At 57.9% G+C, this 56,478-nt stretch carries 53 protein-coding genes and 1 pseudogene (2 of these 54 cut by a window edge); 31 read left to right on the top strand and 23 right to left on the bottom strand.

The window, feature by feature from the left end; translation table 11 throughout:
• On the top strand, positions 1-684 hold the 3' portion of the coding sequence (gene gltP / locus AUC61_RS04130) for a glutamate/aspartate:proton symporter GltP (protein ID WP_243244579.1). It extends 657 nt beyond the left edge of the window; only the last 684 of its 1,341 coding nucleotides appear in the window; the start codon falls outside the window, past its left edge; the stop codon is at positions 682-684.
• Between the two features lie 312 nt (positions 685-996).
• Here gltP and AUC61_RS04125 read toward each other — a convergent pair whose 3' ends face one another.
• From AUC61_RS04125 to argH, 4 genes are all read right to left on the bottom strand, one after another.
• The gene (locus AUC61_RS04125) at positions 997-3,846 is read right to left on the bottom strand and encodes a class I adenylate cyclase (RefSeq protein WP_243244578.1); all 2,850 of its coding nucleotides are present in this window, start codon (positions 3,844-3,846) and stop codon (positions 997-999) included.
• Positions 3,847-4,026: 180 nt separating this feature from the next.
• Positions 4,027-4,275 (bottom strand): TIGR02647 family protein, encoded by a 249-nt coding sequence (locus AUC61_RS04120; protein WP_122667287.1) that lies wholly within the window; start codon positions 4,273-4,275, stop codon positions 4,027-4,029.
• A 236-nt stretch (positions 4,276-4,511) separates the two neighbouring features.
• The gene (locus tag AUC61_RS04115; RefSeq protein WP_422764964.1) at positions 4,512-4,787 is read right to left on the bottom strand and encodes a hypothetical protein; all 276 of its coding nucleotides are present in this window, start codon (positions 4,785-4,787) and stop codon (positions 4,512-4,514) included.
• A gap of 162 nt (positions 4,788-4,949) precedes the next feature.
• Complete coding sequence (gene argH, locus AUC61_RS04110; RefSeq protein ID WP_243244575.1) at positions 4,950-6,344, bottom strand: argininosuccinate lyase; 1,395 nt, start codon at positions 6,342-6,344, stop codon at positions 4,950-4,952.
• A 132-nt stretch (positions 6,345-6,476) separates the two neighbouring features.
• Here argH and AUC61_RS04105 point away from each other — a divergent pair, with 132 nt between their 5' ends.
• From AUC61_RS04105 to rsd, 8 genes are all read left to right on the top strand, one after another.
• The gene (locus AUC61_RS04105; protein ID WP_243244786.1) at positions 6,477-7,559 is read left to right on the top strand and encodes a sensor histidine kinase; all 1,083 of its coding nucleotides are present in this window, start codon (positions 6,477-6,479) and stop codon (positions 7,557-7,559) included.
• Positions 7,556-8,302 (top strand): LytR/AlgR family response regulator transcription factor, encoded by a 747-nt coding sequence (locus AUC61_RS04100; protein WP_122667291.1) that lies wholly within the window; start codon positions 7,556-7,558, stop codon positions 8,300-8,302. The genes AUC61_RS04105 and AUC61_RS04100 overlap by 4 nt, the downstream gene beginning before the upstream one ends.
• A 210-nt stretch (positions 8,303-8,512) precedes the next feature.
• On the top strand, positions 8,513-9,454 hold the full coding sequence (gene hemC, locus AUC61_RS04095; protein WP_122667292.1) for a hydroxymethylbilane synthase: 942 nt from the start codon (positions 8,513-8,515) through the stop codon (positions 9,452-9,454).
• Positions 9,451-10,227 (top strand): uroporphyrinogen-III synthase, encoded by a 777-nt coding sequence (locus tag AUC61_RS04090; protein WP_243244574.1) that lies wholly within the window; start codon positions 9,451-9,453, stop codon positions 10,225-10,227. The genes hemC and AUC61_RS04090 overlap by 4 nt, the downstream gene beginning before the upstream one ends.
• Before the next feature lie 48 nt (positions 10,228-10,275).
• Complete coding sequence (locus AUC61_RS04085; protein WP_243244572.1) at positions 10,276-11,418, top strand: uroporphyrinogen-III C-methyltransferase; 1,143 nt, start codon at positions 10,276-10,278, stop codon at positions 11,416-11,418.
• The gene (locus tag AUC61_RS04080; protein WP_243244571.1) at positions 11,415-12,659 is read left to right on the top strand and encodes a heme biosynthesis HemY N-terminal domain-containing protein; all 1,245 of its coding nucleotides are present in this window, start codon (positions 11,415-11,417) and stop codon (positions 12,657-12,659) included. The genes AUC61_RS04085 and AUC61_RS04080 overlap by 4 nt, the downstream gene beginning before the upstream one ends.
• Before the next feature lie 228 nt (positions 12,660-12,887).
• Positions 12,888-13,415 carry a disulfide bond formation protein B gene (locus AUC61_RS04075; RefSeq protein ID WP_243244569.1) on the top strand — a complete coding sequence of 176 codons (528 nt, stop codon included), beginning with the start codon at positions 12,888-12,890 and terminating at the stop codon, positions 13,413-13,415.
• Positions 13,416-13,596: 181 nt separating this feature from the next.
• Complete coding sequence (gene rsd, locus AUC61_RS04070) at positions 13,597-14,073, top strand: sigma D regulator (RefSeq protein WP_243244567.1); 477 nt, start codon at positions 13,597-13,599, stop codon at positions 14,071-14,073.
• 191 nt (positions 14,074-14,264) lie between these two features.
• Here the strand turns inward: rsd and AUC61_RS04065 are convergent, their stop codons facing one another.
• The gene (locus AUC61_RS04065) at positions 14,265-14,942 is read right to left on the bottom strand and encodes an FKBP-type peptidyl-prolyl cis-trans isomerase (protein ID WP_243244565.1); all 678 of its coding nucleotides are present in this window, start codon (positions 14,940-14,942) and stop codon (positions 14,265-14,267) included.
• 217 nt (positions 14,943-15,159) lie between these two features.
• Here AUC61_RS04065 and AUC61_RS04060 point away from each other — a divergent pair, with 217 nt between their 5' ends.
• Positions 15,160-16,317: an AlgP family protein gene (locus tag AUC61_RS04060; RefSeq protein ID WP_243244563.1), complete on the top strand. Its 1,158-nt coding sequence runs from the start codon at positions 15,160-15,162 to the stop codon at positions 16,315-16,317.
• On the opposite strand, the gene AUC61_RS04055 is transcribed toward AUC61_RS04060, so the two are convergent.
• On the bottom strand, positions 16,314-16,778 hold the full coding sequence (locus tag AUC61_RS04055; RefSeq protein WP_243244562.1) for a TIGR02444 family protein: 465 nt from the start codon (positions 16,776-16,778) through the stop codon (positions 16,314-16,316). The genes AUC61_RS04060 and AUC61_RS04055 overlap by 4 nt on opposite strands.
• Before the next feature lie 45 nt (positions 16,779-16,823).
• On the opposite strand from AUC61_RS04055, the gene AUC61_RS04050 reads away from it, so the two are divergent.
• The 3 genes from AUC61_RS04050 (at position 16,824) to AUC61_RS04040 (ending at position 20,054) form a co-directional block, all read left to right on the top strand.
• Positions 16,824-18,734 (top strand): ATP-binding cassette domain-containing protein, encoded by a 1,911-nt coding sequence (locus tag AUC61_RS04050; RefSeq protein ID WP_243244561.1) that lies wholly within the window; start codon positions 16,824-16,826, stop codon positions 18,732-18,734.
• Between the two features lie 16 nt (positions 18,735-18,750).
• Positions 18,751-19,338, top strand: a complete 588-nt coding sequence (locus AUC61_RS04045; protein ID WP_122667301.1) for a mechanosensitive ion channel family protein — start codon at positions 18,751-18,753, stop codon at positions 19,336-19,338.
• An 89-nt stretch (positions 19,339-19,427) separates the two neighbouring features.
• The gene (locus tag AUC61_RS04040) at positions 19,428-20,054 is read left to right on the top strand and encodes a LysE family transporter (protein WP_243244560.1); all 627 of its coding nucleotides are present in this window, start codon (positions 19,428-19,430) and stop codon (positions 20,052-20,054) included.
• A gap of 114 nt (positions 20,055-20,168) precedes the next feature.
• On the opposite strand, the gene rnk is transcribed toward AUC61_RS04040, so the two are convergent.
• The 3 genes from rnk to cyaY form a co-directional block, all read right to left on the bottom strand.
• On the bottom strand, positions 20,169-20,576 hold the full coding sequence (rnk, locus tag AUC61_RS04035; RefSeq protein WP_122667303.1) for a nucleoside diphosphate kinase regulator: 408 nt from the start codon (positions 20,574-20,576) through the stop codon (positions 20,169-20,171).
• A gap of 140 nt (positions 20,577-20,716) precedes the next feature.
• Positions 20,717-20,962: a DUF1289 domain-containing protein gene (locus AUC61_RS04030; protein WP_243244559.1), complete on the bottom strand. Its 246-nt coding sequence runs from the start codon at positions 20,960-20,962 to the stop codon at positions 20,717-20,719.
• 2 nt (positions 20,963-20,964) lie between these two features.
• Complete coding sequence (gene cyaY, locus AUC61_RS04025; RefSeq protein ID WP_122667304.1) at positions 20,965-21,297, bottom strand: iron donor protein CyaY; 333 nt, start codon at positions 21,295-21,297, stop codon at positions 20,965-20,967.
• Positions 21,298-21,535: 238 nt separating this feature from the next.
• Here cyaY and lptM point away from each other — a divergent pair, with 238 nt between their 5' ends.
• The 6 genes from lptM to AUC61_RS03995 are packed head-to-tail and all read left to right on the top strand — an operon-like array spanning position 21,536 to position 26,108.
• The gene (gene lptM / locus AUC61_RS04020; RefSeq protein ID WP_049827215.1) at positions 21,536-21,682 is read left to right on the top strand and encodes an LPS translocon maturation chaperone LptM; all 147 of its coding nucleotides are present in this window, start codon (positions 21,536-21,538) and stop codon (positions 21,680-21,682) included.
• A 9-nt stretch (positions 21,683-21,691) separates the two neighbouring features.
• Complete coding sequence (lysA, locus tag AUC61_RS04015; protein WP_243244558.1) at positions 21,692-22,939, top strand: diaminopimelate decarboxylase; 1,248 nt, start codon at positions 21,692-21,694, stop codon at positions 22,937-22,939.
• Between the two features lie 3 nt (positions 22,940-22,942).
• Positions 22,943-23,773: a diaminopimelate epimerase gene (dapF, locus tag AUC61_RS04010; protein WP_243244557.1), complete on the top strand. Its 831-nt coding sequence runs from the start codon at positions 22,943-22,945 to the stop codon at positions 23,771-23,773.
• Positions 23,774-23,786: 13 nt separating this feature from the next.
• Positions 23,787-24,521, top strand: coding sequence for a DUF484 family protein (locus tag AUC61_RS04005; protein WP_243244555.1), 735 nt, complete (start codon positions 23,787-23,789; stop codon positions 24,519-24,521).
• Positions 24,522-24,523: 2 nt separating this feature from the next.
• On the top strand, positions 24,524-25,423 hold the full coding sequence (xerC, locus tag AUC61_RS04000; RefSeq protein WP_122667308.1) for a tyrosine recombinase XerC: 900 nt from the start codon (positions 24,524-24,526) through the stop codon (positions 25,421-25,423).
• Complete coding sequence (locus tag AUC61_RS03995) at positions 25,416-26,108, top strand: HAD family hydrolase (RefSeq protein ID WP_243244554.1); 693 nt, start codon at positions 25,416-25,418, stop codon at positions 26,106-26,108. Before xerC ends, AUC61_RS03995 begins: the two co-directional genes overlap by 8 nt.
• Before the next feature lie 235 nt (positions 26,109-26,343).
• Here the strand turns inward: AUC61_RS03995 and sutA are convergent, their stop codons facing one another.
• The 4 genes from sutA to glnK form a co-directional block, all read right to left on the bottom strand.
• Complete coding sequence (gene sutA / locus AUC61_RS03990) at positions 26,344-26,670, bottom strand: transcriptional regulator SutA (protein ID WP_243244553.1); 327 nt, start codon at positions 26,668-26,670, stop codon at positions 26,344-26,346.
• A 100-nt stretch (positions 26,671-26,770) separates the two neighbouring features.
• Complete coding sequence (locus AUC61_RS03985; RefSeq protein ID WP_122667311.1) at positions 26,771-27,196, bottom strand: secondary thiamine-phosphate synthase enzyme YjbQ; 426 nt, start codon at positions 27,194-27,196, stop codon at positions 26,771-26,773.
• Between the two features lie 244 nt (positions 27,197-27,440).
• Positions 27,441-28,778, bottom strand: a complete 1,338-nt coding sequence (locus tag AUC61_RS03980; RefSeq protein WP_087271566.1) for an ammonium transporter — start codon at positions 28,776-28,778, stop codon at positions 27,441-27,443.
• A gap of 32 nt (positions 28,779-28,810) precedes the next feature.
• Positions 28,811-29,149: a P-II family nitrogen regulator gene (gene glnK, locus AUC61_RS03975; RefSeq protein WP_002555808.1), complete on the bottom strand. Its 339-nt coding sequence runs from the start codon at positions 29,147-29,149 to the stop codon at positions 28,811-28,813.
• A gap of 418 nt (positions 29,150-29,567) precedes the next feature.
• Here glnK and AUC61_RS03970 point away from each other — a divergent pair, with 418 nt between their 5' ends.
• Positions 29,568-29,831: an accessory factor UbiK family protein gene (locus AUC61_RS03970; protein ID WP_027899842.1), complete on the top strand. Its 264-nt coding sequence runs from the start codon at positions 29,568-29,570 to the stop codon at positions 29,829-29,831.
• Between the two features lie 173 nt (positions 29,832-30,004).
• On the opposite strand, the gene AUC61_RS03965 is transcribed toward AUC61_RS03970, so the two are convergent.
• A complete protein-coding gene (locus AUC61_RS03965; protein WP_243244551.1) occupies positions 30,005-31,054 on the bottom strand; it encodes a PLP-dependent cysteine synthase family protein in 1,050 nt (349 codons plus the stop codon).
• 136 nt (positions 31,055-31,190) lie between these two features.
• Between AUC61_RS03965 and AUC61_RS03960 the strand changes: the two genes are divergently transcribed.
• Entirely contained in the window at positions 31,191-31,652 is a 462-nt protein-coding gene (locus AUC61_RS03960) for an Lrp/AsnC family transcriptional regulator (protein ID WP_243244549.1), read from the top strand.
• Between the two features lie 46 nt (positions 31,653-31,698).
• Here the strand turns inward: AUC61_RS03960 and AUC61_RS03955 are convergent, their stop codons facing one another.
• From AUC61_RS03955 to AUC61_RS03940, 4 genes are all read right to left on the bottom strand, one after another.
• A complete protein-coding gene (locus tag AUC61_RS03955) occupies positions 31,699-34,215 on the bottom strand; it encodes a TonB-dependent siderophore receptor (RefSeq protein ID WP_243244548.1) in 2,517 nt (838 codons plus the stop codon).
• A gap of 90 nt (positions 34,216-34,305) precedes the next feature.
• Complete coding sequence (locus AUC61_RS03950; RefSeq protein WP_243244547.1) at positions 34,306-35,304, bottom strand: FecR domain-containing protein; 999 nt, start codon at positions 35,302-35,304, stop codon at positions 34,306-34,308.
• Positions 35,301-35,801 carry a sigma-70 family RNA polymerase sigma factor gene (locus tag AUC61_RS03945; protein ID WP_243244546.1) on the bottom strand — a complete coding sequence of 167 codons (501 nt, stop codon included), beginning with the start codon at positions 35,799-35,801 and terminating at the stop codon, positions 35,301-35,303. The genes AUC61_RS03950 and AUC61_RS03945 overlap by 4 nt, the downstream gene beginning before the upstream one ends.
• A gap of 105 nt (positions 35,802-35,906) precedes the next feature.
• Positions 35,907-36,428 carry a nuclear transport factor 2 family protein gene (locus AUC61_RS03940; RefSeq protein WP_243244545.1) on the bottom strand — a complete coding sequence of 174 codons (522 nt, stop codon included), beginning with the start codon at positions 36,426-36,428 and terminating at the stop codon, positions 35,907-35,909.
• Between the two features lie 1,135 nt (positions 36,429-37,563).
• On the opposite strand from AUC61_RS03940, the gene AUC61_RS03930 reads away from it, so the two are divergent.
• The 3 genes from AUC61_RS03930 to AUC61_RS03920 all read left to right on the top strand — a co-directional run bounded on the left by AUC61_RS03930 (position 37,564) and on the right by AUC61_RS03920 (position 40,800).
• Positions 37,564-39,057 carry a YifB family Mg chelatase-like AAA ATPase gene (locus tag AUC61_RS03930; protein ID WP_243244544.1) on the top strand — a complete coding sequence of 498 codons (1,494 nt, stop codon included), beginning with the start codon at positions 37,564-37,566 and terminating at the stop codon, positions 39,055-39,057.
• A 494-nt stretch (positions 39,058-39,551) separates the two neighbouring features.
• Positions 39,552-40,067, top strand: coding sequence for a BRO family protein (locus AUC61_RS03925; RefSeq protein WP_243244543.1), 516 nt, complete (start codon positions 39,552-39,554; stop codon positions 40,065-40,067).
• An 88-nt stretch (positions 40,068-40,155) separates the two neighbouring features.
• Entirely contained in the window at positions 40,156-40,800 is a 645-nt protein-coding gene (locus AUC61_RS03920) for a LysE family translocator (protein WP_243244542.1), read from the top strand.
• A 204-nt stretch (positions 40,801-41,004) separates the two neighbouring features.
• Here the strand turns inward: AUC61_RS03920 and AUC61_RS26565 are convergent, their stop codons facing one another.
• From AUC61_RS26565 to AUC61_RS03910, 3 genes and pseudogenes are all read right to left on the bottom strand, one after another.
• A complete protein-coding gene (locus AUC61_RS26565; RefSeq protein ID WP_422765021.1) occupies positions 41,005-41,727 on the bottom strand; it encodes a methyl-accepting chemotaxis protein in 723 nt (240 codons plus the stop codon).
• Between the two features lie 132 nt (positions 41,728-41,859).
• Positions 41,860-42,981, bottom strand: a pseudogene (locus tag AUC61_RS26560) (Cache 3/Cache 2 fusion domain-containing protein); the annotation flags it as partial.
• A 195-nt stretch (positions 42,982-43,176) separates the two neighbouring features.
• Positions 43,177-44,100, bottom strand: a complete 924-nt coding sequence (locus tag AUC61_RS03910) for a LysR substrate-binding domain-containing protein (protein WP_243244540.1) — start codon at positions 44,098-44,100, stop codon at positions 43,177-43,179.
• Between the two features lie 157 nt (positions 44,101-44,257).
• Here AUC61_RS03910 and AUC61_RS03905 point away from each other — a divergent pair, with 157 nt between their 5' ends.
• Positions 44,258-45,640, top strand: a complete 1,383-nt coding sequence (locus AUC61_RS03905; protein WP_243244539.1) for a NorM family multidrug efflux MATE transporter — start codon at positions 44,258-44,260, stop codon at positions 45,638-45,640.
• 208 nt (positions 45,641-45,848) lie between these two features.
• Here AUC61_RS03905 and AUC61_RS03900 read toward each other — a convergent pair whose 3' ends face one another.
• Complete coding sequence (locus AUC61_RS03900; RefSeq protein WP_243244538.1) at positions 45,849-47,519, bottom strand: putative bifunctional diguanylate cyclase/phosphodiesterase; 1,671 nt, start codon at positions 47,517-47,519, stop codon at positions 45,849-45,851.
• A gap of 217 nt (positions 47,520-47,736) precedes the next feature.
• Between AUC61_RS03900 and rep the strand changes: the two genes are divergently transcribed.
• Positions 47,737-49,746: a DNA helicase Rep gene (rep, locus tag AUC61_RS03895; protein ID WP_122667324.1), complete on the top strand. Its 2,010-nt coding sequence runs from the start codon at positions 47,737-47,739 to the stop codon at positions 49,744-49,746.
• A 44-nt stretch (positions 49,747-49,790) separates the two neighbouring features.
• A complete protein-coding gene (locus AUC61_RS03890) occupies positions 49,791-50,363 on the top strand; it encodes a xanthine phosphoribosyltransferase (protein WP_243244537.1) in 573 nt (190 codons plus the stop codon).
• A 162-nt stretch (positions 50,364-50,525) separates the two neighbouring features.
• Here the strand turns inward: AUC61_RS03890 and radC are convergent, their stop codons facing one another.
• Complete coding sequence (gene radC, locus AUC61_RS03885; RefSeq protein ID WP_243244536.1) at positions 50,526-51,200, bottom strand: RadC family protein; 675 nt, start codon at positions 51,198-51,200, stop codon at positions 50,526-50,528.
• Positions 51,201-51,333: 133 nt separating this feature from the next.
• Between radC and coaBC the strand changes: the two genes are divergently transcribed.
• The 4 genes from coaBC to argB all read left to right on the top strand — a co-directional run.
• Entirely contained in the window at positions 51,334-52,542 is a 1,209-nt protein-coding gene (gene coaBC, locus AUC61_RS03880) for a bifunctional phosphopantothenoylcysteine decarboxylase/phosphopantothenate--cysteine ligase CoaBC (RefSeq protein ID WP_243244535.1), read from the top strand.
• Positions 52,543-52,548: 6 nt separating this feature from the next.
• Positions 52,549-53,004 (top strand): dUTP diphosphatase, encoded by a 456-nt coding sequence (dut, locus tag AUC61_RS03875; protein ID WP_095093254.1) that lies wholly within the window; start codon positions 52,549-52,551, stop codon positions 53,002-53,004.
• A gap of 98 nt (positions 53,005-53,102) precedes the next feature.
• Positions 53,103-55,700 (top strand): phosphomannomutase/phosphoglucomutase, encoded by a 2,598-nt coding sequence (locus AUC61_RS26485; RefSeq protein ID WP_340163284.1) that lies wholly within the window; start codon positions 53,103-53,105, stop codon positions 55,698-55,700.
• A 28-nt stretch (positions 55,701-55,728) separates the two neighbouring features.
• Positions 55,729-56,478, top strand: partial view of an acetylglutamate kinase gene (gene argB / locus AUC61_RS03865; RefSeq protein ID WP_243244534.1) — the 5' portion only. Its footprint extends 156 nt past the window's final position; 750 of the gene's 906 nt are visible here — the first part of the coding sequence; it begins with the start codon at positions 55,729-55,731; the stop codon falls past the right edge of the window.

The raw sequence follows: 56,478 nt of genomic DNA, 5'->3' as shown, positions 1-56,478 counted from the left end.
AACTTTGGCTTCACGTCCTTGCTGCCATTGGCCAAGCTGGTGATTCTGGTTTACGTGGCCATCGCGTTCTTCGCTTTCGTGGTGCTTGGGTTGATCGCCCGCCTGTTTGGTTTCTCGGTGATCAAGCTGATGCGCATCTTCAAGGATGAGCTGATCCTGGCTTACTCGACGGCGAGTTCTGAAACAGCGCTGCCGCGCGTGATCAGCAAGATGGAAGCCTATGGCGCACCGAAGGCTATTTGCAGCTTTGTGGTGCCGACCGGTTACTCGTTCAACCTCGATGGTTCGACCTTGTACCAAAGCATCGCGGCGATGTTCATTGCGCAGCTGTACGGCATTGATCTGTCTATCGGTCAGCAGTTGATGCTGGTCCTGACCCTGATGGTGACCTCCAAAGGTATTGCAGGCGTACCTGGCGTTTCCTTCGTGGTGTTGTTGGCGACGCTGGGCAGCGTGGGCATTCCGCTTGAAGGCCTGGCGTTCATTGCCGGTGTCGACCGGATCATGGATATGGCGCGCACTGCGCTGAACGTGATCGGCAACGCACTGGCCGTACTGGTCATCTCCCGTTGGGAAGGTATGTACGACGATGCCAAGGGCGAGCGCTACTGGAACTCCTTGCCGCACTGGCGCAGCAAGGAACCTGTTCCGGGTGCAGAGCCGATTCCGTCGAATAACGCATAAATGCTGGCGGCGGCGCCTGAATCGCGGGCAAGCCCTGCTGCCACAGGTGGGTTGTGGTCTCAAGCTCACGCAAGACCGGTAAGACCGAATTTATTCGGGAAGGCGGTACTCCAGGCAATTTATATGCTGTGGAGGTACTGGCCTCTTCGCGAATGAATTCGCGTTGTGGGAGCCGGGCTTGCCCGCGATAAGAGCAACGCGGTCAAACAGACAGGCTGCGGTGCCTGAATCGCGGGCAAGCTCTGCTCTCACAGGTTTCTTATTGTGCAAACAAACCCCGGCATGCCGGGGTTTGTTGTTTCTGTGACTGGCTCAGGCCTGAGCCATGGCGTCGTTGAGCGACTTTTCCAGCTGCGCTTTGTAGCGCAGGTACAGGATGGTCTGTCCGCGAGCCTCGTCCAGCAGCCCTGATAGGTCCAGGTCGGTGATGTAGCAGCGATAGTGCTCAGGCTCCGTACGTCGCTCAAGGATCTGTCGGGCTACGACGCTGAACAGCTGATCACCATGCTCCAGTTCGGAAAACTCATTGTTGTCGCAGTACAGCGTGACGCTGACCTGGCCGGGCGATGCTTCTTCGACGATCGCCTGCACGTCATAAAACGGCTTGCTCGGTGCGGTCGGCGCACTGCGCGACTCGATACGTCGGGCACGCCCTGCCCCGGACGGCAGCACTTGATAGTAAAGCGTTTCAAGAAATCCCGGTGCGCTGGAGTTGTCCACAGGCAGCATGGCGCTACGGCGATAAACCAGTGAATTGAAGAAGCGCTGCAGCGGCACCAGTAAGCTCAATTCATCGTGATAAGGAACGCGCTGATGCCAGAGCGCGTTGTGCTCATCAAGTGCGTAGAGGTCCGCTTCCGTCTCGTTGACCCGGTAAAACACCTGAATACATTCGGGCTGGCCGTGGGGCAGAATCAGCGCCAGGTCGTGATCACTCAGTGCGTGTGGGTCCAGGTGCAAGGGGCTGTAGCGCGGTAGCTCTTCACCTAAATATTCGAACAGACCCGAAAGGCTGTTGATCACCACGTGGGTCACCGGTTGAGCCGGGACCATTTCCAGCACGTGATACTGCTGTTGCACCTGAATCAGATAGCGATGGTTGAGGCTTGCGGCGTGCAGCAATTGCGCTGTCGCAACCAGCTCTTCAACGCGCTGGGCGATGGCGGGCGCCCGGTTGTGGCAGAAACAGCGCACTCGAACAGCAGGCTGCATCGCCCCCTCAGGTAGATTGCTCAGCAGCTCGCTGAGGCAATCGAGCAGCGCGTGGACGCCGTCATAGCGGCTGACAAGGATTTCATTCCAGCTATTAAGTGTGATCTGGTCCAGGGTCAGAACAAGGTTTTCCCGTACTCCGGCGTAGCTCAATGAGTCTGTACGCTCGGTGGTCATCAGGATGTTCAGGTCCCGGTGATGCCTGAGAGGATCAACGCCGACGTTTACCAGCAACAGAATCTCGCTCGGTACTGCGGGACTCAGCAGACGCTCTTCGCTGACGACCTCCAGCGGCACCGGGATTTGCTGTTGCAGCGCGCCCAGCAGATTGAACAGCTCAAACTCGCTCAGGTCGCTGCTGCCCGGATGCAGCGCAAGCCGTGTGGTGCTGTCGATCACGTTGTTGCGATGGCACCAGGTCAGCAGTTCAAGCAACTCGCGGCTGCGTTTTATCGGCGAGAAGTTAATCCACTCGTGGACACCCAGGCTGCCGTTGTACAGCGCCCATTGGGCTTTGCCCGGTTCGCGCTTGTTAGGCGATTGCACCAGTGTCAGGGTGTCTTCAGCCAGGTCAGGCGCGATACCCGGGTTGATGAATTCAACCTTGCCAGCCTTGCGTTCAAACGCCGCATACAGTCGGCGGCCGAGTACATTCAGGTCCCTGGCGGTTGCCGAGCTGGCCACGTTTTGCTGGCGAGCCAGCTGCGTCAGGAAGCGATAGCTGTAATTGAGTTCGTTGACCAGTGCACGACGCTCGTGGGCGACCTGGCGCACTTTCCATTGGCTGCGACTGTCGAGCAGCAGCAATTGGCGTTCGTCCCAGCCCCATTCCTGAGTCAGGCGTTCGAGCAATTGCCGTTGCCAGCCGGTATTGCGCAGACGCGTCGAGCCCGTCAGTTTTTTATTCACCTTGAGGTACAGGCTACGGCGTACCAGCTCCAGCCGCTCAAGCTCGCCGCGCTCGATCAGGTACTCCTCAATGCGCCGGTACACCACCATGTAGGGGTCAAGTTCATCCAGATCCACGCGGTTGGCAAACACCGCTTTCTTGAAGCGCAGGCTCAGGCAATGAACCTTCGGATGCTCACTGGCGTAAACCTCTGTCAGCAGCAGTTTGAGCACCGATTTGTAGGGCGACTCGATACCTTTGAATAACTGCCATAAACCGGCGCCGAGGAACTCGCCAGGCGGGATAACGGCCATATGACCCAGGTCGAGCACTTCGTCCTCGCGGATAAAGCGCTTCGACAGCAACGTATGGGTGTAATCGGCGTAGCGCTGTTCTTCGTAGCTCGGCACCAGCCACCACATCGGTGTGCGGCCTGCGAGCCAAATGGCGGTGCGGTAGAACTCATCCAGCAGCAAGTAATGTTGGGTCGTGCCGCAATTGTCGGAGCTGAGCTGGGTATCGCGCTCGCCCGCGACGAAGCGTTGCGGGTCAATCAGGAAAAAGTGGGCTTCAGCGCCCTGGCTGTCTGCCCATGCTTCCAGTGCCTGGCATTTCTTGCGCAGCTCGGCGATTTCATCGGGGCTCAGCTCAGAGTCATGGCAGACCCAGACATCCATGTCGCTTTCTTCAGCTTGCGCCAGAGTGCCCAGGCTGCCCATCAGGAACAAACCGTGAATAGGCTGTCGCGCATGGCCGCGCCGCGCTTTATACGAGAAAGACCGGGTCAGGCGCTGGGCTTCAGCCAATGCAAGGCTGGCGGGTTCGTAATGAGAAACGCCTGCGGGCGTGCTGCCGGACACATAGCCGGGCAACAACGGATGATTAACGTGGAAGAACAGCGGCAGCAAATTCAGTACGGTTTGCTGGCGAGTCGACAGACCCTCCATGGCACGCGCAAGCCGCCCGTTGTTCAGGGTCAGGAAACGGCTGCGGAGCTGGGAAAGCACCTTGCGGTCAATGCCTTCATCCAGGTCTGGACGGATTTCGGAGTTACGCGTCATTACAACTCAAACCGGCTGTCGGGCTCGAAAAGGGCAGCATTGAAGTGGTGAGCGAGACGGCGGGCAGGACGGCCTGAAACGTCAGTCTGTTTTTATTCTGGCGCCATTTTTTTATCGGCGCAGTTTTTCATAAATGAAGGGCCCGCTAAACCTTTTTCGGCTCGCGGACCCTCGCGGTGATCAAGCAGCTTGTTTGGCAACGTTGAGGATAGTCAGTAGTGACTGTGCGTGCTCGGCAGCTTCCAGCCCAAGGCTGGTCAGATAACCGCCATCAACCTGTGTGGTCAGGCCTTTTTCGAAGAGTCTTTGTGCGGCTGCTACAGCTGTCGGGGCGGCCACGTGATGGACTTTGAGTCCTTCAAGGGTATTGCCCAGATTGTAGAGTGCGAGGATTTCCAGTTCGGCAACCAGCTCAGGGGTATACGACATAGGTGCTCCAGACTTTTTCTAGTAAGACGCCTTACTGACTGGCGCGGCCCTGGAATCAACGTGTCTGTGCTGCGCTCGTCGGTTCTGGGTGACCGTTAAAGCCTGCTCGGCGTGGTAGCCCCGTCGTTCTAGTGGCAGCGAGGCATTTGCAGTGTAGACCTGGTCTGTGGATTTTGCCGAGCCCGATTTAGCGAGGGTTAGCCACCGGCCGTCAGTTGGCCGGTGCGCATGTCAGCTCATGCCTCTGGGGGCAGCTCAGGCAGGGCACGCAGCGCTGCTTCATACCATTCGGTGTTGAACGCGCGGTCTTCTTCAAGCAGCGCATCGATCTCCACCGCCAGAACATGGGCCATCAACTGCAGGATCTCTTCGCGCTCATAGCCAACCAGGGTCAGCTTGTTGAACGTGGCTTTCGCGGCGGGAGGATTGTCGCTTTCAATCTGATTTTCGATAGCTTGAACCAGGGTTGATTCGGCGAATTCTTCTTCATCGTTGTCGAGGGTGTCGGTCATGGGGTGCATCCTTGAGAATTTTTAGTCGGAGCGCATAAATGTGATGGTTAGCCACGGTTCCTGTGGGAGCGAGGCTTGCCCGCGATGAACGATGACACGGTATTACTTCAAACCGCGGCGTTCCGATCGCGAGCAAGCTCAGCTCCCACACAGGAGAAGTGATTAACGCGCAGCGAGCAACGCCTGGCCGCGAACTACTGCAGCTTTGACTTGCGCCGGAGCGGTGCCACCGATGTGATCGCGGGCGTTGACCGAGCCTTCAAGCGTCAGCACGGCAAACACGTCCTGCTCGATCTGATCGCTGAACTTGCGCAGTTCTTCCAGGCTCATTTCAGCCAGGTCCTTGCCGCTTTCGACGCCGTACTTCACCGCATGGCCGACGATTTCGTGGCAATCACGGAACGGCAGGCCACGACGTACCAGATAGTCCGCAAGGTCAGTCGCAGTGGAGAAACCGCGCAGCGCGGCTTCACGCATGATGGCGTGCTTTGGCTTGATCGCCGGGATCATGTCGGCAAACGCTCGCAGCGAGTCGCGCAGTGTGTCGGCAGCGTCGAACAGCGGTTCCTTGTCTTCCTGATTGTCCTTGTTGTAGGCCAGCGGTTGGCCTTTCATCAAGGTCAGCAGGCCCATCAAGGCGCCGAATACGCGGCCGCTTTTGCCACGGACCAGTTCTGGAACGTCAGGGTTTTTCTTCTGCGGCATGATTGAACTGCCGGTGCAGAAACGGTCTGGCAGATCGATGAACTGGAACTGAGCGCTGGTCCACAGCACCAGCTCTTCCGAGAAGCGCGACAAGTGCATCATCGCGATGCTGGCGGCCGAGCAGAACTCGATGGCGAAGTCACGATCCGAAACGCTGTCCAGCGAGTTGCCGCCGACGACATCGAAGCCCAACAGTTTGCAGGTCAGCTCGCGGTCGATTGGGTAAGTCGTGCCTGCCAACGCTGCGCTGCCCAACGGCATGCGGTTCAGACGCTTGCGGCAGTCGACCAGGCGCTCGTAATCGCGGCTGAGCATTTCAAACCACGCCAGCATATGGTGACCGAATGTTACCGGCTGTGCGGTCTGCAAGTGGGTGAAGCCCGGCATGATGGTTTCGGCTTCACGCTCTGCCTGACCTAGCAGGCCTTGTTGCAGACGGGTGATTTCCGAAAGGATCAGGTCGATTTCATCACGCAGCCACAGGCGTATGTCGGTAGCGACCTGATCGTTACGGCTGCGCCCTGTGTGCAGTTTTTTGCCGGTGATGCCGATGCGGTCGGTCAGACGCGCTTCGATGTTCATGTGCACGTCTTCCAGGTCAACGCGCCACTCGAAGCTGCCCGCTTCGATCTCGGCCTGGATAGTCTTCAGGCCGTCAATAATGGTGTCGCGCTCGGCATCGGTGAGGACGCCGACCTTGGCCAGCATCGTTGCGTGGGCAACCGAGCCCATGATGTCGTGGCGATAAAGGCGTTGGTCGAAGGTGACGGAGGCCGTGAAGCGCGCGACGAAGGCGTCGACGGGTTCACTGAAGCGGCCGCCCCAGGACTGGTTGGTCTTGTCGGTGCTCATGGATTCGCTCGTGATCTGCTGAAGAATGACATGCCCGCGTCTGCTCGCCGGACACACGCGATAATAACAGGTTGGCATTTTTTTATTCGCGGGCAGCTTGCCGCACGGACCGGCAGAGCCGAGACTGGGGTCATGCGAAAAAGCTTACCGAAACACCCCTCGCCGTCAGGGCCAGGCAAAGAATTCTTTCTTCCTGAGTTGTGCCTTCCGCAAGCGCTGTTGGTACTGGTTCTGCTCGCCGAATTATTAGTGCTGGTTCTGGTGCTGGTCGAACCGATGCGCCCGACTTTCGATTGGGTGCGGTTGGCGCTCATGTCGCTTTTTGTGCAATGGATCGTGCTGCTGTCGGCGGCCCTGTTGTGCGGGCTTCGGCCGTGGCTGGCGCGCTTGCCTGCAGGGCGTGCGGGCCTGTTCGGTTGTTTGCTGGTCGTGGCTATCACACTGCTCTGCACCGCGGTCACTGACGTCTGCCAGTTGACCGGCAGGGTGACGTTCGGGGTGATGGTTGAGCGCTATGTGCGCTACGGAGTGATTGCGCTGATCATGTCGGCACTCATGCTTCGCTATTTTTATCTGCAGAGTCAGTGGCGAAAGCAACAGCAAGGCGAGTTGCGCGCCCGTATTGAATCGCTGCAAGCGCGCATCCGTCCGCATTTTCTGTTCAATACCCTTAATAGCATCGCGAGCCTTGTGGCCTCCAACCCGGCGAAGGCCGAACAAGCCGTGCTCGATTTGTCGGACCTTTTTCGCGCAAGCCTTGCCAAACCCGGAAGCCTTGTTACCTGGCGCGATGAGCTGGAGTTGGCGAAACGATATTTATCAATTGAGCAATATCGTCTTGGTGAGCGTCTACAGTTGGACTGGGTGATCAGTGGAATTCCAGACGACCTTCCGATTCCCCAGCTAACCTTGCAGCCATTACTTGAAAACGCTTTGATTTACGGGATTGCACCTCGCGTCGAAGGAGGTGTCGTAAAGGTAGAAGCGGATTATGAAAGGGGAGAGTTCGTATTGTGTGTAAGCAACCCCTATGACGAAGTTGCCAATCGGCAGACTTCCAACGGCACTCAACAGGCCCTGGTAAACATCGGTGCTCGTCTTACGGCACTTTTTGGTCCGCACGCCAGTCTGAGCGTGGAGCGCCGTGACGGTCGTCACTTCACCTGTCTACGCTATCCTTGTGCGAGACTCACGCAGGAAGCCAGAGCTATATGAATGTCCTGATCGTTGATGACGAACCACTGGCCCGCGAACGGCTAAGCCGGATGGTCAGTGAAATTGAGGGTTACCGGGTTTTGGAACCCAGCGCGTCCAATGGCGAAGAAGCCCTGGCGCTGATTGAAAGTCACAAGCCGGATATCGTTTTGCTGGATATCCGCATGCCGGGCCTCGATGGCCTGCAAGTCGCTGCCAGATTGTGCGAGCGGGAAACTCCGCCTGCTGTGGTCTTTTGTACTGCGCACGACGAGTTTGCCCTTGAAGCCTTTCAGGTGAGCGCAGTCGGCTATCTGGTCAAACCAGTGCGGCCTGAACACCTGATTGATGCGTTGAGAAAGGCCGAGCGCCCAAACCGCGTGCAGTTGGCGGCCATGACGCGTCCTGCGGCTGAAAGTGGCAACGGCCCGCGTACACACATCAGTGCGCGGACACGCAAAGGCATCGAGTTGATCCCGTTGGATCACGTGATCTATTTCATCGCCGATCACAAGTACGTCACGTTGCGCCATGAAGGCGGTGAGGTCCTGCTGGATGAGCCTTTGAAGGCGCTGGAAGATGAGTTCGGCGATCGCTTTGTGCGTATCCACCGCAACGCGCTGGTTGCCCGTGAGCGTATCGAACGGCTGCAACGCACGCCTCTGGGGCATTTCCAGTTGTTCCTCAAAGGGCTGAATGGTGACGCACTGATCGTCAGCCGCCGACATGTGGCTGGCGTGCGCAAGATGATGCAGCAGTTGTAGGAGTGAGCTTGCTCGCGATAAGGTCGGAACGACCTTCATGCTATGGCAGGTTTTTTGTTGTCTTGCGCCTGCTTCGCAGTCGATCGCGAGCAAGCTCACTCCTACAGTTCTATAGATCACTGATCTGGATCATCACTGCGACCACACAGCGCTGAGCCAATTTGCCTGAACTGTTATTATCCGTCGCAACTATCATGTACGGATTGATCCATGTCCTCTCGCGAAATTCGCATCGCCACCCGCAAAAGTGCGCTGGCCCTATGGCAGGCCGAATACGTCAAAGCTCGTCTGGAACAGGCTCATCCGGGGTTGCTCGTGACGCTGGTCCCCATGGTCAGTCGGGGCGACAAATTGCTCGACTCTCCACTGTCGAAAATTGGCGGCAAGGGACTTTTCGTCAAAGAACTCGAAACAGCTCTGCTGGAAAATCGCGCGGATATCGCTGTTCACTCCATGAAAGATGTGCCCATGGACTTCCCTCAGGGTCTTGGTCTGTTTTGCATCTGCGAGCGTGAAGACCCCCGCGACGCCTTTGTCTCCAACCACTTCGCCAGCCTTGAGGCACTGCCAGCGGGCAGCGTCGTCGGTACCTCCAGCTTGCGTCGTCAGGCCCAGCTACTGGCGCGTCGCCCTGACCTGAAGATTCATTTCCTGCGCGGCAACGTCAATACCCGTCTGGCCAAGCTCGATGCCGGTGAGTACGACGCAATCATCCTCGCTGCGGCGGGTTTGATTCGCCTGGGTTTTGAAGAGCGTATTACTGCCAGCATCAGCGTTGACGACAGCCTGCCTGCTGGCGGTCAAGGTGCAGTCGGGATCGAATGCCGTAGCGTCGATGCTGAAATCCACGCGTTGCTTGCGCCTTTGCATCACGACGAAACGGCCATCCGGGTGGTTGCCGAACGTTCACTGAATAAGCACCTCAATGGCGGCTGTCAGGTACCCATCGCCTGTTATGCCGTACTTGAGGGCGAGCAAATCTGGCTACGCGGTCTGGTAGGTGATCCTTCGGGTAGTTTGCTGTTGCGTGCTGAGGCACGTGCTCCGCAAGCAGACGCTCAGGCGCTTGGCGTTCAGGTTGCCGATGCCCTGCTCGAACAGGGCGCAGAGGGCATTCTCAAAGCCGTTTATGGCGAGGCCGAACGAGAATGAGCGATTGGCGGCTGTTGCTGACCCGTCCTGCCGAGGAGTCCGCCGCGCTGGCGTTAACGTTGGCCGAGACGGGGATTTTTAGCAGCAGCCTGCCATTGCTCGAAATTGAGCCTCTGCCTGCCAGCGCTGAGCAGCAGTCGCTGGTTCAGAACCTGGACCTCTACAGCGCCGTTATTGTGGTTAGCAAACCCGCCGCGCGTCTGGGCTTGCAGTGGGTCGCGCAATTGTGGCCGCAGACACCTATCCTGCCTTGGTTCACTGTGGGAGCGGGTACCGCGCAGATACTTCAGGACTACGGCCTGGATGTGAGTTGGCCCGAAAATGGTGATGACAGCGAGGCTCTGCTTGATTTATCCCGACTGCAACAATCCATCGCCATACCCGGCTCACGCGTGTTAATCATGCGTGGCGAAGATGGGCGTGAATTGCTCGCCGAGCGTTTACGCAGTCTGGGTGTCAGCGTTGATTATCTGCCGCTGTATAAACGTAACCTGCCATATTATCCGCCTTCGACGCTGACTCAGCTTGTCCAGGCGGAACGCTTGAACGCGGTGGTGGTCAGCAGTGGGCAGGGTTTGGAACACCTGCGCCAGTTAGCGGGCGATGATTGGCCTGAACTGACGCGTTTGACTTTATTCGTGCCGAGCCCGCGCGTTGCAGAAATGGCGCGCGAAGCCGGAGCCCGAACAGTTGTGAATTGCCGTGGCGCAAGCGCTGCGGCTTTGCTGGCGGCGTTACGGGAACAACCCGGACCTGCTCTTCAGGCGTATTGATCGACTGCTGTCTTTTACCGATTACGCCCAAATGCAAAGGATGGATACGTGAGCGAAACAGCCTTGCCCAAAGATGATTCTGAATCTGTGCTGACACCACCGACCCCCGATCCGTTGCGGCCTGAACGTCCGGCTGGACGGAGTAACGGTCTGGTTGTGCTGGCCTTGCTATTTGGCGTGGGTGGCATTGCTGTCGCCGGTTGGGGGATATGGCAACTGCGCGCTGTTCAGGCGAGCCACCAACTGCAACGCACGCAAATGCAGGACATCGCCGCTCAAACCCTGACCTTGCAGACCAGCGAGAAGCAGCTCTCCGAGCGTTTGGCGCAGCTGCCTCCTGCTAATGAGCTGGAAGAGCGTCGTCGTCTGGTTGCGCAGTTGCAAGGTGATCAGCAACGCCTGAGCCAGCGGCTTGAAACTGTGCTCGGTGCGAGCCGCAAGGACTGGCGTCTGGCTGAGGCTGAGCATTTGCTGCGTCTGGCTAGCTTGCGCTTGTCTGCGTTGCAAGACATCAACAGTGCTCAGGCATTGGTGCAGGGCGCGGATGAAATTCTTCGCGAGCAAGATGATCCGGGTTCGTTTGCGGCACGAGATCAATTGGCTAAAAGTCTGGCGTCGTTGCGCAGCATTGATCAGCCCGACCGTACCGGGTTGTTTTTGCAGCTTGCCGCACTGCGTGATCAGGTCGCCCAACTCAATGAGCTGGCTCCTGAATACAAGGATAAGGGCGAGTCGCTGTTGGGCCTCACGAGCGCCAATAGCCAGGACAGCCATCTGGTCCAGTGGTGGAACGAGATATCCCATTACATCCGCATCGATTTCAATGCTGACAAGAACATCCGCCCTTTACTGGCCGGTCAGAGTCTTACGCAGGTTCGCCTGGCGCTGAGCCTCGCTCTGGAGCAGGCGCAGTGGGCGGCTCTTAACGGCCAGCCCGTCGTGTTTGACAAGGCCCTGGCTGAAGCGAAGGAGGTATTGCGTACCAACTTCAATCAGGACGATTCCCAGAGCAAAATGCTCTCCGCCCGGCTGGATGAACTCTCCAAGCAACCGGTTTCGGTGATGACGCCCGATCTTGCGCAAAGCTTGAGTGCGGTTCAGGCCTATCTTGAGCGGCGTCATGCCTCGGCAGATGCACCGGGAACTGCGAATAGCCAACCCGCTGAAACGCGGCAGGGGACGAGTCCATGAAGCGTGCCTATGTGCTGTTGTTCATTGCAATTGCCGCTGCAGCGGCGATTGGTGTGGCGATTGCCGAACATTCCGGTTACGTCCTCATTGCCTATCAAAACTTCCGTTACGAATCGAGCCTGTGGGCCACATTAGGCCTGCTGTTCGTTATTTGGCTGGTGCTCGTGGTGATTCGCCTGCTGGTTCGTCTCGTGACGACCTCGGGTTCAGTTGCCAACCCATGGTCGAGGCGTAACCGCAGTCGCCGTGTGCAACTTGCAATCGAGCAAGGGCAGATGGATCTGGTTGAAGGTCGCTGGGCCAGTGCGCAACGCCATCTGCATCGTGCCGCCGAGGCTGAACCGCAACCGCTTCTGTACTACCTCGGTGCGGCCCGTGCGGCTAACGAGCAAGGTCGTTATGACGAGTGCGACAATCTGCTGGAGCGCGCCCTGGAGCGTCAGCCTCAGGCAGAGCTGGCGATTGCTCTGAGTCATGCCCAGCTGCAACAGGATCGCGGTGACAGCGATGGCGCGTTGGTAACCTTGCAGGCCATGAACGAGCGTCACCCTCATAACGCGCAAATTCTGCGTCAGCTGCAGCGCTTGTACCGTCAACGTGGTGAGTGGTCTGCCTTGATCAAACTCATGCCTGAGTTGCGCAAGGACAAGGTACTGCCACCTCAGGAACTGGCCGAGCTGGAACGACGCGCCTGGGGTGAAAACCTTACCCTTGCCGCGTACCGCGAGCAGGACGACGATGGACGCTCGGCGGGCCTGCCCGGGCTGGACAATGCGTGGAAAGGCCTGACCTCCGCGCAACGTCAGGAGCCGCAATTGGTGCTTGCTTACGCTGAGCAGTTGCGCCGGTTGGGTGCTGACGGTCAGGCTGAAGAAGCTTTGCGTGCTGCGATCAAGCGCGAATACAACAGCCACCTCGCTCGCCTGTACGGACTGGTGCGTGGTGATGATCCGGCGCGTCAGTTGCAGGTTGCAGAGGGATGGCTGAAAAACCATCCAGATGATCCAAGCCTGCTATTGACGCTTGGTCGGCTGTGTCTGCAAAGCAGCTTGTGGGGCAAGGCGCGGGACTATCTGGAAACCAGCCTGCGTCTGCAACGTAATCCGGAAACCTGTGCGGAGCTTGCTCGCCTGCTGGCCCAATTGGGCGAAACAGAGCGCAGCAATCAGCTTTTTCAGGAGGGCTTGAGCTTGCTTGACGAGCGACTTCTGGCGCGACCACTTCCGGCATTGGCAAGCTGAAAGAGCTGGCCGAATAGCTGTCTGCGCTAGTGCACGCAGACAGCTATGTAGGAACAATCCTCCATGTTTGTTTGCTGTAGGCAATTTCCTTCAGGAGATGGTCTGGTGGCTGTCATCCGTTGTCTGCAAAGGCCCACCTAAACAGGGACGTATCCTTACGGCCGCGCCTTGAAAGGGTTGAACGCTTTCTCTACCGTAACTGCCTTCGTCTTACGTTACGGATTTGCCATGCAACTGGCTCACACGCGCTCCCTGTTTTTTCTGGTGTTTATTGCCTGCGCAATGATCATCGGCTGTGTTTTTTATGTGCAGTCTGCGTATGGGCTCTCACCTTGCGTACTGTGCCTGTGGCAGCGGGCAGCTTTCGTTGGCAGCGGCGTTCTGGCGCTGATTGCCACGCTTCATGCGCCGGGCCGGACAGGCTGCCGTGCCTACAGCGCAGTGATTTTGCTGTTGATGCTCGCCGGTGCCGCACTTGCTGGCTTCCAGGTCTGGCTTCAAACAGCAACCGTCGATGACACCATTGAAGTTATTGCTCAAGGTGAATGGCTGCTGGACGCTCTTTCGTTAAATCAATGGATCGACAGGTTGTACAGCGATGCCGCTTTCTGCGCAGAAATCTCCTGGTCACTGTTTGGTATCAGCCTGCCGGAGTGGAGCCTTCTGGCCTTCGTCGGTTTAGCAATGGTCATGCTGTATGCGCTTTTCAGGGCTACTTTCCGCACTTCGACAGCCGAAAGTCGGGCCGAGGATTAAACACTTGTATGAACTTTCTCTCCTGCGTACCTTGATGGCCTAGTCATGCGGGCATAATCTGGCCCGCAAGCGTTATTGGATATATGCATCATCTGTCGCCCATAAAGCCTGTGTCGTCCACAGCGACGAGCTCAAAACCAGGCCTGCGCAGACTGCATGCCCCTGAAGGGAAGAGATCATCATGTTGGAAAGCTGTCAGAACGCGCAGGAACGCTGGGGCGGGGTCAATAAGCTGATTGATCGCTGGCTGCAGGAACGCCTTGAACTGGTTCGCGTCTACGATGCCCTCGGTGATACGCCCGAAGCATTGGCTGCTGATCGTGAAGGCTTGCAGAAATTCTGTGAGGTGCTCGTCGATTATGTTTCGGCCGGGCATTTCGAAATCTACGAGCAGCTCAACAGCGAAGCCAAGGCATTCAACGATGAGCGCGGCCTTGAACTGGCAGACACTATTTACCCGCGACTCAAGGTGATAACCGAGTCAGCGCTTGCGTTCAATGACCGTTGCGACAGAGGTGATTGCTCCGATTGCACCGCCGTTGCTGCGGAGTTCAACACGCTGGGTGGCTTGCTGCATGAACGCTTTGAGTTGGAGGACTGCCTGATTGAGGTGCTCCACAACTCCCACAAGGAAGAAGCGGCGACTACTCAAGCCTGATGACTTCTGCGTGAATGAAAAAGGGGTGCCCATGGGCACCCCTTTTTTTCTGCGGATCGATATGAGGCTTTATTTCCAAGTGATCTGTAGGAGCTCACCGAGGTCACGAGGCCAGCGATGGAGTAGTGTCAGACAAACCGTGATCGCTGGCCTAGTAACCTCGGTGAGTTCCTACAGGCACTGCGTATGTCTTACTGCGACACCCCAACCAGCTCGATTTCAAATACCAGTGGCGTGAACGGGTCAATCAAGTCACCCGCGCCTTCTGCGCCGTACGCTTCTGCCGAGGGGATGACCAAGCGCCATTTGGCACCCACCGGCATGTTTTGCAGGGCTGTAGTCCAGCCACTGATCACGCTGTCGAGACGAAACCACTGTGGTTGTGTGCTTTGATCGAAGACCGTGCCATCGGGCAGGCGGCCGACATAGCGGACCTGCACCCGGCCATCAGCGCTTGGTTTGGCTCCGTGGCCAGCGACCAGTTCGGTCATCAATATGCCGTCTGCCAACTCGGTTACACCAGGCTTGGCCTTTTCAGCCGCCATGAATTTCTGTTCGCTTTCCATGGCCGCTTCGCTCAGCGGTTCGACTGCGCCGGAGGCTTCGGCCTGGGCGACAGCAGCGTCATGCTCGCGAAGAATTTGCTCGATGCGTTCCTTCTTCAATGCCAGAGGCTTGCCTTCGTAAGACTGCTGCAAGCCTTCAATCAGCGCAGGCAAATCAAGATCCGGCACTTCCTGATGCAGGCGTTCGCCCAGGCTTGCGCCAAGGCTGTAAGCGAGGTCGTGTGCCTCGCTGGACGGTGCGGCTTGTACAGCCTGGACCACCGGCAACAAGAGGAACAACGACGTGAACAGGTAGCGCGACATGAATGCTCTCCGGCCTGGGAAGTCAGCGATTATGCCAGTGCAATGGCCTGTACGTGACGGGTGTTTGAAGATGAATTTCGCACTGCGTTGGTGGTGCTTGCAACAGGCATTTTTTCCGCTATGCAACAGCGGGCGTTTCATACTGTCAAGATGCCCTAGCGGCGCTGCTGACAGAGGTCTAGTATGAGCCGCAAATCAGTCAGCCAGGAGGTAAGTCATGTCGGCCAAAAAGAAGCCAGTAAATACTCCGTTGCATTTGCTACAACAGCTGTCGAGCAGCCTGCTCGAACATCTTGAAGACGCCTGCTCCCAAGCGCTGGCTGATGCTGAAAAACTGCTCGCGAAGCTTGAAAAACAACGTGGCAAGGCGCAGGAAAAACTGCACAAGTCGCGTACCAAACTTCAAGACGCCGCGACCGCTGGCAAAGCCAAGGCACAAGGCAAAGCGAAATCTGCCGTGGCTGAGCTGGAAGAATTGCTGGACGCGCTGAAAGAACGTCAGAGCGAAACCCGCGGCTACATTCTGCAACTCAAGCGTGACGCTCAAGAAAGTCTGAAACTGGCTCAAGGCGTTGGCCGAGTCAAGGAAGCTGTCGGCAAGGCACTGACCAGCCGTGCAGCCAAACCAGCTCCTGCCAAATCAACACCTGCCAAAGTTGTCGCTGCAAAAGCAAAAGCACCTGCGGCCAAAACCGCTACTGCAAAAGCGCCTGCGAAAGCTCCGGCCAAGGCTCCAGTCAAAGCGCCCGCTAAAGTTGCCGCAGCCAAACCTGCTGCCAAGGCACCTGTAAAAGCGACGCCAGCCAAGGCCGCGGCAAAACCTGCGAGCAAGCCAGCCGCCAAGCCCGTAGCGAAAGCGCCGGCTAAAGCTGCAGCAACCAAGCCAGCTTCGACGGCTAAAGCGCCGGCCAAAACTGCAGCTGCAAAACCTGCCGCTAAAGCACCGGCTGCTGCTGCAAAACCAGCGAGCAAGCCAGCCGCCAAGCCCGTAGCGAAAGCGCCTGCTAAAACTGCAGCCGCCAAGCCAGCCTCGACGGCTAAGGCTCCGGCTAAAACCGCAGTGGCAAAACCTGCCGCCATGGCACCGGCTGCTGCTGCAAAACCAGCGAGCAAGCCAGCTGCCAAGCCCGTAGCGAAAGCGCCGACTAAAGCTGCACCCGCCAAACCTGCAGCCAAGCCAACGGCTAAACCAGTTGCAGCCAAACCCGCTGCGAAACCGGCAGCTGCCAAGCCTGCCGCGAAGCCTGTAGCTGCCAAGCCAGCCACTGCACCTGCGCCAGCGGCTCCGTCTGCCACTCCGGCACCTGCGCCAGCGCCAGCCGCAACGCCTGCTCCAGCGCCAACCACCGGCACCACGCCAACCAGCGCTTCTTAAGGCTGATTCATCGCGGCGCGCAGCATCTGCAGCGCGTCGCGATTTTGCCCGGCGGCCTCGCCCGCCAGGCAAATCAACCAATCCCCTTGCTCTGCCGTTTGCTGTGCTGACCAACTCCGGGTCTGTGCTTCGAGCCTCGTCAGCAGTTCCCTCTCCGCTTCCAGTTCCAATGCTTTGACTTGCTCACGTAGCAAGCGCAATGGCACATCATGCTGAGCTTCGTTACGCCACGCTGTGCGTATTTCGCGAAGCGGGCGCACTACCTCGTCATGCCACGGGGCCGCCAACTGTCCGATTTCCCTCGCCCGCTTGGCATTGCATGCCACGCCACGTTGCGTAAGCCACACGCCACACAAGAGCAGGCAAACATTGGCGCCGCTGGTTTGCAGGCTCAGGCAGGCTTGCTCTACGCCGGGTCTTGCATAGAAATCCAGGGTGAAACTCCAAAGGTCAGAAGGCATAGTTAGCACCTGTTTGAGACGAAGCTGGTAGACTCCGCCGCCATTATGATTCGACTTCAAAGCCTTACCTTACAGCGTGGCCCGCAACGTCTGCTAGAAGACGCCGAGCTAACCCTGCACGCCGGTCAAAAAGCCGGCCTGATCGGTGCCAATGGCGCCGGTAAATCCAGCCTGTTCGCTTTGCTTCGGGGTGAACTGACCCCCGACGCCGGTGACTGTCTGCTACCCGCCGACTGGCGTATCGCGCACATGCGTCAAGAGGTCGATACTCTTGAACGCATCGCTGTGGACTACGTCCTGGATGGCGACCTGCGTTTGCGCGAAGTGCAGCACTTGCTGGCTGAGGCGGAGGCCGCGCAGGACGGCGCGGCCCAGGCGCGGATGCACTCGGAGCTCGACAGCGCCGATGGTTATACCGCTGACGCTCGGGCTCGCAAGCTGCTGGCCGGTCTTGGCTTTACCAACGAACAGATGGAAAAGCCGGTCGGAGACTTTTCGGGTGGCTGGCGGATGCGTCTGAACCTGGCACAAGCCTTGATGTGCCCTTCGGACCTGCTGTTGCTCGACGAGCCCACCAACCACCTGGATCTCGATGCGATCCTGTGGCTTGAGGACTGGCTGAAAAGCTACCCCGGCACCCTGCTGCTGATCTCTCACGACCGGGATTTTCTCGATGCTGTGGTTGATCATGTGGCTCACGTCGAGCAGCGTAAGATCACGCTTTATCGTGGCGGTTACAGTGCTTTCGAACGCGCCCGCGCCGAACGTATGGCCCAACAACAACAGGCCTACGAGAAGCAGCAGGCGCAGCGCGCGCACATGGAAAAATTCATCACCCGCTTCAAGGCTCAGGCGACCAAGGCCAAGCAGGCCCAGAGCCGTATCAAAGCGCTGGAGCGAATGGAAGAGCTGTCTGCGGCGCATGTGGATTCGCCGTTCGATTTCACCTTCCGCGAGTCGAGCAAGATCTCCAGCCCGCTGCTGGACCTGTCCGACGCTCGCCTGGGTTATGGCGACAGAGCGGTGCTGGAGAAGGTCAAGTTACAACTGACTCCAGGCGCTCGTATTGGCTTGCTCGGGCCGAACGGCGCGGGTAAATCGACCCTGATCAAAAACCTTGCGGGTGAGCTTGAGCCCTTGAGCGGTCGCATGGCTCGGGGTGAGAACACGGTGGTGGGTTACTTTGCCCAGCACCAGTTGGACTCGCTGGATGCCAAGGCTAGCCCGTTGCTGCACCTGCAACGCATCGCACCTACTGAGCGTGAGCAGGCTTTGCGCGATTTTTTGGGTGGTTTCGACTTCCGTGGCGCGCGTCTCGATGAGCCCGTACTGAATTTCTCTGGTGGGGAAAAAGCACGTCTGGCGCTTGCGTTGATCGCCTGGGACAGGCCGAACCTGTTGCTGCTCGACGAACCTACTAACCACCTGGATCTGGAAATGCGTCTGGCGTTGACCATGGCGCTTCAAGAATTCAGCGGTGCGGTATTGGTGGTTTCTCACGATCGGCATCTGCTCAAAAGTACGACCGATGATTTCCTGCTGGTCGCTGACGGCCGTGTTCAGGAGTTCGATGGCGACCTTGAAGATTACGCTCGCTGGCTGGCTGATTACCGGCTGCGCAATGCGCCCGTCAGCAACACACCGGTCAACGTCGACAAGACTGATAAAAAAGCCCAGCGCCAGCAGGCAGCAGCGCTTCGTCAGCAACTGGCTCCGCACAAGAAACTGGCCGACAAGCTTGAGCGCGACCTCGGTACTTTGCATGAGCGGCTTGCCAGGGTTGAAGCCGAGTTGGCCGACAGCGCCAATTACGAGGCCGCCAACAAAGACAAACTGCGCGATCTTTTGGCTGAGCAGGCGAAACTCAAAGTGAGTGAGGCCGAGCTGGAAGAAGCCTGGATGGAAGCTCTGGAATTGCTGGAGTCCATGCAGGCCGAGCTGGAAGCACTCTCGTAAATACGTTGGGGGATTGATGGAATCTTTTGGATCGCTGGTTCCTCCGCACTGGGTGGAGCCGATCTGGCTGGGGTTGCAGATCCTGTTGATTCTGGTCGCCGGTTACATGGCGCAACGGCTGGTCGGGCGTTTTCTGACCCGTCTGGGCGAGCGCTATCCGTTGCCGCCCGAACTGTTGCTGCCGCTGCGCGGTGGCTTGCGCTGGTTCATCATGGGCAGCGCGTTTGTCATTGTGCTGGGGCAGCTCGGTGTTTCCGCCACTGTGCTATGGACCGCGCTCTCGGGCTTTGTCGCCGTTGCCGCTGTGGCGTTCTTCGCCATGTGGAGCGTGCTGTCCAACCTGCTGTGCGCTGTGCTTATTTACACAATTGGCCCGTTTCGCATCGGTGATGTGGTCGAGCTGGTTGATACCCTCGACAAGCCGGGCGTCAAAGGCCGCGTGTTAGAGATCAACCTGATGTTCACCACGTTGATCGAGCCTGCCGAAGCGGGCGGTGCGCTGGTTCAGGTCCCCAACAGCCAGTTTTTCCAGAAGTCGGTACGCCGCTGGCGTGGCACAGATGGCTTCCCGACCATCGCCGTCGATAAAACGCCCGAAAACTGAATTTGTTGAGGTTGTCGACTCGCAGAGCCTAGTCAATTGCCCGAGAAACTACTAGCTTAGCGGGCTATGGTGTTCGCCCGAGGTGTGTGATGTCTTTCGAAACATGGCTGGCTTTCTTTGCCGCGTGCTGGGTAATCAGTCTTTCGCCGGGTGCGGGCGCTATTGCATCGATGTCCAGCGGTTTGCGCTATGGATTCCTGCGAGGGTATTGGGTCGCTCTGGGCCTGCAATTGGCACTGATTGCACAGATTGCAATTGTTGCCGCCGGTCTTGGCGCCGTACTCGCCGCTTCGGACATGGCATTCACGCTGATCAAATGGTTCGGTGTGGCGTATCTGGTCTATCTGGGTATCAAGCAATGGCGTGCGCTGCCCGCCGAGCTGACCGATGACTCGACCATTCGCCCTATCGGCAAGCCAATGGCACTGATCGCCCGGGGTTTTCTGGTCAATATCAGCAATCCCAAGGCGTTGGTGTTCATGCTGGCGATACTGCCGCAGTTCATTGATCCCAACGCACCGTTGCTCGCTCAGTACCTGACGATCATGGCAACCATGGTTGCGGTAGACATGACCGTGATGGCGGGTTACACCGGGCTGGCTTCGCGCGTACTGCGGGCGCTTAAAACCCCAAAACAGCAGCGCCGTATGAACCGCACCTTTGCCGGTTTGTTCGTGGGCGCTGCGGGTTTCCTGGCGACGCTGCACCGAGCGTAATCTTGTGGGAGCCGAGCTTGCTCGCGATAAGAACACTGCGGTCTATCCTGAATTGAGTCCAGTCTTATCGCGAGCAAGCTCTGCTCCCACAAAGTCTGCACAGTGGTCTTAGGGCTACAAATACTCCCCCGCCGCCTCCGGCTGGTACTCCACCGCCAGCAGGGTCAGCTTGAGGGTCTTGCCGCCCGGTGCGGGCCAGTCGATGTGTTGACCGACCTGCAGGCCCAGCAGCGCCGAACCAACCGGGGCGAGGATAGACACCGTGCCCTCGGCGCCGGCATCTTTCGGGTAGACGAGCTTCAGGTGGTAGTCCTTGCCGCTGACTTCTTCGCGGCAATGCACTTTTGAATTCATGGTCACGACGCCAGCAGGTACTTCTTCGTGGCCAACCACCTGTTCGGCGCGGTCCAGCTCGGCTTGCAGAGCTTCGAGGCCGGGGGTCGTTTCCTCAAGGCTCTCGATCAACTGCTCAAGGCGCTGAACGTCCAGCCGGGTCAAAATGATGGAAGGTTGTGTCGACATGTGGGCAGGCTCCTTTTCTGCGCTGCATAAAGCAAAACCCCGCCTGAAGTGGCGGGGTTTTGAAGGCTTCATCGATGAAGCATATCTGGACACTAACACAGCACGGGCATTACACAACCCGACACAGCCATGGTGGGCTGTTATGCGTCGGGAGCCTGATTTGAATCAGCGACTGCCCGGCGTTGGTCCGCGTTCGCGCGAATCTGTCGGCGACGATTATCGTCCGCCGAGCGCCACTCACGGATGTCTTCCACATGGCGGAAGCAACCCAGGCAGACTTTCTGCTCGTCCAGTCGACACAGGCTGATGCAAGGCGAAGGCACCGCCGGGCTGACATTGCTGTACAGCGGCTTTGGCGGGCGAACTGATGCGGTGTTGGCGGTCACGATCAAATCTCGTCGAAATCGAGCTCTGCGCCCGCCTGATCCAGCGTAAGGCGCGCAAGCATTTCGCTCAGCAGCTCATCGCTGGTGTCGCAGCTCCAGCGCTTTTCTTCTTCGTCATAGTCGAAGTGGAAACCACCCGAGCGTGCTGCCAGCCACAGCTGGCGCAGCGGTTCCTGGCGGCTGAAGATCAACTGAGTGCCATTTTCGAACTTGACGGTCAGCACGCCCGCCGAGTTTTCGATGTCCAGGTCCAGGCCACTCTCATCGAAAATATCTTCCAGCGCTTGCTGGGTGGCATCCACCAGGTCGTGAAAACGGGCTTCGGTCAAACTCATGGGGGGAACCTCAAAAAGTGTCGGCTGTTTGCGCAGCGACGCAAGATACGGTCGCTTAAAGGCAAATGCAAAGCATACCCGCCCAACGACCCGTACAGACGCCAATAATCCGCTTTGTTGGCTGCAATTCGGCAGCGTTGCGTCAAAGCCCCGCCGGACGGGAGGACCGCCACGTAGGCAAGCCGATGGGTGGCCGGTATACTCGGGCGCAATTACTGCTTTTACAAAGGATTTCGCCATGAAGCGCCTGATCTCTTCGCTTGCTGCGCTTGTCGCGGTCGCTTGCCTCGTTACTGCCTGTGGCCAGAAAGGCCCGTTGTACCTGCCGGATGACCAGAAGTCTTCCGACGACCAAGCCAAGTCGCAATCGCACAAGCATCTTTAAGGGTATTCCATGGACGCCTTCAACTACCGCGACGGTGAACTGTTCGCGGAAGGTGTAGCGTTGTCTGCCATTGCCGAGCGCTTCGGCACGCCGACCTACGTCTACTCCCGCGCTCACATTGAAGCGCAATATAACGCCTATGCAGATGCACTGAGCGGCATGCCGCATCTGGTCTGCTTTGCTGTAAAAGCCAACTCAAACCTGGGTGTGCTCAACGTTCTGGCGCGTATGGGTTCGGGCTTTGACATCGTGTCCCGTGGCGAACTGGAGCGTGTACTCGCTGCTGGCGGCCAGGCCGACAAGATTGTTTTTTCCGGTGTCGGCAAGACCCGTGATGATATGCGCCGTGCGCTGGAAGTCGGCGTGCACTGCTTCAATGTCGAATCCACTGACGAGCTTGAGCGTCTGCAGATCGTAGCCGCTGAAATGGGCGTGCGTGCGCCTGTCTCGCTGCGCGTCAACCCGGACGTCGACGCAGGTACGCACCCGTACATCTCCACAGGCCTCAAAGAAAACAAGTTCGGCATCGCCATCGCAGACGCCGAAGATGTCTACGTGCGCGCTGCGCAGTTGCCGAACCTGGAAGTGGTCGGCGTCGATTGCCACATCGGTTCACAGCTGACCACGCTGGAGCCGTTCATTGACGCTCTGGATCGTCTGCTTGCCCTCGTGGATCGTCTTGGCGATTGCGGCATTCTGCTGCGTCACATCGATCTGGGTGGCGGTCTTGGCGTGCGTTACCGCGATGAGGAGCCACCGCTGGCTTCCGATTACATCACGGCGGTCCGTGAGCGCATGGAAGGTCGTGACCTGTCGCTGGTTTTCGAACCCGGCCGGTTTATCGTCGCCAACGCTGGCGTGCTGCTGACTCAAGTCGAGTACCTCAAGCACACCGAGCACAAGGATTTCGCTATCGTCGACGCGGCGATGAACGACCTGATCCGCCCGGCGCTGTATCAGGCCTGGATGGACGTGACTGCCGTTCGCCCGCGTGACAGCGCCCCTCGCACTTACGATATTGTCGGTCCTATCTGCGAAACCGGTGACTTCCTGGCCAAAGGCCGCGAACTGGCTTTGGCTGAAGGTGATCTGCTGGCTGTGCATTCGGCCGGTGCCTATGGTTTTGTCATGAGCTCGAACTACAACACTCGCGGCCGTACCGCTGAAGTGTTGGTCGACGGCTCGCAGGCTTTCGAAGTACGCCGCCGCGAGACCGTGGCCGAGCTGTTTGCTGGCGAAAGCCTGCTGCCGGAGTAACCCATGCTGCTGCGTTTTACCAAGATGCATGGCCTGGGCAACGACTTCATGGTTTTGGACCTGGTCAGTCAGCACGCCCATATTCTGCCCAAGCACGCCAAACAATGGGGTGATCGGCATACCGGCGTTGGCTTCGATCAGCTGTTGCTGGTCGAAACACCGACCAATCCGGATGTCGATTTCCGTTATCGGATCTTCAACTCTGATGGCTCCGAAGTCGAGCAGTGTGGCAATGGTGCGCGCTGCTTTGCCCGCTTCGTGCTGGACAAGCGTCTGACCGCCAAGCGCCTGATCAAGGTAGAAACCAAAAGCGGAATTATCGAGCTGGAAATCCGCAATGACGGCCAGATCAGCGTCGATATGGGGCCGCCACGGCTGGTCCCGGCGGACATTCCGTTCCAGGCCAGTGAGCAGGCGTTGAGCTACAGCCTTGATGTTGATGGGCAAACGGTTGAGCTGGCTGCGGTCTCCATGGGTAACCCGCATGCGGTGTTGCGTGTGGACGACATCAACAACGCGCCGGTGCATGCGCTGGGTCCGAAGATTGAACACCACCCGCGCTTTCCGGCGCGGGTCAACGTAGGCTTTCTCTACGTCGTTGATCGCCAGCGTGCGCAGTTGCGCGTCTGGGAGCGCGGAGCCGGAGAAACCCAGGCCTGTGGCACCGGTGCGTGTGCGGCAGCGGTCGCGGCGATCAGCCAGGGCTGGATGGATTCGCCACTGCTGATCGATCTGCCGGGCGGTCGATTGTCCATCGAATGGGCTGGTCCTGGTCATCCGGTGCTGATGACCGGTCCTGCGGTCCGCGTATATGAAGGCCAAGTTCGTCTATGAGTGAGCAAAAGCGATGACTGACAAGCCTCAGACTTCAACCGACAAGCCTAGCGAATCGCCGGTCGATAGCGCAGCGCCAAACCTTGAAGCAGAGGCGATCATCGCTTACCTGCTCGACCGTCCCGATTTCTTTGCCGAGCACGACGAATTACTGGTGTCGATGCGCATCCCGCATCAGCGCGGCGATACTGTCTCGTTGGTTGAGCGTCAGCTCAAGCTGCTGCGCGAGCGCAACATCGAGATGCGCCATCGTTTGTCGCAACTGATGGACGTTGCTCGCGATAACGACCGGCTATTCGACAAGACCCGCCGCCTGAACCTCGCGCTGATGGATGCCGCCAGCCTTGAAGAAATCGTGATTGCTGTAGAAGACAGCCTGCGTCAGGACTTCCAGGTGCCCTTCGTCAGTTTGATTCTGTTCAGTGACAATGCTATGCCGGTCGGCCGTTGGGTCAGCAGTGTCGACGCGCAAAAGACCATTGGTGGCCTGATTGGCGACAAGACAGTGTGTGGTGCCCTGCGTGAGCACGAGTTGACCTTTCTGTTCGGCGCCGAGCAAGGCAAGGAAGTTGGCTCCACCGCCGTGGTGACCCTCAACCATCTCGGCCTGCATGGCGTGCTGGCCATCGGCAGTCGCGATCCGCAGCATTACAAGAGTTCGGTGGGCACCCTGTTCCTCAACTACATCGCCGATGTGCTGAGTCGTCTACTGCCGCGCTTCACCCACTCCTTACGCTCGGTTCGCTAATGATGGAGCGACAGCTGGACGCTTACTGCACTCATTTGCGCAGTGAGCGCCAAGTGTCGCCTCACACGCTCGAAGCTTATCGCCGTGACCTCAACAAGGTGTTGGCGTACTGCGAGAAGCAACAGCTGAGCAGTTGGGCCGCGCTGGACATCCAGCATCTGCGCAGCCTGATCGCCCGGCAGCATCAGCAGGGCCAATCCTCGCGCAGCCTGTCGCGCCTGCTCTCGGCGGTGCGCGGGCTTTATCACTACCTTAATCGTGAAGGCATCTGCGAGCACGATCCGGCCAACGGCCTGTCGCCTCCCAAAGGTGAGCGTCGCTTGCCAAAGACACTTGATACCGATCGCGCCCTGCAACTGCTGGATGGCGGTGTTGAAGATGACTTTCTGGCTCATCGCGATCAGGCCATTCTGGAGTTGTTCTATTCTTCAGGGCTGCGGCTGTCCGAGCTGACCAGCTTGAACATGGAGCAGTTGGACCTGAGCGAAGGTCTGGTGCAGGTGCTCGGTAAAGGCAGCAAGACCCGTGTCCTGCCGGTAGGCAAGAAGGCCCGTGAGGCGCTGCACGCGTGGATTGCGCTACGTGCCCTGGCCAACCCTGAAGATGATGCGGTATTCATCAGCCAGCAAGGCAGACGTCTCGGCCCTCGCGCGATTCAGAAACGGGTCAAAGCCGTAGGCGAGCGCGAGTTAGGGCAGAACCTGCACCCGCACATGTTGCGCCACTCGTTTGCGAGCCATCTGCTGGAGTCATCCCAGGACTTGCGCGCTGTGCAGGAGTTGCTTGGGCACGCCGACATCAAGACCACGCAGATTTACACCCACCTGGATTTCCAGCATCTGGCGTCGGTCTACGACAGCGCCCATCCGCGGGCCAAACGTAAAGGTTCTGACCATGATTAAGCTGATCACCTTCGACCTTGATGACACCCTGTGGCATACCGCCCCGGCTATCGTCAGCGCCGAAGCCATACTGCGTGACTGGCTGGCTGCCAACGCGCCAAAGCTTGGCCCGGTCCCGGTGGAGCACTTGTGGGAAATTCGTGCGCGCCTTGTGGACGCTGATCCGACCTTCAAGCACCGCATCAGCGCCTTGCGGCGGCGTGTGCTGTTCCATGCGCTGGAGGATGCCGGTTATGCCTCAGCTGAAGCTCAGGCTCTGGCGGATCAGGCTTTTGAAGTGTTCCTGCATGGCAGGCATCAGGTCGAGATATTCCCGGAGGTCCACCCGACCCTGGAGATTCTTGCCAAGACCTTCACTCTGGGGGTGATTACCAACGGCAATGCCGATGTGCGTCGTCTGGGGCTGGCCGATTATTTCGCCTTCGCGCTGTGTGCTGAAGACCTGGGGATCGGCAAACCCGACCCTGCCCCGTTTCTGGAAGCGCTCAAGCGTGCCAACGTCGATGCGGGTGCGGCAGTGCATATTGGCGATCACCCGGGCGATGACATCGGTGGCGCCCAGCAAGCCGGTATGCGTGCGATCTGGTACAACCCGGCGGGTAAGCTGTGGGAGGCAGACCAACTGCCGGATGCCGAGATCCGCAGCCTGACGCAGTTGCCGGATGTGTTGAGTCGCTGGGTGTAGGTGATGTTGAGGCTTGTGATGACTGTGGGAGCGGTGCTTGCCCGCGATAAGGCTGGACGCGATCTAAAGTGAACCGCGTGCAGCCTTATCGTCGGAATGCCGCCCAGACCAAGCACCGCTCCCACAGTCATCATCAGTCCCACAGGGCCGCGTCAGGCCCGAACCAGCGGAAAATTTTTACCCAAAAAAAAGCCCGCAGCGACAGCGGGCTTTTTTCATCCGGCATCAGACACCCTTAGATAGGGCGGCTACCGTATTTGTTATCAGGCTTCTTGGGCGGATCGGCGACCACATTGGCCTCCACTTCCTGCACCTTGCCACCACGGGCGAGGAACTCTTCCATGGCGCGAGCCAGAGCATCACGCTCTTTGTTTTTGGCTTCTACGCTAGGCAGTTCATCAACCGAGACAGCAGCCTTGGCTTTACCTTTGGTTGGGGTTGCCGAAGCTTCCGCACCGTCATCGGCTTCAGCGCCATCTTCTTCGGGAGCAGCTGCAAGCTCCTCACCGTCCTCTTCACCTTCCAGATCATCAACCAGATCGTCGTTGTCGTCGTCGCTCATGTTCTACCTCATGACTTGCGAAAGCAGATTAGTTATAGCCCAGCTGCGTACGTTTTCGAATGCTGCCGGAAAAAATTCAACATCCGCTGCAAAACAGCGGTTAGGCCTGTTCACCTTGAAGGGTGGCGAGGACGTTGCGAGCACCGCCAGCATCACGGTGCTCACCCAGATAAACACCTTGCCAGGTGCCCAGCGCCAATCGACCTGCCGAGACCGGCAAAACCAACTGGCAGCCTAGCAAACTGGCCTTGAAATGCGCCGGCAGATCGTCAGGGCCTTCGTCTTCATGTTCAAAGCCGTGGGTGCCTTGTGGCACCAGACGGTTGAAAAAGCGCTCGAAGTCACGACGCACAGCCGGGTCGGCGTTCTCGTTGATGGTCAACGAAGCCGAGGTATGCTGCAGCCACAAATGCAGCAACCCGACTCGACACTCTCGCAGCTCGGGCAAGCCTGCAAGAATTTCATCGGTTACCAGATGAAACCCGCGTGGCCTTGCCCGCAGGGTAATTCTGGTTTGTTGCCACATACAGTTCTCCGCATATTCGGCGCGCATTCTAACGCGCTGGAAGAAAAAGCAAAGCGCGCAATAATCCGTCTTTTGTGTAAGCCATCAACGCTTGCTCGCCGACATGGCGGGTATCTCTGCAAACTGTCAGGAATGCCCCTTGTAATGCTGCTCTTGTATCGGTTGAGCAGTTTTCGCCGGGCAATGTATCGACAAACTCCAGACAAAAAAATGCCCGGTAAACCGGGCATTTTTTTACAGTGGCTTACAAGTTGTAGCCACGCTCGTTGTGTTGCGCAAGGTCGAGGCCGACAGCTTCTTCCTCTTCGGTGACACGCAGGCCCATGACCGCGTCCAGCACCTTGAGGATGATGAAGGTCACGATCGCTGTGTAAACGACGGTGAACGCCACGCCTTTGAACTGAATCCAGACTTGAGCTGCGATGTCAGTCACAGTGCCGAAGCCGCCCAGAGCAGGGGCTGCGAACACGCCGGTCAGGATTGCGCCGACGATGCCGCCGATGCCGTGAACGCCGAAAGCATCCAGGGAGTCGTCGTAGCCCAGCTTGCGCTTGAGGCTGGTGGCGCAGAAGAAGCAGATCACGCCTGCAGCCAGACCGATGATCAGAGCACCCATCGGGCCTACAGTGCCAGCGGCCGGAGTGATTGCAACCAGACCGGCAACAACACCCGAAGCGATACCCAGTGCGCTTGGCTTACCGTGGGTCAGCCACTCGGCGAACATCCAGCTCAGTGCGGCAGCGGCGGTAGCGATCTGAGTAACCAGCATCGCCATGCCTGCGGTGCCGTTGGCAGCCGCGGCGGAACCGGCGTTGAAACCGAACCAGCCAATCCAGAGCATTGCTGCGCCGACCAGGGTGTAACCCAGGTTGTGCGGTGCCATTGGAGTAGTAGGGAAGCCTTTACGCTTGCCAAGTACCAGGCACGCTACCAGACCGGCTACACCTGCGTTGATGTGAACAACGGTGCCGCCTGCGAAGTCCAGAACGCCCCAGTCCCACATCAGGCCGCCGACGCCGCCCCAGACCATGTGCGCGATTGGCGCGTAGACCAGGGTGAACCAGATAGCCATGAAGATCAGCATTGCGGAGAACTTCATGCGTTCTGCGAAAGCGCCGACGATCAGGGCTGGGGTGATGATGGCGAAGGTCATCTGGAAGGTGATGAACACCGCTTCAGGGAACAGAGCCGCAGCGCCAGTGATGCTGGCTGGCGTGACGCCTGCCAGGAACGCTTTGCCCATGCCGCCGAAGAACGAGTTGAAGTTGACGACGCCTTCTTCCATACCGGTGGTATCGAACGCAATGCTGTAGCCGTAGACGACCCACAAGATGCTGATCAAACCAGTGATAGCGAAGCACTGCATCATCACAGAAAGAATGTTTTTAGAACGGACCATACCGCCGTAGAACAGCGCGAGGCCGGGAATGGTCATGAACAGCACCAAGGCTGTTGCAGTCAGCATCCAGGCGGTGTCGCCTGAGTTGAGGACTGGGGCTGCCACTTCGTCTGCCGCCATGGCCAAGCCAGGGGTTACGAGGGACAACAGGGCTCCTAGCCCTGCGAATTGACGCAGAGTCATATTGTTTTCTCCTGGGGCGTTGGGTTGGCGGCTTAGATTGCGTCGGTATCGGTTTCGCCGGTACGGATGCGAATAGCCTGTTCCAGATTCACTACAAAGATCTTGCCGTCACCAATCTTGCCGGTGTTGGCGGCTTTGGTTATCGCCTCGATAACGCGATCCAGATCCTTATCGTCAATGGCAACATCGATCTTCACCTTGGGAAGGAAGTCGACTACGTATTCCGCACCGCGATACAACTCGGTGTGGCCTTTCTGACGTCCGAAGCCTTTGACTTCAGTAACGGTGATGCCCTGCACGCCGATTTCGGACAGCGACTCGCGCACGTCGTCCAATTTGAACGGCTTGATGATGGCAGTGACTAGCTTCATGAAACTTTCTCCCGAATTGGTGGACTTGCCCCAGGAAAACAAACCCGACTCAAGTCTAAGCGCAGTGCCTGGCTTTGTAACGCATCGGTCGCCTGAAGGAGGTCCGACCAACCCCAGAAAACCGCTTTTGACGAAACATTCCCCGCTCCGCCTGCCGCACTGTAATCGTCAACGCGACTGCATCAGTGCATGGGTCATCAGCGACTAAGCAGAAAGCTTGCCATCTCCTGATTTTTCATTGAATACAGGCTCTTGATCCCTGTTTCAGGCACCGGGACCGCCCCGCGAGGCGTGTCGGCGCACAACTAAAGTGCGTTCGTGCACGCGCTGGTGCGCCATTATCGTGCGCCCGCCGTCGCTAGAAATGACTATAGACGCTCCGTGCTACACTGCCGCCCATCTGAAACCGGAGGTAGACATGCTCGCGCCCAAAGCTTTTCTCGATGCCCTGAGCGGGCACGCCTCGCGCTTGTTCAATGGCGAAACGCCGATCCCGCGTAACGAATTCGAAACCCAGTTCAAGGCCCTTCTGCAAAGCGGCTTCAGCAAACTGGATCTGGTCAGCCGTGAGGAGTTCGACAGCCAGATGGCCGTCCTCGCCCGCACTCGTGCCCGCCTTGAAGCACTGGAGGCGAAAGTTGCAGAGATGGAAGCGAAGCTGAACCCGCCTGTGGGTGAGTAGTTAAGGGGCTGGGTAACCTCGGTAGGAGCGAATTCATTCGCGAAAGGGCCAGTCCATTCACAGCATTTTCGTCGTCAGGAATGGAGCCTTCGCGGATAAATCCGCTCCCACAGGGACGAGGTGTATCTGCTACTGCGAGTCCCCGAAACGGTGCATGCCTCGCGAACTGGAACTCATCGAGCTATCAGCAACCTCTCCAGCTGTTTCGTATACGGCGAAAGGTCACCGATGGTGCGGGCGACCCATTCGGGGTCGTAATAGGTGTCCAGATAGCGCTCGCCGCTGTCGCACATCAGCGTCACCACCGACCCCTTCAAGCCTTGCTCCTGCATTTGCAGCGCTACGGTCAGTGCGCCCCAGACGTTGGTCCCTGTGGAACCGCCCGGCTTTTTCCCTAGACGTTTTTCCAGCCAGCCGAGGGTGGCGATGCTCGCTGCATCTGGAACCTGCAGCATGTCGTCAATGACTCCCGGCAAAAACGAAGCCTCTACCCGGGGTCGCCCAATGCCCTCGATACGGCTGCCCTTCAGGCTGGTCAGGTTTTTATCACCGCTGCGGTAGCTGTCGTAGAACACCGAGTTCTCCGGGTCCACGACGATCAACTTCGTGTCATGGCCTTTGTAGCGAATAAAACGGCCGATGGTTGCTGAAGTCCCGCCGGTGCCCGCGCTCATCACAATCGCTGTCGGGATAGGGTGCTCCTCGCCACTCAGTTGATCGAAAATACTGTCAGCGATGTTGTTATTGCCCCGCCAGTCCGTCGCCCGTTCTGCGTAGGTGAACTGATCCATGTAATGACCATTGTCGAGCCGAGCCAGGCGTTCCGCCTCCGGGTACATGTCGCAGGATTGCTCCACGAAGTGGCAGCGCCCGCCGAGCAGCTCAACCTGCTGAATTTTCCTGCTCGCGGTATGGCGCGGCATGACCGCCGTGAACGGCAATCCCAGCAGTTTTGCGAAGTAAGCCTCCGATACCGCCGTACTGCCGGAAGATGCTTCCACCACATGCGTGCCCTGGCAAATGTTGCCGCTGCAGATCGCGTGAAGAAACAACGAGCGCGCCAGACGATGTTTCAGGCTGCCGCTGGGGTGAGTGCTTTCGTCTTTGATATAGATATCGATGTTGTTCAACGCCGGAACATCCAGCTTGAGCATGTGCGTATCCGCAGAGCGCTGCTGATCGCAGGCAAGGGTTTTGATCGCGGTACGAATCCAGTCATTCATCACTTCTGCGCCTCGGCAAAAACACATCTATTCTCGAGGGCAAATGTTACTGATCGCTCAGAAAATTAATTTCCTTTCGTTCTACGCAGATAGCTAATCTATAGAAAAATATTCTCCATATGGACTGGTTTGAAAAATGGACAGTTTTGATCGTCACATTCTCAGCATTTTGCAGCGCGATGCTTCCACTGTGCTCAAGGATCTGGCTGAGGCCGTCAACCTCTCGACAACTCCCTGCTGGAAACGAGTCAAAAAGCTCGAAGAGGCCGGGTACATCAAATCCAGAGTCGCGCTCCTGGACCCAGAAAAACTGGGGCTGGGATTGTCGGTTTTCGTTCAGCTCAAGACCCAGCGCCACGACACCCAGTGGCTTGAGCAATTTGCCCAAACCGTCATGCAGTACGAAGAGGTCATGGAGTTTTATCGGATGGCAGGCGAATGGGACTACATGCTGCGGCTGGTGGTCAGCGACATGGCTGCCTACGACCGCTTTTATAAAAAGCTGATCAGCAGCACTGAAGGACTTTCGACCATTACCTCCAGCTTCGCCATGGAGCAGCTGAAATACACCACGGCGCTGCCGTTGCCTCGCGGCTGAGCCTGTTCGCTGAATAGTGAACAGGCTGATCGTGCCTCAACGACAGTTAGAAGTTGTAGCTGACCGTGGCGCTGACATTACGCTCTTCGCCCAGATAGCAGTAGCTCAGGCTTGCACAGGAGGCGACGTAGGACTCGTTGGTCAGGTTGTTTGCGTTCACGCGCACGTCCACGCCTTTGAGCCCGACTTTGCTCAGGTCGTAGCCGACCGAGGCATCGAACAGGGTGTATGACGGCACCTTCATGGTGTTCTCTGCATCTGCCCAGCTATAGCCGACGTAGCGAACCCCAGCACCCAGGCGCAATCCATCCAGCGCGCCGCTGTTGAACGCGTAATCCCCCCAGAGCGATGCCATGTGCTTGGGCGCTTGTGTCGGTGAGTTGCCTTTGTTTTCGATAATGTTGGTGGCTGTGCTCAACGTGCTGATCATTGATTTGGAGTATTCAATGTCAGTCAGGGTGTAGCTGCCCAACACTTTGAAGTTAGCGGTTAGCTGCATATGCCCCTCAAGCTCCAGACCCTGCGAGCGCACTGCGCCAATAGGGCGGTAGAAGTTCTCCTGAGGGAGCTTGGAGGCAAGGTTCTCCTGATCAATACGGAAAACCGAAGCGGTGAACAGGTTGTCCGTTCCGGGCGGTTGATACTTGATGCCCGCTTCCCATTGGGTGCCATCGGTCGGCGCCAGCGGGTTACCCTCGCTGTCTGCATACGAGTTCGGATTAAACGACTCGGAATAGCTCAGGTAGGGCGCAATTCCGTTATCGAACAGATACAACACGCCAGCTCGACCGGTGAGTTTGGTGCGCTTGTCACTGACTTCGGTACCTTCTGGACGCCCGACTTCTGCTATCCGGTTTTCCTCGGAGGTCTCTACCCAGTCCTGACGCAGGCCCAGAGAGAAGCGCCACTTGTCCAGTTCGATCAAGTCCTGTGCATAAACGCCGGTTTGCTCCAGGCGGCGCTCGTAACTGGTGGGGCTGAAGTAGCTGATCGCTGAGTTGCCATAGACCGGGTCGAACCCATTGAGCGATGCGACTGAACCGCTGGTCCAGTCCACCATGGTTTTGCGCCGCTGGTAGTCAACACCCAATAGCGTCGTGTGCTTGGCCGAACCAGTGAAGAACTCCGCCTGCAGCATGTTATCGACGATAAACGCGTGCAGGCGTTCGTCGCCGCCGGAGTAGTAGCGCGTCAGTTCGTTACTGGTGGGCGTCGTCCAGTCGTAGGCGTAAATCTGATCGTTCTTCACCTTCGAGTCCAGGTAGCGGAAGTTCTGTCTGGCGGTAAAGACATCGTTGAAGCGGTGCTCGAACTGGTACCCAAAGGACTGTTGGTCGCGGCTGTATCCATCCACGCCCGGCTCGCCGTCGAAGAAGTGCTCGGAAAAACGCTGCCCGTTGCGTTGATGCAAACTGCCGCTGGCTGGCACGCCACCGTGATAGCCGCCTTCAGGATCGTGTTGCAGATAGGCCTGAAGGGTCAGCGATGTGTCCTCACTGAAGTCGATGCTGACGGTAGGAGCCAGCGCATAGCGTTTCTCCTCGACGTGATCGAACTGGGTATCTGACTTATCCACAAGCCCGGTCAGACGATAGGCGATTCGCTTGTCTTCATCCACAGGCCCGCTGAAATCAAACCCCACGCCGCGCTGGCCTTGGGTACCCACCGTGGCCTGAACCTGATGGTACGGCTCATACAGGGGTTTTTTACTGGTCAACGCCACCAGGCCGCCCGGCGAACTGCGCCCGTAAAGGACCGATGACGGGCCTTTGAGGATGTCGACCCGCTCCAGAAAGTACGGATCAACCTGCATGGTGCTGTAGGTGCCGCTATCGCCCATGGACTTGAGGCCGTCCAGGTAAATGTTATCCACAGACCCGTCGTTGAAACCACGCATGGCAACGTAGTCGTAGCGGTGAGTTGCACCGTAGGGGTTGGTCAGCACGCCCGGTGTATAACGCATGGCCTGCGACACGGTTTGTGAGCCTTGATCATCCATTTGCTGGCGGGTGACGACCGAGACTGACTGCGAGGTTTCCAGCAAGGACGTACTGGTTTTAGTCGCGATCTGGCTATGAGTAGCGTTATAGCCTTCCATGCTGCCCAGAGCATTACCCAGAGCAAAGCCTCGAATGTCTGTGCTGGGTAAGGCCAGCGCTTCACCCGTCGTTTCGCGCAGCACATAACTGCTGCCATCCTGAGTGACAGCTTGCAGGTTGTTATTACCGAGCAACACGCTCAAGGCCTGATCCGGGGCATAGCTGCCTTGCAAACCTGGCGACTGCTTGCCGGCTGTTTGCGCTGGCGTGGCGGCCAATGTGATACCCGCTTGCCGGGCAAACTGGTTCAGCGCTTCGCCCAATGACCCTGCTGCAATGGAATAGCTACGCATGGCGCCTGCTGGTGCCGCGCCGTCCTGAGCCTGAACTGCGAAAGGCAGCGTAGTGGCGCCCAAGGCCAGGCAAATCAATGCCGCGCGAACAGCCGTGGTGAGGTGTGTTGCGCAAGCATCAACGGCGACGTTTTGCGGGTTCGATTGCGATTTACCTTGAGGCCGGGTCATGGGCGATTCCGTGAAGGTCAGTTAAGAGAACGGTGGTGCTGTCCTCTAAGCCGGACCTGCAGGCAAAACCCGCCAAAAAAATTCGAGACATCAGGCCTGGCGCTGCAGCGTGACCCACCAGCGCGTGCGATACCGCAGTTGCACAGGCAGGGTCTGGGTAATGACCGAGAGCAGTTTGTCGGTGTCTTCCAGTCGGAAAACACCAGAAAGGCGCAGGTCGGCGACGTCGTCAGCGCAACCGAGATGACCGTGACGATAGGTCCCTACCTCGGTGAGCAAGTCTCTGAGACGCATGTTGCGGGTCACGATCAGGCCTTCGCTCCACGCCCCGGCATCCATGTTGAGCTCGGGCAACTGAACCGCTTCGCGAGACGACACCAGGTAATGTTGCCCGGCGCCGACAGTAATGGGGGATGCGACCGGGGAGCGGATGATCGATTGGCCCTCTAGTACGCTGATGCGAGTCTGGTCTTGATACTGCCTGACGACGAAGCGTCCATGCAGACCCTCGAACAACCCGTGGCGGCTCTGGACGAGCAGCGGCCTGCGAGTTGGACTTTTCACGTCGGCACCACATCCCAGCAGAATCTCGCCTCTATCAAGAGTGATCAGGCGGCGTTCGGCGTTGAAGTCCTGATCCACTGCACTGTCTGTGTTCAGTTGCAGGCTGGAGCCATCCAGCAGTTGATATCGTCCACGTTGACCCACGTGGGTAGCGAAATCTGCGCTCCATTGCGGCCAAGGCATGACTTCGCGCGACAGCCAGGCACTGGAACCCACCACGACCAGACCGGACAGCAGCTTCAGCGCTTGTCTGCGCCCCAGGCGCTGAGCGCTGTTTTCCAGTGCTTCCAGTGCTGCGCCCGGCGCGGGCAGATTCTGAAAGCGGCTGTTGAGTTCGCCGTTCAAGGCCTGGATACGCTGCCAGGCGCATTCGTGGTCCGCATGCGCAACGCGCCACTGCTCACATTGCTCGCGCAGTCGAGGGTCATGTCCCTGGCTGTTCAGGCGCACTGACCATTGAATCGCCTGTTTTACGATCTGCGGCGAAGGCTCTTGCGATCGCGCATGAACAGAGGCACCGCTCACGCTGAATACCGCAACAGATAGCAGTGATAAAGCGCGTCGGCGACATAGCGTTCTACCGAGCGCAACGACACGCCCATTCGTTCGGCAATCTGCTTGTAAGGCAGGCCTTCACACTGAGCCAGCAGAAACGCCTGACGGACCTTGGGTTTCAAGCCATCGAGCATTTTCGCAATGCTCTCCAGCAACTCGAAAACCAATTCCCGAGACTCGGGCGAAGGGGACTCGTTGCTAGGCATATGTGCGAGGGCTTCCAGGTAAGCGCGCTCCAACTCTTCGCGTCGCCAATGGTCAATGACGATCCCTTTGGCGACCGTGCGCAGAAACGCCCGCGGGGCTTTCAGCTCCAGCATTTCATGACGATTGAGCAGCCTGACGAATGTGTCCTGCGCCAGATCGGCGGCATCGGCTGCATTGCCCAGCTTGCTGCGCAGCCAGGTATTCAGCCAACCGTGATGATCGATGTAGAGCGTGCGCAATGTGGCGTGATGAGAGGGCATCGCGGCGCGCCATCCCAGCGCGGTGTAAATGATAATGAGTCGCATTGTGTTAAAGCGCTGCACAATTTGCAACTGCTTAGGGATGAAACGCCCGCCGCGTGTGCCTTATGTCCTCAGGTATTGCAGGACGGTTTCGATGCTGGCCAGTGATGGTGCGGACATCAACTGCCCGGTTGGGCACCACGGATAACTGACCTGTTGCAACCAATCCATCACCGGCTCCAGCTCCACTGCCGGGCAGACTAGCATCTGCTCGATGGTGATAGTCAGATGCGTGGTTAATCCGGAATCGAACTGCCAGTCATATCGCCCGCAACCAAAACGTAGGTCCCCGGTGGCCTTGTCCGACATCCCCACCAGCCACTTGCAGTGGTACTCGCTAGCTCCGTCGGCTGGCGGCTCACCCATGCAGAAGGTGTAGACGTTTTCATAGCTCTGCCCGAAACGCCGGACCAGCACCTCCGCGATGCCGTCACGCCCCTCAACCTTGGGCGGGAAAGAAATGCTCCCTGTGTGGACAACCATCTCCAGCGTGGCGTCGCTTGCGAACGCCTGGCGTAGCAAGTGCGGGCGATTGCCGTCTTTGGCGAGAATGTAGTGTTTGATGGCTTGGGCTGGGGTTGGCATCTCTGATCGTCTTTTTGTGAGTGGTGCGTAGACGTCACACTTTATTGAATTTATAGGCTAGTTGCCCACTGCCGCCAATTGGATAGGGTGTCAGGAAACCTGTCATGAGTTTTCAGCCAATTGGACAAGGCAGGATCAATCCACTGCACGACTTCTGATACGTCGTGATGGAGTTGAAGAAGTGGTTGCCACAGCAAAGGTTCATGGTGAAAGCACCTGTTACGTAAACTGCGTCCATGATTTAAGCGTGCACGTATCAATTCTGGCCGCTTAGCCGCTTTCGGACAGTAATAAAACACTTTCATTAGTGGTTTGGAGAGCTTGTTGATGCTAGCTCTGTTGAACATCGCGGTCCAAAAGCCGAAGCTGAGTTCCGAAACGACATTATCGGGGGTTTTAGCAAGATATCTCTGAGTCAAGTTGACTTCAGCCTCTCTGACCTTATGGTAAAGCCTCTCCAACGCTACATCTCCGCAATCTGCCCAGGCTCCGTACCAATCATCCCGCCCGTAATGAATAGCCATCTCTTTTTGAATCCCATTACGCAGGGACACTTCAAGTACGTGAAATACAGATACCAGCGACTCAGCAATCCTCATGTTGTGCAGATAGGCTTCAGCTGCTCTAGACTCAACACCTCTATGGCCCTGCAGATATCTCGACATCCGTGGCGCTGATAGCTTTGATTCCAGCGTCTTCCATATCATTTTGAGGGAGAGGTCCTTGTGGTTGCAGGGCAAACGTTGATGAGCAGGTTGGTCATGTTATCCCCTGATAGACGCGACAAGTACTCAGCCGTTTCCTCCCGTCGTGCGGGAAATTTCAGCTACTGACGCCCGCCAAATCAACTTGAATGAGGCTCCCGTCTTAGCGTTTGACTGAACCATGATTGTTGAATATATTCACCTCGCTGCCCTGATCACTCCACTCCCGGGATTCTGAAACGGTGATGAGTCCAGGTTAAGTACGGCCCCGCTCTGCGGGGCCTACTCGTTTCTGGGGGGGCTCTGGCTTCCGTCTGCCCTGCAAGTGCCATAGCGCTTGGTGAATGTCATTAACACCCCGCAACCATTCATTCCTTCAAAGCTCGGCCCGATGTCGCAGGATGCGAGGATCGCTTTTTCAAGGAAGAATCATGTCTCTGGCCATTGTTCATAGTCGTGCCCAAGTGGGCGTTGAGGCACCTGCTGTGACGGTCGAAGCGCACCTCGCCAACGGACTGCCTGCGCTGACGCTGGTGGGTTTGCCGGAAGGCGCGGTGCGCGAAAGCAAGGATCGGGTGCGCAGTGCGATTATTAATTCCGGGCTGAAGTTTCCGGATCGGCGTATCACGCTCAACCTCGCTCCGGCGGATCTGCCCAAGGACGGTGGCCGGTTCGATCTGGCCATTGCTCTGGGTTTGCTGGCTGCCAGCGGTCAGGTGCCATTGGTGGCGTTGCAGGATGTCGAATGCCTTGGCGAGCTAGCCCTATCGGGTGCGATTCGTCCGATTCAGGGTGTGCTGCCAGCTGCGTTGGCGGCTCGCGCTGCTCAGCGGACGCTGATCATTCCGGCAGTGAATGCCGAAGAGGCGTGTCTGGCGTCGGGCTTGCGGGTGATCGCGGTCAATCATCTGTTGGAGCTGGTGGCGCATTTCAACGGGCAGACGCCCATCACGCCGTACCAGTCCAGCGGGCTTTTGCATCAGCCCAAGCCTTACCCGGACCTTAGCGAAGTCCAAGGCCAGACTGCTGCGAAACGGGCGCTGATCATTGCCGCTGCTGGCGCGCACAATCTACTTTTTAGCGGCCCACCCGGCACCGGCAAAACCCTGCTCGCCAGCCGCTTGCCGGGTTTGCTGCCGCCGCTGGATGAGTACGAAGCGCTGGAGGTGGCGGCCATTCAGTCGGTGGCCAGCCAGATCCCGCTTACCTGTTGGCCGCAGCGACCGTTTCGACAACCCCATCACTCAGCATCCGGCCCGGCACTGGTCGGCGGTGGCAGTCGGCCGCAGCCCGGTGAAATCACCCTCGCCCATCACGGCGTTTTGTTTCTGGATGAGTTGCCGGAGTTTGATCGGCGCGTGTTGGAGGTGCTTCGCGAGCCGCTGGAATCGGGCCATATCGTGATCTCCCGAGCGCGGGATCGGGTGCGGTTTCCGGCGCGGTTTCAGTTGGTGGCCGCCATGAATCCCTGCCCTTGTGGATATCTTGGCGAGCCCACCGGGAGGTGCCGTTGTTCGACAGAGCAGATCCAGCGTTATCGCAACAAGCTGTCGGGACCTTTGCTGGATCGGATCGACCTGCACCTGACCGTCGCCCGAGAAACCACAGCACTCAATCCTGCCGTGCAAAGCGGTGAAACCACTGCCAGCGCTGCGGCCGTGGTTGCCAAAGCAAGGGATCGCCAGAACCGACGTCAGGGATGTGCCAACGCGTTTCTGGATATGCCTGGGCTCCGCAAGCATTGCGGGTTAACCCGTGAGGACGAAGCCTGGCTTGAAACGGCCTGTGAGCGATTGACCTTGTCGCTGCGCTCGGCGCATCGGTTGCTCAAAGTGGCAAGAACGCTGGCTGATCTGGAGCAGGTGGATGCGATTAATCGCAGTCATGTGGCGGAGGCGTTGCAGTATCGACCGGCGAGTGGTTGATCAGCAGGATGGCGCCGCGAGTTTGGATAGTGTGATGTCGTGGGACCGGCTTTAGCCGGGAAGGCGGTAGTTCGGCAGATAAAGATTCAGCGTCTGCCCCGGCCTCTTCCCGGCTAAAGCCAGTCCCACAGGAGATTTACGTCGCACATCAGGCTTTGGGCAAGGCATAAGTTTTCCACAGGGTCGGCTTCCTACAGCGTCAGCGGAGTTATCCACAGGTCAACAGTGCCTTGCGCCGACAGCCGTGTGCGCTTCACCGGATTACCCTCCTTCCCGGCTGAATATTCAGCTACTGGATTTGGCGATCTGGATAAGGAGCAGTACTGCTAACCATATGAAGCGTGCATATTGGTGCATGTGCTTTGCTATGGCTGCTGTATGCGGGAGATCTTCGGGTCTGCCGGTCGCTCCTTACCGGTTCGCCAACCCGCATGCAGCTGCCACCCTATCGTTTGGCGACGAGAAACGGCGGCTCCAACCAAGGAGAAGCACTTTTGAATACATGCACTAACCCACCCCACACCCCCATGCTCTTCATCCGCCAGAAAAAACACATGCACGCCATTTGCCTCGAAGGCCAGGTCTGGTTCTGCGCGCGCGATCTGGGCTATCTGATGGGGATTTTTCTGGATGAGCACCGCGCCCGCAAACTGGCGCCCGACCAGCGTAAAACCGTTTTGCTGGAGCGCTATGGGGTGACGCAGGAAGCGCTGATGATCAGCGAATCCGGGACCTACGCTCTGCTGCTCTACCAGCACGGCGCTCACAACGGGCCGCTGCGTGAATGGCTTGAGCATCACGTGGTGCAAACCCTGCGCGACCGTGATCAAGTGCCGACAGCGCAACGCCCGGTGCTGGGTTTGATGCATTGGCCCAACATGACGCTGAGTCTGCTGAACTGGCAGAACGAATCGTGGATTCGCGTGCGCGATATGCCGGAAATATTGCTGGAACGTTCGCGGCAGAGCGCCGGGAAGACCGCTTCCTGGTGGCGACGGTTGTTGGCTTAAACCATACAGTTGGTATCGCGGACTGTATCTTGCGGGCCATCTTTCTCCTGCTTAAAGTGGCGCGCACTTAAGTCAGGAATACACCCTCATGGAATTCAACAACGGCTTCCTGCTCAGCCTGTCGCTGTGTCTGGAAATTGGCCTGGCCAACATGGCAATGATCAATATCGCCATGCAGCGCGGTTTTGCTCAGGGCGTCTGGTTGGGGCTGGGTACCTGCGTCGGCGATCTGATCTATGCCGTACTGGCGATGATGGGCATGGCTGTTCTGTTGCAATTCGAAGCGGTGCGCTGGGTGTTGTGGATTGGTGGCTCGCTGGTGCTGTGCTTCTTGAGCGTGAAAATGCTGCTCAGTGCTTTCAAGACTGACGGGACAATGCAGCAAAGCGGTGAGCAGTGGGGCAAGACCAATCTGGCGTTGTTCTCCAAAGGCATCATGCTGGCAATGTCTTCACCGAGTGCCATTTTGTGGTTTGCGGCTGTGGGCGGCGCGATCATTGCGCGACAAGGGCATGACGTGGCGAGCGCAGGTCTATTCCTGTCAGGCTTTTTTGCGGCGGGTTTGCTGTGGTCTATTTCGCTGTGTGCGGTTGCCTACCAGGGCGGTCGACTCATCGGCGAGAAGCTGATGAAGTACACCTACATAGCGTCGGCGCTGATCTTTGCGTACTTCGCGGTGTACGTGGTGGTGAGCGGGTATGCGGAGTTTGTTGGGGGGGCGGTTGGTCTGTAGGGGCCAACATGCAATCCCTCGCGTTGAAATGCATTTCCTGTAGGAGCTGCCGAAGGCTGCGAAGCATTTATCCAGATATACCCCCATCGCAGTCTTCGGCAGCTCCTACAGATCCAATGTCTGCGGCGCGAAAGCGCGGTGTCAGCAATACTGAACCGCCAAAAAAAAACGCCCCGAAGGGCGTTTTTTTATGTCACTTGGCAATCAACGAAACCGGTCAACCTCGGTGCGCAAATCGGCAGCCAGGGTGTTCAGTTCCTCTGCGGTAATGGCCAGATGCGAAACGACTTCACGTTGTTCGCTGTTGGCCATGGCGATGCTTTGCAGGTTGCTGCTCAGTAAGGTTGCAGTGCTGCTTTGCTCTTGGGTCGCGGTGGTGATCGCAGCGAATTGCTGACCGGCCGAGCGGCTTTGCTCGTCGATCTGCGCCAGCGCAGCAGCCACTTTGGCGTTGCGCGCCAGGCCTTCCTGCATCTGGGCATTGCCCTGCTGCATGGTTGAGATAGCGTTGCCGGTCTCTTGCTGGATGCTGGTGATCATCCCGGAGATTTCGTTGGTCGCATCCCGGGTACGCGTTGCCAGGCTACGCACTTCGTCAGCAACCACTGCGAAGCCACGACCTTGTTCGCCCGCCCGTGCTGCTTCAATAGCGGCGTTAAGGGCCAGCAAGTTTGTCTGGTCGGCAATCGAGGTGATCACGCCGACGATGCTGCCGATTTCCTGAGAGCGTTGCCCCAACGTGTTGATGACCGCCGCGGTGCTGTTGATCGAGGCGGCGATCTGCTCCAGGGAGGACGATGCTTCTTGCATCGAGGCGCGACCGATACGGGTCTGCTGAGCATTTTCCTGAGCCAGACGTTCGGTGTTGCCCATGTTGTCGGCAATGTTCAGCGAGGTGGCGCTGAACTCTTCTACCGCGCCCGCCATGCTGACGATTTCACCCGATTGCTGCTCCATGCCGCGATAAGCGCCACCAGAGAGGCCGGACAATTCATGCGCGCGGCTGCTGACTTGTTGGGCGGCCGTGCGGATGTGCGACACCATGGTCGACAGCGCTTCACCCATCTTGTTGAAGCTGGTTGCCAGTTGACCGATTTCGTCATGGCTGGTGATGTTCAAGCGCACGCTCAAATCACCGGCACCCAGTGCTTCGGCCTGACGCACCAGTTCAGACAGCGGGCGCAGTTTGCTGCGCAGCAACCAGATAGCGGAGCCCACTGCAATTAACATGGCCAACAGGCTGCCGATTGCCAGTTGCGTACCGACATTCCACGTTACCGCGCTGATTTCGTCCTTGGGCATGTTTGCCAGAACGGTCCACGGCCCACCGCTGAAAGGCTGCGCAACGCTGTAGAAGTCTTCGCTGGTGTCGTTCCAGTACTGGCCTTTACCTGGCTTTTTTGCAAATTCAGCGACTGATTTGCCGGCTTGATCAAGGGCCTGTACGCCTGCTGGTGGCACCAGCCAACGGTTCTGATCATCAAGCAGGGCCAGAGAGCCTGTTTTGCCGATGCGGAAGTTCTTCAGGTTTTCGAACTGGGCATTCTGCGCGTCGGTGTAATCGAAGCCGACGAACAATACCGCGATGACTTTGCCGGAGCTGTCTTTCACGGGGGTGTATTGCGTCATGTAGTAGCGCTCGAACAGCACGGCTTTACCGACGTAGCTCTGGCCCGACATCAAGCGGTCGTACGCAGGGTTCTTGCGGTCGAGCATGGTGCCGATAGCGCGGCTGCCATCCTGCTTGGTCAGCGAGGTGCTGATGCGGATGAACTCTTCGCCGCTGCGCACAAATACTGTGGCCACGCCTTCAGTCAATTGGCGGAATTCGTCAACTTCCCTGAAGTTGTTGTTCAGCGCACTGCCCGCAAGGATCAGGCTCGGTGTCTGCACCCCGGCGACTGTGACTGGCTGATCCGCCTGAACGGTAAGGCCGCTGGCGAAACGCTTTTCAAACAGCCCGCTCAAACGCTGAGTGCTGACCCGCAGCGTGCTGTGAAATGTGTTGAGCTGGTCGGCCAGCAAGCGTGCCTCACTCGCCATGTGCTCTTCACGAATGACGAGGTTGGCTGAGTCCAGTGAACGCAACGCAAAGACAGTACTGCCTGAGATGACAACTGCCAGAATAACGGCCAAAGCAATACCGAGTTGCGAAGCAATTCGGGCACGGGGCTTGGACATGACGGCTCCTGGCCGAACGGAGGGTCTTCAATGACCTCTAATAGCCGTTCAGCTGAATTTAATTAAGTTAGTTAGCCTTGGTTGTACAAAATTTGTACATGGGGGCGTCAATTCTACACATCGGCCTTGTCGCGTAATACTTGAGTATGGTCCCCGGTTTTGTAGGATTCGGTTACAAACTGTGTCGCAATGCCACTATTCCCTGAGGATTTGCACCTCGGGCAACTCCATGGCGTTGACTTCGCTCTGCAGAAAATCCCCCAATCGACGCAAGCGTTCGCTGCCGGGTCGGGTTCTTGGCCACACCAGATAATAGTCTTCGCCGCTGTAAACAGCGGTTCGCCAAGGCAGACTCAAGCGGTTCTGGGCGACATCTTCGGCGACCATGAGTAGATCCCCCATGGAAACCCCATAGCCGCGAGCGGCGGCGATCATACCTAATTCCAGCGTGTCGAACACCTGCCCGCCTTTAAGTGAAACCTGTTCCGATAACCCCGTGCGTTCAAGCCAGCTGCGCCAGTCCCTGCGGTCCGGCGTGGGGTGCAGCAATTCGGCGCTGGCCAGGCGTTCGATATTCCAAGGCTGATCGTCCACCAGATTCGGCGCGCCCACAGGAATCAACAACTCGGGGAACAGGCGTATGGCCTCCCAGTCGGCGGGCAGATGGCCGCGACTGAGCAGCACGGCGCAGTCGAAAGGCTCATGACTGAAGTCCACCACATCGATTTCCATCCATGCGCTAGTCAGTTGCACTTCATTGCCAGCCTGCAGATGACGGAAGCGACTGAGGCGCGCCAACAGCCAGCGCATGGTCAGGGTCGGCGGCGCTTTCATGCGCAGGATCCCATCATCGACCGAGAGCGTGCTGCAGGCGCGCTCCAGAGACGAAAAGCCGTCGCGCACGCCTGGCAGCAAGGTCCGGGCGGCTTCGGTGAGCTGAATATTGCGACCGATGCGCTGAAACAGTCGGCAGGCAAAGTGATCTTCCAGGGTACGAATGTGCCGACTGACCGCACTTTGGGTGATCGACAGTTCTTCGGCTGCTCGCGTAAATGAACTGTGCCGCGCAGCCGCTTCAAATGCGCGCAGTGCATAAAGAGGTGGAAGACTACGAGGCATTCAGAACGCTCCTGCTGCGGGGAAGGCCAATCTTAGCTAAAAAACCAAGAGATGAGTTTTACTCATGCTAACGATCTTATTTATCCCTTTGTGCCCGCGCACGTAACTGATGAGAATGGGCGGCTCATAACTGCCCCCTGAAATCGAGCGTCGCGCCATGCAACAACCTGCCATCAAAGAACTCTGGATCATCCTGCGCCTTGCCGGGCCGCTGATCGCTTCACAGATGGCGCACATGCTGATGGTTTTCACCGACACGGTGATGATGGGCCATATCGGCCCGGAGGCCTTGGCGGGCGGTGGTTTGGGCGCTGCGACTTACAACTTCATTTCGTTTTTCTGCGTCGGCGTCATGGCCGCAGTCGGCACGCTGGTGGCTATCAGGCACGGCGCGGGAGACAGCAAAGGCGCTGCGCAACTGGTTCAGGCCGGTGTCTGGCTGGCGTGGGGCATGGCATTGATTGCCATGCTGATCCTGTGGAACCTTGAGCCCATCTTGCTGCATTTCGGCCAAACCGAATCCAACGTGCACATGGCAGGTCAATTCTTGATCACCTTGCCACTGGCGTTACCCGGTCTGTTGACGTTCATGGCCTTGCGCGGCTTTACCAGTGCATTGGGGCGTGCAGGCCCTGTCATGGCGATCAGTCTGGGTGGTGCGATTGCCAACTTCGTCCTCAACTACGCCTTTATCCATGAAGTGTTCGGGCTGCCGAATCTGGGCCTGATGGGCATTGGTCTGGTGACGGCAGTGGTGACCAACGGGATGGCGGTGATTCTTGCGCTGCATATCCGTCGACATCCTGCTTACGCGGCCTATCCGATCCGCGAGGGTTTCTGGCAGCTTTCGCGCAGCCATCTCAAAGAGTTGTGGCGGCTGGGCTTGCCAATCGGCGGGACTTACGCGGTTGAAGTCGGCCTGTTCACCTTCGCGGCTTTTTGCATGGGAGCCATGGGCAGCACGCAAATGGCAGCGCATCAGATCGCTCTGCAGTCAGTGTCGATGGCGTTCATGATTCCGGTGGGGATTTCCTACGCAGTCACCATGCGCATTGGTCAGCACTACGGCGCGGGTAATCTGTTGTTGGCCCGAACTGCCGGGCGCGCAGGCATAGCCTTTGGCTCTGTGGTGATGCTGATGTTCGGGATGTTGTTCTGGCTGGCACCGCACCTGGTCATCGGTCTGTTCCTGGATATCAATGACCCGAAATTCGCCGACATCGTCGAGCTGACGGTCAAGCTGCTGGCGATTGCCGCCTGGTTTGAAATTCTCGACGGCGCGCAAACCATCGCGATGGGCGCGATCCGTGGCTTCAAGGATGCGCGGACCACCTTCCTTATCGGGCTCGCCAGTTACTGGCTGGTTGCAGCACCGGCAGCGTGGATATTTGGTTTTTACACCAACCACGGTGCCGAGGGCGTCTGGTGGGGGCTGGCATTGGGGCTGCTGTGCTCAGCGATTGCGCTGACCTGGGCCTTCGAAAGAAAGACCTCGAAGCTGTTACGCCGGGAGGCTGCGGCGGTGCCGGTGATGGGGTAAGTGAGACTTGATTGCCTGTTTACCACCGCTGTCGCGGAACAAACACGATCCTGTAGGAGTGAGCTTGCTCGCGATAGCGTGAGTTCAGGCAATATATTCTTCAATCAAGACCAAATCGCGAGCAAGCTCACTCCTACAGTTCCCCGTTTGCTGCGCGATAGCGGTGTCAGGGACATAGGCAAATCCACGATTGATGTGAGCATCAACCTCAAACCCCGCTCAACGCCCCGGGCGCTTGCTGATCGAAGGTCAGGTACTTGACCAATTCCGGCAACGGCAGTGGTTTGCTGATCAGGTAGCCCTGAACCTGATCGCAGCCATAGCTGCGCAGCAGTGCCAGTTGCTCAGATGTTTCGACACCTTCGGCGACCACTTCCAGGCTCAGGTTATGGGCCAGGTTGATCATTGCGTGGACCAGCTTGCGGTTTTCTTCGCGCTGCTCCATTTCACCCACGAAGCTCTTGTCGATCTTCAGCAGGGTAATGGGCAGGTTGTTGAGATGGACGAACGATGAAAACCCTGTGCCGAAGTCGTCCAGCGAAAACCGTACACCCAGGCGTCCGAGAGCGTCCATGGTCTGTTTGACCAGATCGCTGCGGCGCATGACGGCGGTTTCAGTCAGTTCGAACTCAAGCCATTGCGCATCAATGCCGCGCTCGGTAATCAGTCGGCCTAATGTCGCCAGCAATTGGTTGTCCTGAAACTGACGGAATGACAGGTTTATCGCCATGTGCAACTGCGGCAGGCCTCGCTCAAGCAACGCCTGCATGTCGCGCAGCGCCCGGGAGATCACCCAGTAACCCAGCGGCACGATCAATCCGCTTTGTTCGGCCAGCGGTACAAATTCACTGGGCGGTAGCAAACCTCGCTCCTGGTGACGCCAGCGCACCAGTGCTTCCAGCCCGACAATGCGTCCACTGGTCATGCAGAGCCTTGGCTGGTAGTGCAATTCCAGCTCGTCGCGCCGTAACGCCCGCCGCAACTCGCCCTCCAGGTCGGCAAGGCTACGGGCATTGCGATTCAGCCGGTCGTTGAAGACGTGAAAGGTGCAGCCTTGAATACCTTTGGCCTGCTGCATGGCGATGTGCGCGTGCCACATCAACGGGTCCGCACCCGCCTCGGCACGGGAATGAGCAATCCCCAGACTGCAGCCGATGAGCAAGCTTTCGCCGTCGACCCAGTACGGCTCGGACAGGGCTTCGGTGATGCGTTCAGCCATCCACTCCGCGCGCCCTGGAGCGCGACGAGTGTCGATCAGCAGTGCAAATTCGTCGCTGCCCAGGCGAGCGATCTGGTCGCCGACTTCCAGCTGCCCTTTGAGTCGAGCCACTACCTGCAAGATCAGCCGGTCGCCGGCCTGATGACCCAGTGCGTCGTTGGCGCGACGGAAGTTGTCCAGATCGAGATGGCCTAGCGCAAGGCCGCGCCCGTCGTTTTCCAGCAGACGTGCCGCCAGCAGGGTCTGGAAACCCTGACGATTGGCGATGCCGGTCAGCGTGTCTTGCTCGGCCAGGCGCTGCAGGGTGTTTTCCAGCAGCGCGCGCTCATTCACATGGCGCAGGCAACTGCGTAACGTTGCAGGCGTCAACTCGCTACGAATCAGCCAGTCACTGGCGCCAAGTGGCGGGATCAGCGGTTCTTCTTCAAGCAGCATGACCACCGGCAGATTGCAGCGACCTGGTGGCGGCTGTAATTCTGGTGTGGTGAGCAATACGGTCGGTTGATCGTCGATTAACGAGGCACTGATGTCGTTCCAGTGCGAGAAGGACAACAGATTTTCCTGATTCTGCTCAGGCTTCAGGCAACTGCGCAGCAATACCAGCCATTCCGGCTCGTGGGCCAGCACTAACAACCGCAAGGGTTGGACAGGCGTAGGCAAGCTAGCTCCCTAGACTCGAAAAGAGACAAACAGAAGGCCCGGGAAAGAGGGCCAAACAGAGCGATAATTCAGCATTCGGATGCGCAAATGTAACAAAACCAAAAAAATTAGATAGCTGCGCGCGACATAAGACGTCACTCATTGGCGGACGGTCGCTGCACAATCGCCATAGCCTGCTAAAATGCCCGCCCATTTCGTTAGTGATCCTCTTCCTGATATGTCCCGACTCAATCCTCGGCAACAAGAAGCCGTGAACTACGTCGGCGGCCCTCTTTTGGTGCTCGCCGGTGCAGGCTCCGGCAAGACCAGTGTGATCACGCGCAAGATCGCCCACCTGATCCAGAACTGCGGCATCCGCGCCCAATACATCGTTGCCATGACCTTTACCAACAAGGCCGCCCGCGAGATGAAAGAGCGTGTTGGCACGTTGCTGCGCGCGGGTGAAGGTCGCGGCCTGACCGTCTCGACGTTTCACAACCTGGGCCTCAACGTCATCCGCAAGGAGCACGTGCGGCTGGGCTACAAGCCGGGCTTTTCGATCTTCGACGAGACCGACGTTAAAGCCCTGATGACCGACATCATGCAGAAGGAATACTCGGGCGACGACGGCGTCGACGAGATCAAGAACATGATCGGCTCCTGGAAAAACGACCTGATCCTGCCCGCAGAGGCGCTGGAAAATGCCCGCAACCCCAAGGAACAGACCGCCGCCATCGTTTACACCCACTACCAGCGCACGCTCAAGGCGTATAACGCGGTGGACTTCGACGACCTGATTCTGTTGCCGGTAAAACTGTTTCAGGAACACGCAGACATTCTGGAAAAGTGGCAGAACAAGGTTCGCTATCTGCTGGTGGACGAATATCAGGACACCAACGCCAGCCAGTACCTGCTGGTAAAGCTGCTGATCGGCATGCGCAATCAGTTCACCGTGGTAGGCGACGACGACCAGTCGATCTATGCCTGGCGCGGCGCGCGTCCGGAAAACCTGATGCTGCTCAAGGAAGACTACCCATCACTGAAAGTGGTCATGCTTGAACAGAACTACCGCTCGACCAGCCGTATTTTGCGCTGCGCCAACGTGCTCATCTCCAACAACCCACACGACTTTGAAAAACAGCTGTGGAGTGAGATGGGGCATGGTGATGAGATCCGCGTGATCCGTTGCCGCAATGAAGATGCCGAGGCCGAGCGCGTAGCCGTGGAAATTCTCAGCCTGCACTTGCGTACTGACCGGCCTTATAGCGATTTTGCGATCCTGTACCGAGGTAACTATCAGGCCAAACTGATCGAGCTGAAATTGCAGCACCACCAGGTGCCGTATCGTTTGTCCGGCGGTAATAGCTTCTTCGGGCGTCAGGAAGTGAAAGACCTGATGGCCTACTTCCGCTTGCTTGTTAACCCGGATGACGACAACGCCTTCCTGCGGGTGATCAACGTGCCGCGGCGGGAGATCGGTTCGACGACGCTGGAGAAACTCGGTAACTACGCCACCGAGCGAAAAATTTCGATGTACGCCGCCACCGATGAAATCGGCCTGGGCGCGCATCTGGACAGCCGTTACACCGACCGTTTGCAGCGCTTCAAGCGCTGGATGGATGGCGTACGCCAGCAGTGTGCGCAGAACGACCCGATCGCGGCGCTGCGCAGCATGGTCATGGACATCGATTACGAGAACTGGCTGCGCCAGAACAGCTCTAGCGATAAGGCCGCCGATTACCGTATGGGCAACGTCTGGTTCTTGATCGAGGCGTTGAAAAACACCCTCGAAAAAGACGAAGAAGGCGAAATGACCATCGAGGAGGCTATCGGCAAGCTGGTTCTGCGCGACATGCTTGAGCGTCAGCAGGAGGAAGAGGATGGCGCGGAGGGCGTGCAGATGATGACGCTTCACGCCTCCAAGGGCCTGGAGTTTCCGTACGTTTTTATCATGGGCATGGAAGAAGAAATTCTCCCTCACCGCTCCAGTATCGAAGCCGATACCATCGAGGAAGAACGCCGTCTGGCTTACGTGGGCATTACCCGGGCGCGGCAGACACTGGCGTTCACCTTTGCTGCCAAGCGTAAGCAGTACGGGGAGATCATTGATTGCTCGCCTAGCCGTTTCCTTGATGAGCTGCCCCCTGACGATTTGGCCTGGGAAGGCAATGACGATACCCCGACCGAAGTGAAGGCGGTGCGGGGTAATACCGCATTGGCGGACATCCGCGCGATGTTGAAAAAATAACTCCTACTATTCATTGCGCAGATTCGCGCACCCGAGGAAGCGACGTGGAAGCATTGCATCAGAAGATTCGCGCAGAAGGCATCGTACTTTCCGATCAGGTATTGAAAGTCGATGCGTTTCTCAATCATCAGATCGACCCGGTGCTGATGCAGCAAATCGGCGACGAGTTTGCAGCCTTGTTCGCAGATTCAGGCGTCACCAAGATTGTCACTATTGAGGCTTCAGGCATTGCGCCTGCGGTGATGACCGGTTTGAAACTGGGTGTGCCGGTGATCTTCGCCCGCAAACATCAGTCGTTGACCCTCACAGAAAATCTGCTGTCGGCCACGGTGTATTCCTTCACCAAGCAGACCGAAAGCACCGTCGCCATCTCACCTCGTCATCTGACCAGCAGTGACAAGGTGCTGATCATCGATGACTTCCTGGCCAACGGTAAGGCGTCACAGGCGCTGATTTCGATCATCAAACAAGCCGGTGCAACCGTTGCCGGGTTGGGTATCGTGATCGAAAAATCCTTCCAGGGCGGCCGCGCCGAGCTGGACGCACAGGGTTATCGCGTCGAGTCCCTGGCCCGGGTTAAATCCCTGGCGGATGGGGTTGTGACGTTTGTTGAATGATTGAATTGCTTAACAAACAACACCCAATTCAATGAATTGAAATGCATCCCTGTAGGAGTGAGCCTGCTCGCGATAGCGGTCTGTCAGTCACGGGATATTTGATTGAAAGACCGCTATCGCGAGCAAGCTCACTCCTACAGGGGGAATGCCGCTTTGTCTCGCCTACATCAACCCGCATTCCACCATCGACAGCGGATCACCATCACCGATGATCAGGTGATCCAGCACTTTCACGTCGATCAGCCACAAGGCATCGCGCAGCCGCTTGGTCAGGTCGATATCCGCCTGGCTGGCATCGGTGACGCCCGAGGGGTGGTTGTGGCAGAGGATCAGGCTGGCAGAGTTGTGCACCATGGCGCGTTTGACGACTTGCCGGGGATGCACGTGTGCGGTGTTGATCGAACCGTGGAACAGGATTTCGAAAGCCTGAACCCGGTGCTTGTTGTCCAGAAACAGGCAGCCGAAGACCTCATGGGGCTCATGACGTAACAGCGCCTTGAGGTAGTTACGCACCTGTTCAGGGCTTTCCAGAGCGGAATCGCGCTTCAGGGATTCCGCCATGTGCCGTCGGGCCATTTCCATGACGGCCTGTAGCTGCGCGAATTTGGCGGGCCCTAGCCCCAGATGTGAGCTGAACGTCGTCAGGTCAGCATCCAGTAACGGTCGCAGCCCGCCGAATTGATTCAACAGGTGACGGGCCAGGTCTACAGCGCTTTTTCCGGCCACGCCGGTACGCAGGAAAATCGCCAGTAGCTCTGCATCGGACAGGCTCGCCGAACCTAGCTCCAGCAGCCGCTCACGCGGGCGTTCGGCCGCAGGCCAGTTGCGAATACTCATACCACCTCCATGTGTGTGGGGACCGCTGTTCCAGCACGGTCGCTGTGCTATCTTAGCCCATCTTTTTTGCGCGGCGATCGGCCTGGGGAAACGTCCATCGCCGTTGCGTATCACTCGACTAAAAGGCAGGCCTATGCAGCGGCTGTATCGGAAACGCATTGTTCTTGGCGTTGGCGGCGGTATCGCGGCCTACAAGAGCGCAGAACTGGTTCGACGCTTGCGTGACCAGGGTGCTGAAGTGCGTGTCGTCATGACCCGAGGTGGTGCCGAGTTCATCACTCCGCTGACCATGCAGGCCCTTTCCGGGCATCCGGTTCATCTGGATTTGCTAGACCCGGCCGCAGAAGCTGCGATGGGGCATATCGAGCTGGCCAAATGGGCCGATCTGATTCTTGTCGCACCTGGTACTGCGGACCTGATCGCGCGTTTGGCCCAAGGCATTGCCAACGACCTGTTGACCACCATTGTTCTGGCTACCGACGCAATCGTGGCTATTGCCCCGGCGATGAATCAGGCGATGTGGCGCGACGCCTCTGTGCAGGCCAATACTCGCCTGCTGGAAGAGCGTGATTTCCGCATATTCGGCCCGGCTTCCGGCAGTCAGGCCTGTGGTGATGTCGGCTTCGGGCGCATGCTTGAACCCGATGATCTGGCCCAGTCCGCCGCCGATTGCTTCCAGCGTCTGTCTCTGACCGGCAAGCACGTGCTGATTACGGCCGGTCCGACCCAGGAAAACATCGATCCGGTGCGATACATCACCAATCACAGTTCCGGCAAAATGGGTTTCGCTCTCGCTGAGGCCGCTGTAGAGGCTGGTGCGCGCGTTACCCTGATCACCGGGCCGGTCAACCTGCCGACTCCAGATCGCGTATCGCGTATCGACGTGGTGAGTGCCCGTGACATGCTGGCCGCCTGTGAGGCCGCGATCCCCTGCGATTTGTTCATCGCATCCGCAGCGGTCGCGGATTACCGCCCCGAAGTGGTTGCCCCGCACAAACTGAAGAAAGACCCGTCCACGGGCGACGGCCTGTTGCTGCAGATGGTCCGCAACCCGGACATTCTTGCCACTATCGCAACCCGTCCAGACCGCCCGTTCAGTGTCGGTTTTGCCGCTGAAACCGAACACTTGCTCGACTATGCTGCACGCAAGCTCAAGGACAAAAACCTTGATCTGATCGTCGCCAACGATGTTGCCAACCCCAGCATCGGCTTCAATAGTGAAGAGAACGCTTGCAGCGTGATTGATCGAGCACTGCACGCTACGCTTTTCGCCCAGACCAGCAAGGGCAAGATTGCCCGCCAGCTGATCACTTTTATTGCCGAACGAATGAACCAGGTTTAATTACGAATGCACGCTCTACAAGCCAAGATCCTCGACCCTCGCATTGGCAGCGAATTTCCTTTGCCCGCTTACGCCACTGTCGGTTCTGCCGGGCTCGACCTGCGCGCCATGCTCAAAGAGGACACTGTTCTAGAGCCGGGCCAGACCTTGCTGATCCCGACAGGGTTGTCGATCTATATCGGCGATCCGGGGCTAGCGGCTCTGATCCTGCCGCGTTCCGGGCTGGGTCACAAACACGGCATTGTGCTGGGTAATCTGGTAGGTCTGATTGACTCCGATTATCAGGGCGAGCTGATGGTCTCCTGCTGGAATCGCGGGCAGACCGCTTTCAATATTTCCATTGGCGAGCGCATTGCCCAACTGGTGCTGGTGCCGGTGGTGCAAGCGCACTTCGAACTGGTTGAAGAGTTCGACGAAAGCCAACGCGGTGCTGGCGGTTTCGGTCATTCAGGTAGCCACTGACCTTTGAGCCGATAACTCGATACCCGGTAGTCTTATGGCTACTCGGTATCGAGTAAGTGACTGTCCAGTTTCAGGATGAATGACCTGGGAGCGTTCAGGTGCAAGGCAGCCAACAGCATGAAGTGTTCGATACCCAACCTGCCGCAGCGAGTCTGACTGCGCTCTCGCCAGGTCTTTTCCCCGCGCTCGCCGCCTTGATCATTGCCAGCGCTCTGGTCTATCTCGCGCTGACCAGCAATCCACAGGGGCGTGAGCATCTGGAACAAGCCTGGGGTAGTAGCCAGGCGTCGTCGGTGGCTCAAGCGCTGAAGCAGATTGACGCCGAGACGCAGGCCGCGGCCCATGATCCTGCGCTGGTGCAAGCACTGCAAAGCGGTAACCCTTCCCTGATTGAAGAAGCACAAAACCGGCTGCGGTTTCGCGACGGTGTGCTGGGCGCGCGTCTCAATCCTTTAGGCATGTCGGATATCGACACTAAAGGCGCATTGCCTGTCAGCTTCTCCACATTGGACATGCTCAACAAAGCTGCAAGCGGTGAGCATCCAGTGCCTGAGGCTCGCGCAGTGGGCGAGCGCTGGATGATCTATAGCGCGGCGCCCGTGCGCTCCGACCCAGCGGCGTCGGTCAGCGGCACGCTGTTGCTGGCCTTCGATCCGCAGCGCTTGCTCAATGCGTTGCCTGCCTTGCCCGAATCCACGGGCCGGATACGTTTGATCCAGCAGTTTGGTAATGGTCCCGAGCAGGTTTTGCTGCAGCGAGGCGAAGCGGATGGCGCTAAACCGCAACGGCTGGACACCGGTTATGCAAACTGGAAACTGGAGTTCACACCCGGTCCGGCGCTGGATTTTTCGCCGCCATGGGTGCTGCTGACGCTGGCTGTATTGGTTGCGCTGGCAGGTGTTTTACTGGGGCTTTACCTCAACGAAAGGGCTCTACAACGGCACATTTGCGCCGATGTCCGACAACTGGATCAACTGCTTCAAGAACTCTCCAGCGGAAAAGCCGTCAAACCCTTCGGTTTGGGCCTGCCGGTCCTCAATGGGCTGGCCAGACGTCTCGCCTGTTTTTCGCCTTCCCTTCAACAACCGGTAACGGAAATCGTTGATAAGAAGGATGAGTCAGGCTTGGCTCCCGGCTTCAATAAGACCGATTCAAAGACACGTAGTGCTTCAGCATCGGGTTCACGCTCCGCCACTGGCGGCGCCTGGACCGATCCGCTGTTTCAAGATACCGACATTCTCGATATCGACATCCTCGACGAAAACCAGGACTTCCTGAGATCGGAGCACCCCCCAGTTATGAGCAGTCCAGCATCCGTGGCACCAAAATTTCCTGACGATATTTTCCGCGCCTATGACATCCGCGGCATCGTGGGCGACACCCTTAGCGCCGAAACAGCCTATTGGATTGGTCGCGCTATTGGCTCCGAAAGCCTGGCGCAGAATGAGCCCAACGTCAGCGTTGGTCGTGACGGACGCCTCTCCGGTCCGGAGCTGGTGCAGCAATTGATTCAAGGCCTGCACGACAGCGGTTGTCACGTCAGCGATGTTGGCCTGGTGCCAACGCCCGCCTTGTACTACGCCGCCAACGTGCTTGCTGGCAAGACCGGTGTGATGCTGACCGGCAGCCACAACCCCAAGGATTACAATGGCTTCAAGATCGTCATCGCGGGCGATACTCTGGCCAACGAGCAGATCCAGGCGCTGCATGAGCGTATCAAGACTGGCAACCTGACTGCTGCAAAAGGCAGCATCACCAAGGTCGACATCCTTGATCGCTACTTCAAGCAGATCAAAGATGACATCGTTATGGCCCGCAAGCTGAAAGTCGTGGTGGACTGCGGTAACGGCGCCGCTGGTGTTATTGCTCCACAGCTCATTGAAGCGCTGGGTTGCGAAGTCATCTCGCTGTTCGCAGAGGTCGACGGTAACTTCCCTAACCACCACCCGGATCCGGGCAAACTGGAAAACCTGCAGGACCTGATCGCCAAGGTTAATGAAACCGGCGCCGATCTGGGTCTGGCCTTCGACGGCGACGGCGACCGCGTTGGCGTTGTGACCAACAAAGGTAATGTGGTGTACCCGGATCGCTTGTTGATGTTGTTCGCACTGGACGTGCTCAAGCGCAATCCAGGCGCCGACATCATCTTCGACGTCAAATGCACCCGCCGCCTGACGCCACTGATTCAAAAGCATGGCGGCCGCCCGGTAATGTGGAAGACCGGTCATTCGTTGATCAAGAAAGAGATGAAGAAAAGCGGCGCGCTGCTCGCGGGCGAAATGAGCGGCCACATCTTCTTCAAAGAGCGTTGGTTCGGTTTTGACGACGGTATTTACAGTGCTGCGCGCCTGCTGGAGATCCTCAGCCAGGAGTCGCAGTCGGCTGAAGACCTGTTCGAGACGTTCCCGAACGACATTTCGACCCCTGAAATCAACATCAAAGTGACTGATACCACCAAGTTCAGCATCATAGAAGCTCTGGAGAAAGATGCTCAGTGGGGCGATGCCAAGCTGACCACCATTGACGGCGTGCGAGTGGACTATCCAAAAGGCTGGGGCCTGGTTCGCGCTTCCAACACAACACCGGTACTGGTGCTGCGTTTTGAGGCCGAAACAGAAGCCGAGCTGCAACGCATCAAGGATGTGTTCCACGCCGAACTGAAAAAGGTTGCGCCGGACCTTCAACTTCCGTTCTGATTGTTTTTTCCTTTGACTGGAGCCTTGAATGACCCTCGAACGTGATTCCGCCGCCAACGTCGCCAAAGTATTGTCCGAAGCGCTGCCATACATTCGCCGTTTTGTTGGCAAAACGCTGGTGATCAAGTACGGCGGTAACGCCATGGAGAGCGACGAGCTGAAAACCGGCTTTGCGCGCGACATCGTGTTGATGAAGGCTGTTGGCATCAACCCGGTGGTGGTTCACGGCGGGGGGCCTCAGATCGGTGATCTGCTCAAGCGGTTGTCGATCGAGAGTCACTTCATCGATGGTATGCGGGTCACCGACTCGCAAACCATGGACGTGGTGGAAATGGTTCTGGGCGGCCAGGTCAACAAGGACATCGTCAACCTGATCAACCGTCATGGCGGCAGCGCCATCGGCCTGACCGGTAAAGACGCGGAGCTTATTCGCGCCAAACGCCTGACCGTTACACGTCAGACGCCGGAAATGACCAAGCCTGAAATCATTGATATCGGCCATGTTGGCGAAGTGGTCGGCATCAACACCGACCTGCTGAACATGCTGGTAAAAGGTGATTTCATCCCGGTGATCGCGCCGATTGGCGTGGGGGCTGACGGTGAGTCCTACAACATCAACGCCGACCTGGTAGCAGGCAAAGTCGCTGAAGCCCTCAAGGCTGAAAAGCTGATGCTGCTGACCAACATTGCCGGCCTGATGGACAAGCAAGGGCAGGTGCTGACCGGTTTGACCACCGAGCAGGTCAGCGGCCTGATCGCCGATGGCACGATCTACGGC

The sequence above is a fragment of the Pseudomonas maioricensis genome (assembly GCF_022790535.1).
Classification (GTDB): Bacteria; Pseudomonadota; Gammaproteobacteria; order Pseudomonadales; family Pseudomonadaceae; genus Aquipseudomonas; species Aquipseudomonas maioricensis.
This window is presented reverse-complemented; position numbering and strand designations above follow the sequence as displayed.

Excerpts from the sequence above, each read along its gene's own strand:
- AUC61_RS04125 (WP_243244578.1), bottom strand. The coding sequence starts at position 3,846 with ATGACGCGTAACTCCGAAATCCGTCCAGACCTGGATGAAGGCATTGAC.
- AUC61_RS04120 (WP_122667287.1), bottom strand. The coding sequence starts at position 4,275 with ATGTCGTATACCCCTGAGCTGGTTGCCGAACTGGAAATCCTCGCACTC.
- AUC61_RS04115 (WP_422764964.1), bottom strand. The coding sequence starts at position 4,787 with ATGACCGACACCCTCGACAACGATGAAGAAGAATTCGCCGAATCAACC.
- argH (WP_243244575.1), bottom strand. The coding sequence starts at position 6,344 with ATGAGCACCGACAAGACCAACCAGTCCTGGGGCGGCCGCTTCAGTGAA.
- AUC61_RS04105 (WP_243244786.1), top strand. The coding sequence starts at position 6,477 with ATGCGAAAAAGCTTACCGAAACACCCCTCGCCGTCAGGGCCAGGCAAA.
- AUC61_RS04100 (WP_122667291.1), top strand. The coding sequence starts at position 7,556 with ATGAATGTCCTGATCGTTGATGACGAACCACTGGCCCGCGAACGGCTA.
- hemC (WP_122667292.1), top strand. The coding sequence starts at position 8,513 with ATGTCCTCTCGCGAAATTCGCATCGCCACCCGCAAAAGTGCGCTGGCC.
- AUC61_RS04090 (WP_243244574.1), top strand. The coding sequence starts at position 9,451 with ATGAGCGATTGGCGGCTGTTGCTGACCCGTCCTGCCGAGGAGTCCGCC.
- AUC61_RS04080 (WP_243244571.1), top strand. The coding sequence starts at position 11,415 with ATGAAGCGTGCCTATGTGCTGTTGTTCATTGCAATTGCCGCTGCAGCG.
- AUC61_RS04075 (WP_243244569.1), top strand. The coding sequence starts at position 12,888 with ATGCAACTGGCTCACACGCGCTCCCTGTTTTTTCTGGTGTTTATTGCC.
- rsd (WP_243244567.1), top strand. The coding sequence starts at position 13,597 with ATGTTGGAAAGCTGTCAGAACGCGCAGGAACGCTGGGGCGGGGTCAAT.
- AUC61_RS04065 (WP_243244565.1), bottom strand. The coding sequence starts at position 14,942 with ATGTCGCGCTACCTGTTCACGTCGTTGTTCCTCTTGTTGCCGGTGGTC.
- AUC61_RS04060 (WP_243244563.1), top strand. The coding sequence starts at position 15,160 with ATGTCGGCCAAAAAGAAGCCAGTAAATACTCCGTTGCATTTGCTACAA.
- AUC61_RS04055 (WP_243244562.1), bottom strand. The coding sequence starts at position 16,778 with ATGCCTTCTGACCTTTGGAGTTTCACCCTGGATTTCTATGCAAGACCC.
- AUC61_RS04050 (WP_243244561.1), top strand. The coding sequence starts at position 16,824 with ATGATTCGACTTCAAAGCCTTACCTTACAGCGTGGCCCGCAACGTCTG.
- AUC61_RS04045 (WP_122667301.1), top strand. The coding sequence starts at position 18,751 with ATGGAATCTTTTGGATCGCTGGTTCCTCCGCACTGGGTGGAGCCGATC.
- AUC61_RS04040 (WP_243244560.1), top strand. The coding sequence starts at position 19,428 with ATGTCTTTCGAAACATGGCTGGCTTTCTTTGCCGCGTGCTGGGTAATC.
- rnk (WP_122667303.1), bottom strand. The coding sequence starts at position 20,576 with ATGTCGACACAACCTTCCATCATTTTGACCCGGCTGGACGTTCAGCGC.
- cyaY (WP_122667304.1), bottom strand. The coding sequence starts at position 21,297 with ATGAGTTTGACCGAAGCCCGTTTTCACGACCTGGTGGATGCCACCCAG.
- lptM (WP_049827215.1), top strand. The coding sequence starts at position 21,536 with ATGAAGCGCCTGATCTCTTCGCTTGCTGCGCTTGTCGCGGTCGCTTGC.
- lysA (WP_243244558.1), top strand. The coding sequence starts at position 21,692 with ATGGACGCCTTCAACTACCGCGACGGTGAACTGTTCGCGGAAGGTGTA.
- dapF (WP_243244557.1), top strand. The coding sequence starts at position 22,943 with ATGCTGCTGCGTTTTACCAAGATGCATGGCCTGGGCAACGACTTCATG.
- AUC61_RS04005 (WP_243244555.1), top strand. The coding sequence starts at position 23,787 with ATGACTGACAAGCCTCAGACTTCAACCGACAAGCCTAGCGAATCGCCG.
- xerC (WP_122667308.1), top strand. The coding sequence starts at position 24,524 with ATGGAGCGACAGCTGGACGCTTACTGCACTCATTTGCGCAGTGAGCGC.
- AUC61_RS03995 (WP_243244554.1), top strand. The coding sequence starts at position 25,416 with ATGATTAAGCTGATCACCTTCGACCTTGATGACACCCTGTGGCATACC.
- sutA (WP_243244553.1), bottom strand. The coding sequence starts at position 26,670 with ATGAGCGACGACGACAACGACGATCTGGTTGATGATCTGGAAGGTGAA.
- AUC61_RS03985 (WP_122667311.1), bottom strand. The coding sequence starts at position 27,196 with ATGTGGCAACAAACCAGAATTACCCTGCGGGCAAGGCCACGCGGGTTT.
- AUC61_RS03980 (WP_087271566.1), bottom strand. The coding sequence starts at position 28,778 with ATGACTCTGCGTCAATTCGCAGGGCTAGGAGCCCTGTTGTCCCTCGTA.
- glnK (WP_002555808.1), bottom strand. The coding sequence starts at position 29,149 with ATGAAGCTAGTCACTGCCATCATCAAGCCGTTCAAATTGGACGACGTG.
- AUC61_RS03970 (WP_027899842.1), top strand. The coding sequence starts at position 29,568 with ATGCTCGCGCCCAAAGCTTTTCTCGATGCCCTGAGCGGGCACGCCTCG.
- AUC61_RS03965 (WP_243244551.1), bottom strand. The coding sequence starts at position 31,054 with ATGAATGACTGGATTCGTACCGCGATCAAAACCCTTGCCTGCGATCAG.
- AUC61_RS03960 (WP_243244549.1), top strand. The coding sequence starts at position 31,191 with ATGGACAGTTTTGATCGTCACATTCTCAGCATTTTGCAGCGCGATGCT.
- AUC61_RS03955 (WP_243244548.1), bottom strand. The coding sequence starts at position 34,215 with ATGACCCGGCCTCAAGGTAAATCGCAATCGAACCCGCAAAACGTCGCC.
- AUC61_RS03945 (WP_243244546.1), bottom strand. The coding sequence starts at position 35,801 with ATGCCCTCTCATCACGCCACATTGCGCACGCTCTACATCGATCATCAC.
- AUC61_RS03940 (WP_243244545.1), bottom strand. The coding sequence starts at position 36,428 with ATGCCAACCCCAGCCCAAGCCATCAAACACTACATTCTCGCCAAAGAC.
- AUC61_RS03930 (WP_243244544.1), top strand. The coding sequence starts at position 37,564 with ATGTCTCTGGCCATTGTTCATAGTCGTGCCCAAGTGGGCGTTGAGGCA.
- AUC61_RS03920 (WP_243244542.1), top strand. The coding sequence starts at position 40,156 with ATGGAATTCAACAACGGCTTCCTGCTCAGCCTGTCGCTGTGTCTGGAA.
- AUC61_RS26565 (WP_422765021.1), bottom strand. The coding sequence starts at position 41,727 with ATGGCGGGCGCGGTAGAAGAGTTCAGCGCCACCTCGCTGAACATTGCC.
- AUC61_RS03910 (WP_243244540.1), bottom strand. The coding sequence starts at position 44,100 with ATGCCTCGTAGTCTTCCACCTCTTTATGCACTGCGCGCATTTGAAGCG.
- AUC61_RS03905 (WP_243244539.1), top strand. The coding sequence starts at position 44,258 with ATGCAACAACCTGCCATCAAAGAACTCTGGATCATCCTGCGCCTTGCC.
- rep (WP_122667324.1), top strand. The coding sequence starts at position 47,737 with ATGTCCCGACTCAATCCTCGGCAACAAGAAGCCGTGAACTACGTCGGC.
- radC (WP_243244536.1), bottom strand. The coding sequence starts at position 51,200 with ATGAGTATTCGCAACTGGCCTGCGGCCGAACGCCCGCGTGAGCGGCTG.
- coaBC (WP_243244535.1), top strand. The coding sequence starts at position 51,334 with ATGCAGCGGCTGTATCGGAAACGCATTGTTCTTGGCGTTGGCGGCGGT.
- dut (WP_095093254.1), top strand. The coding sequence starts at position 52,549 with ATGCACGCTCTACAAGCCAAGATCCTCGACCCTCGCATTGGCAGCGAA.